Source organism: Serratia sp. JKS000199 (genome assembly GCF_900215455.1).
Lineage (GTDB): Bacteria > Pseudomonadota > Gammaproteobacteria > Enterobacterales > Enterobacteriaceae > Serratia > Serratia ureilytica.
Window position 1 is genome coordinate 3235593 of the sequence record NZ_LT907843.1, and the last position, 53609, is coordinate 3289201.

Below are 53609 nucleotides of genomic sequence, written 5' to 3' on the forward strand. Positions count from 1 at the left end.
AGCAGGTCTGCCCCATCGACAACACCATCATTACCGATCCGCAGCATCGCGAGACTAATGAGCAGCTGTGGGATAAGTTCGTGGTGTTGCACCACGCCGATCGCATTTAACCCGCCGCAGGACTGACAAGGGCGCCGCAGGGCGCCCTTTCTATTTTCAGCTTTCGACGATCACCGTCGCGCAGGCATAGCGCCGTTCATCGGCCAGCGAAACGTGGATCGCGGTGACCCCCATCTCCCCCGCCAGCTCGGCGGCGCGGCCGTGCAAACGAATATTCGGTTTGCCCAACGCATCGTTGAACACCTCGAACTGGTTGAACGCCAGGCCGTTGCGAATGCCGGTGCCGAACGCCTTGGCGGCGGCCTCTTTCACGGCGAAACGCTTGGCCAGAAAGCGAATCGGCTGCTGGTGCTGCTGGTACAGCGCCCATTCGGCGTCGCTCAGCACGCGGCGCGCCAGACGATCGCCGCTGCGTTCCACCACCGCTTCGATACGCGCCATCTCGACGATGTCGGTACCCAGCCCGAGCACCGCCATTACCGGCGCGCTTCCCGCATCAGCACTTTCATGTCGGCAACCGCAGCCGGCAGCCCGCTCATCACCGCCTGGCCGATAATCGCATGGCCGATGTTCAGCTCGTGCATTTCCGGCAGCGCGGCGATCGGCTGCACGTTGTGATAGGTCAGGCCGTGGCCGGCGTTGACCTTCAGCCCCTTCTCGGCCGCGTAGGCGGCGGCGACCGCGATGCGGCGCAGCTCGGCCTGTACCGCCAGCTCGCCCTGCGCTTCGGCGTAGGCGCCGGTGTGGATTTCGATATAGGGGGCGCCCACCGCCACCGCCGCGTCGATTTGGCGATGATCGGGATCGATGAACAGCGAGACCAGAATGCCCGCCTGCGCCAGGCGCTCGACCGCCACGCTCATTTTGTCCAGCTGGCCGGCAACGTCCAGGCCGCCTTCGGTAGTCACTTCTTCACGCTTTTCCGGCACCAGGCAGCAGAAGTGCGGCTTCAGCTCCACGGCGATGTCCAGCATCTCGTCGGTCACCGCCATCTCCAGATTCATGCGCGTCTGGATGGTCTGGCGCAGCAAGCGCACGTCGCGGTCGGTGATGTGGCGACGGTCTTCGCGCAGATGCACGGTAATGCCATCGGCCCCCGCCTGTTCGGCAATGAATGCCGCCTGAACCGGATCCGGGTATTGGGTTCCGCGCGCGTTACGTAACGTGGCGATGTGATCGATATTGACGCCCAGCAGTAAATCAGCCATGACAACCTCTAAATACGATTTTCAGTGCCAGCAGTTTACACGCGGGTGCAGAACGGCAAAAGGGGAAAAGGTCAGGCGTCGTCGACCGGCGCATTCGGCTGTTTGCGCACGAATTGGCGAAACAGTTCGCGGCTCTTCAACGGCTTGCCGCCGAGGTAGGGTTTCAGCGCCATGCGGGTGAAACGCTTGGCGGCGCGCAGCGTCTCGGCATCAGGAAACTGCCGCTCCGCCAGCGCGCGCAGTTCGCGCCCAGTGAAGCTGTAGTGATCCACCACCAGGCTGGCGATAAAGCCTTTCTCTTCACGGTAGCGGTAGGTCATGGCGTCATCCACCGGCAGGCCGCTGCCGGCGCAGTGCAGGAAATCGAGGCCGTAACCCAGGTGCTGCAACAAGGCCAGCTCGAACTGGCGCAACGCCTGTTCCGGCGAGCTGTCTTCCGCCGCCAGCGCCTGCAGGCACTGCAGGTAGTCGAAGAACAGCACCGAGTAGTTGGTTTCCTGCTCCAGCACGCGCGCCAGCAGTTCGTTCACGTACAGGCCGCTGTAAAGCATCATGCCGCTGAGGGGTAAACCGAGAGAGACCGCTTCGGCGTTGCGCAGCGTTTTCACTTCGCCGCGGCCGCCCCAGCGCACTAACAGGGGGGTAAAGGGCTGCAGGCAACCCTTCAGATTGGAGCGGCGGCTGCGCGCGCCTTTTGCCAGCAAGCGCACCCGCCCATGACCTTCGGTAAACAGATCCAGCATCAGACTGGTTTCACTGTACGGCCGCCCATGCAGGACGAAAGCGCGCTCCCAGCCGTCCACGGATCGTTACTTCAGATCGTCAACATAGCCCAGGCTGCGCAGCGCACGTTCGTCGTCCGCCCAACCGGATTTCACTTTCACCCACAGCTCCAGATGCACTTTGGCATCGAACATCTGTTCCATGTCCTGGCGCGCTTCGATGCCGATGGTTTTGATCTTGGCGCCCTTGTTGCCGATGACCATTTTCTTCTGGCCTTCGCGCTCGACCAGGATCAGGCCGTGCACATCGTAGCCGCCGCGATCGTTAGCCACGAACTGTTCGATTTCCACCGTCACCGAATACGGCAGCTCTTCACCCAGGAAACGCATCAGCTTCTCGCGGATGATCTCGGACGCCATAAAGCGCTGGGACCGATCGGTGATGTAGTCTTCCGGGAAGTGGTGTTCCGCTTCCGGCAGCAGCTTGCGCACGATGCCGGCGATGGTGTCGACGTTCATCCCTTTCTCGGCGGAGATAGGCACCACGTCGAGGAAATTCATCTGCTGGCTGAGGAACGCAATGTGCGGCAACAGCTTGGATTTGTCGGTGACGTTATCGACCTTGTTGATCGCAAGCAGTACCGGGCAGCGCAGGCTGCGCAGCTTGTTGACCACCATTTCGTCGTCGGCGGTCCAGTTGGTGCCTTCGACCACGAAGATAACCAGTTCGACGTCGCCGATCGAGCTGCTGGCCGCGCGGTTCATCAAACGGTTGATGGCGCGTTTTTCTTCGATGTGCAGCCCTGGGGTATCGACGTAGATCGCCTGATAGGCGCCATCGGTGTCGATGCCCATGATGCGGTGACGGGTCGTCTGCGGCTTACGCGACGTAATGGAAACCTTCTGCCCCAGCAGTTGGTTCAGCAACGTCGATTTGCCCACGTTCGGGCGGCCGACGATGGCGATAAAACCGCAGTGTTGTTTTACTTCACTCATTCAAGCTCCAGCTTTTTCAGCGCTTGTTCCGCTGCCGCCTGCTCGGCTTTACGGCGGCTCGAGCCGGTGCCCACCACGGGCTCGCTCAAACCACTCACCTGGCAGTGGATGGTAAACTCTTGGTCGTGCGCTTCACCGCGAACCTGCACCACCAAATAAGAAGGCAACGGCAGATGACGCCCCTGCAAAAATTCCTGCAAACGGGTTTTCGGGTCTTTCTGCTTATCACCGGGGCTGATTTCGTCCAACCGGCTGCGATACCAGTCCAAAATCAGACGCTCGACGGTCTGGATGTCGCTGTCCAGGAACACGCCGCCGATCAATGCCTCCACCGTATCCGCCAGGATTGACTCGCGGCGGAACCCACCACTTTTCAATTCGCCCGGCCCAAGCCGCAGACATTCGCCCAGGTCAAACTCGCGCGCCATCTCCGCCAGCGTGTTGCCGCGCACCAGCGTGGCGCGCATGCGGCTCATATCGCCCTCGTCTACGCGAGGAAAGCGGTGATAGAGCGCATTGGCGATGACAAAGCTAAGAATCGAGTCACCCAGAAACTCAAGACGTTCATTGTGTTTACTGCTGGCGCTGCGGTGAGTCAAAGCCTGCAGTAAAAGCTCCTGCTGTTGAAAAGTGTAGCCCAGCTTCCGCTGCAGCCTGTTTATTACGATGGGGTTCATGAGTTACCAATAGATCAAGAATGCGTCAAAAACTTGCAGCATACGGAACAGGCCTGCTTCGCCGAAAGCCGATCCAAAGCTGTTTCGTTTGCAGTGGCTCCCAGCAGGAGCCAACTTTTATCGCTCGAGAAAGTATTCTACAACGAGTGGAAACATAATGCTGTGTTTATATCCCCTTAATCTTTCACGCCGCAGCCTGCTGCGGCGTGAAATTGACAGGGAATAAATCAGCGATTAATGAATGCCGCCAATCCGGCTGAAACGCACGCCGGTAGGCCACTCGCCTTCCTGCTTTTCAAAGCTCATCCAGATGGCCGTGGCTTTACCCACCAGATTCTTCTCCGGCACAAAGCCCCAGTAACGGCTGTCCGCGCTGTTGTCGCGGTTGTCGCCCATCATGAAGTAATGCCCGGCCGGCACCACCCACTCCGCCAGCGGTTTGCCCGGCTGTTGGTAGTAAGCGCCCACCTGATCCTGCGTGCCCGGCACGGTCAGGATGCGGTGCGTCACGTTGCCCAGGCTCTCCTGACGTTCACGCAGACGAATGCCGCCCTGCGGCACGTTGTCATTCAGCGGGATCTGGTAGAAACCGTTGCTGGCCTCGCCCATGCCACTGCGGCTGAACAGCTGTACGAAGTCGCTCGGCTGCGCGTCGGCGTAGGTGACCGCCAGCGCGGTATCGCAGGACTGCCCGCTGTTGCACGACGGCTGCACCGTAACGCGCTTATTCACCGGATCGTAAGTAATACGGTCGCCCGGCAGGCCAATCACGCGCTTGATATAATCCAGCTTCGGATCCAGCGGATATTTAAATACCGCAATATCGCCGCGCTTCGGATGACCGGTTTCAATTAGCGTGGTCTGGGTTATCGGATCTTTAATGCCGTAAGCATATTTCTCCACCAGAATGAAATCGCCAATCAACAGCGTCGGCATCATTGAGCCGGACGGGATTTGGAACGGTTCGTAAATAAACGAGCGCACCACAAAGACCAGCAGCAACACCGGGAAGACCGATGCCCCGGTCTCTACCCAGCCTGGCTGCTTAGCCACTTTCGCCAGCGTTTTATCGTCTACTGCGCCCGCGGTCTGCTCGTTGACCGCCGCAATCTTCGCGCGGCGGGCCGGCGCCCATTTAAAGCGCTCGAAGCACCAGATGATCCCGGTGACCAGGGTGGCCAACGCCAGGATCAGGGCAAACATATTCGCCATGCAAACTCCCTCGTTTCGCGAACTCGTCGCGGTTACTTGCCGTCTTTACCGACGTGCAGAATGGCCAGGAACGCTTCCTGCGGCAGCTCGACGTTGCCGACCTGCTTCATGCGCTTCTTACCGTCTTTCTGTTTCTGCAGCAGCTTTTTCTTACGGCTGACGTCACCGCCGTAGCATTTCGCCAGCACGTTTTTACGCAGCTGCTTCACGGTGGAGCGCGCGATGATGTGCGTGCCGATCGCCGCCTGAATCGCGATGTCGAACTGCTGACGCGGGATCAGATCTTTCATCTTTTCCACCAATTCACGGCCGCGATACTGCGAGTTGTCGCGGTGGGTGATCAGCGCCAGCGCATCCACGCGCTCGTTGTTGATCAGCACGTCCACGCGCACCATGTCGGAGGCCTGGAAGCGCTTGAAGTTGTAATCCAGCGACGCATAACCGCGCGACGTGGACTTCAGGCGGTCAAAGAAGTCGAGCACCACTTCCGCCATCGGGATTTCATAGGTCAACGCCACCTGGTTGCCGTGGTAGACCATGTTGGTCTGCACGCCGCGTTTCTCAACGCACAGGGTGATGACGTTGCCCAGGTATTCCTGCGGCATCAGCATGTGGCATTCGGCGATCGGCTCGCGCAGTTCCTGGATGTTGTTCAACGGCGGCAGCTTGGATGGGCTGTCGACGTAGATCACTTCTTTGCCGGTGGTTTCCACTTCGTAGACTACCGTCGGCGCGGTGGTGATCAGATCCAGATCGTATTCACGCTCCAGACGCTCCTGAATGATCTCCATGTGCAGCAGACCAAGGAAGCCGCAGCGGAAGCCGAAGCCCAACGCGGTGGAGCTTTCCGGTTCGTAGAACAGGGAGGCGTCGTTAAGGCTCAGCTTGCCCAGCGCATCGCGGAAAGATTCATAGTCGTCGGAGCTGATCGGGAACAGACCGGCGTACACCTGCGGCTTCACTTTTTTGAAGCCCGGCAACGCTTTATCCGCCGGCTGACGCGCCTGCGTCAGGGTATCGCCCACCGGCGCGCCGAGGATGTCTTTGATCGCGCAGACCAACCAGCCCACTTCGCCGCAGTTCAGCACGTCGCGATCGACCTGCTTCGGCGTGAAAATGCCCAAACGATCGGCGTTGTACACCTGGCCGGTGCTCATGACCTTGATCTTGTCGCCCTTGCGCAGCGTCCCGTTCTTGACGCGCACCAGCGACACGACGCCCAGGTAGTTATCGAACCAGGAGTCGATGATCAGCGCCTGCAGCGGCGCATCCGGATCGCCCTGCGGCGCAGGAATGTCGCGCACCAGGCGCTCCAGCACGTCGGGCACGCCGACGCCGGTTTTGGCCGAGCAGCGCACGGCATCGGTGGCGTCGATGCCGACGATGTCTTCAATTTCCTGCGCGGCGCGATCCGGATCGGCGGCCGGCAGGTCGATTTTGTTCAACACCGGCACCACTTCCAGATCCATTTCGATCGCGGTGTAGCAGTTGGCCAGCGTCTGGGCTTCTACGCCCTGGCCGGCGTCCACCACCAGCAGCGCGCCTTCGCAGGCCGCCAGCGAGCGGGACACTTCATAGGAGAAGTCAACGTGGCCTGGGGTGTCGATAAAGTTAAGCTGATAGGTCTGCCCATCCAGCGCCTTGTAATCCAGCGTGACGCTTTGCGCCTTGATGGTGATGCCGCGCTCGCGCTCCAGATCCATGGAATCGAGCACCTGCGCAGCCATTTCACGGTCGGACAGGCCACCGCAAATTTGGATAATGCGGTCAGACAGCGTCGACTTACCGTGGTCAATATGGGCAATAATGGAGAAATTTCGTATATGCTTCATTATAAAAGTTTTTCTGCCTTGGTATTTCTGAATTACTCGCCTATAGAAACCCGCATGGACCTAAAGCGACAGTGAATGGGTTAGGCCGTCTTGCACCTGAATCGCTGCATTCTACATGCCACACCACTGAAAACCTAGCGATCGGTGCAGTGAAGGCATTCTATTATGCGCAGCTAAATGTTACAGGGCGCCCCGGCTGATGAAAACAGATGTTAACACGGGCTATACGGCCTGAACCCAAGGCTTGCAGGTGCTCCGTGGCCGTCAAACTCCGGCGCTAATACATAACCGGCCGCAGCGCAATAAACCCCTTCTGAAATTATCGAAAAAGAATATTTGGATCAACCTCTTAGAATTCGATTTTGCCCCACATCCTTTAGGAAAAACCCCATATACGCCACCACCGTCCCTCGGATAGAAAGGGCATGAACTCCGCGACAAAACATTATTCCGGGCACTACATCGGCAGCCCACCGGGGTTCACCAGCATATCTGCGTACGTTGATTGGAAGGTGCATTATGATCGATAAAGGGCAAATGCTGAGCCGGCACGATTTTTCGAAGGTCAACTGGGGCATTCTGGCGGCGGCGGCGCTGCTGTTCAGCGTGGGTGCGGCGCTGTTGGTGCTGCCGCTGCTGAGCAGCATTGATGAGAACGACGTCATCACGCTGTTGCAGGCCGGCGCGGGCACAATTTTACTCGGCTGTACGCTGCTGGCGCTGCGGCATTACCTGCGCCCGGTGTTGACATATCGGCTCTACGAGCACGGCGTGCGGGTCTTTGACGGCCACCATCACAAAGAGCGTTTCATTCCGTTTGAGAAAATCGGCGACATCTATCGCTTTCGCGGCGGCAAGGCTTTTGGCGGGTTGTTTGACGTCACGGCGTTCCGCGCCGGCGCGGATCAGCCCTGGTGCACGGTCTTCAGCAATGTCGCCCATTCGTGGCGACTGGCGGACGTGATCGTCGATCAGCAGCTGCAGCAGCGCGGGCCATTGGCGTTGAACGCGCTCTATCAGGGGGAGACGGTGTCGTTTCACACGGTTGAGGGCGACGCACGCTGGCTGTGGCAGTTGCTGCTCGGCAAACGGCAAGGCACGCCGACCGAAACGCTGCGGCTGAGCGCCACCCTGCTGACCACTGAACGGGGCAACGTGCCTATCGAGCAGATCCGCGCGTTGGAAAATCATCCGCAGCGCGGCATCCGCTTATTCGACGGCCAGGGTAATGTGCTGTTCGCTATCAACGATGATTCGCTGCTCAGCGCCGATCTGTTCATCGCGCTGCTGGAACATATGATCCACAACCGCATCCCCGCCTATCACAACCCGGCGATGACGCGGCCGTCGGTTTAAATCAGCGGGGAGTTTTCCGCCTGCATGCGCAGTGCGGTAGGCGGTAAGCCAATCTGCAGCACCACCGGCTGATAGTCGGCCTGCTCGCCCAGACGCCGGGCCAAGCGGCGCGCCAGCATAAAGGCCACCCCGCCGCCCAGTACGGCGCCGACTGCCGCCGAGGCGTCGCTGCCGAAACAATATTGCAATAACGCGCCGCCCAGCATCATGCCCAGCAGCGGCGTCAGGTAAACCAGCATGGCGGAGCGCAGCAGGCTGCCTTCCGCAATGCCGACCTCGACGCGCTGCCCCGGCTCGAGCGGCTGATCGATATGCACCTGCAGCTGATGCTCGGTTTCCGGCACCAGCTCGTTCAACGCACGCGCGCCACAGCCGGAGCGCGCGGTGCAGCTGCCGCAGCCGGCCTTGGGTTCACAGCGCAGCAGCGCTACGCCCTGTTGCCACGAAACCACCGTGGCCCACTCTTTCATCATTACGGCGATACCTTGAAAGAAATGCTGTCGGCGATGCGTTTGGCCGTCGCCGGCGGCAATTCGCCCACAATCGTGATTTCGTTGCCCGCGCGCACTTCGGTCTGGATGGTGCGGCGCCCTTGACGGTAGTACTGCTGCCCGGCTCCGCTGCCCGCCGGGCTGACGTTGACCGAGAAGCTGAACAAGCCGTCGCTGTAAAGGCGGGATTCAACCGGCACGGCGACGTTAGGCAATTTGCGGCGGTTGCGCGCCACCTCGTCTACCCCCGCCGGCAGCCAGCCGGTGCTCCAGCTCAGCTGGACGTTTTCCACCGCCGGCAGCGACAGCAGCGGCGGCAGGTTGGCTTTGAGCAGCCCCTGCATCGCGCCCTGCACGTCGGCGCCGACCGCGAAGGAGATCACCCGATATTGCTCCAGCGTTTCGCCGTCGCGATCGAGCAAATCCACCCGCAGCGGCAGCTTGGTGTCCTCGTCCATCCAGACGATGTAGCTGTAGCGGGAACCGTCGCGCGCCACCACGCGCAGCACTTCACACGGCCGATCGGCGATGCGGGTGCTGCCCACGGAGATGAAGTCGTAGTACTTGGCCAGGCGGGTGAAATCAGCATAAACGATCGCCGGCAGCGCATCGACGATGTGATCGCCGGTGAGCGTGAACGGCTCCAGGCCGGGTTCGAAGTAGCTGATCCCGCCGCCGCGCTGCAGCACTTCGCGGCGCGGGCCGTCCATGTGCAACAGCTGGCCGAGCGGCACGTTGCCGATCACCGCATGGCGATAGCGCAACGACTCGATTCCCTGCTTGCTGATGCTGATGTAGGCGAGCTCGTAATTGAGAGAACGGCTGGCGCTGCTCATCTGTTGCAATAACGCCCCGGACGCAGTCGGCTGCGCCGGGGCGATGCTGGAATAGAGCAGGCTGCCCGTCAATAAACAAACGGAGAACCAGATTTGCTTCATTACTGCTGTTGCATTCCTAAAGACTGAGTTCCGGGAACCTGAATGGCAGCCTGTTGCGGATTGCTTTGCTCAAGCTGCAGCTGATCCGAATGCAGGCGACGTTGCAGTTCATAGTCCTGCAGCATGGCGTTGATACGCTTACGCTGTTCCTGCACCTGCTGCTGTTGGCCGCTGCCGGTGGAGAAACTGTCGGCAGGAACGCCCAGGCTGACCGGTGAGGCCTGGCCCATGATCGGCAGCGTGGTGAAGGCCGGCGATTCGGACGCGTTCGATGACGCAGAAGGCTGGTTGTAGTGCTGCACGCCGACGATGACCGCCAGCGACACGCAGGCCGCCATGCCGATTTGCGTAATCTGGCTCGCCCAAGGACGCACTTTGTCCCAGAACGGCATTTTCTGCCAGGTGTGAGGCTGCGGCTGAGATTCCTGGACGGCGGAAGGCACCAGCCGGGCAGGTTCTTTCTCAAGTGCAGCGGCGACGCGATCGGCGATATCGAAATGCATCACTTGTCCGATATCACCCCGCAGTGTGTCACGTATCAGGTGATAGCTCTGCCAGCTTTGCTGAAGCGTTCGATCTTGCGACAGAGAACTCAACAGCTCGCTGTCGAACGATTCACCATCCATCAGAGCGGAAAGCTTTTCTTTCTGCATGCCTAAGTACCCTTCCTGTGCCCGCCATTGCTAACGCTGGATCAGCGGTTGAACTTTATTATCGATAGCTTCCCGGGCGCGGAAAATACGCGAACGTACGGTTCCGACCGGGCAATCCATGATGGCGGCTATCTCTTCGTAGCTTAGACCATCCAACTCCCGCAGGGTAATCGCCATGCGAAGATCCTCAGGGAGAGACTCAATGGTACGGAAAACTATCTGTCTCAGCTCTTCTGACAACATTAAGTTCTCAGGGTTCGAAATTTCTTTCAGTGCGCCCGCACTTTCGTAATTTTCCGCATCGTTGGCGTCCACATCACTGGATGGCGGACGGCGCCCCTGAGCAACCAGATAATTCTTTGCCGTGTTCACGGCGATTCGATACAACCAGGTATAAAAAGCGCTGTCGCCACGGAACGATTCCAGTGCGCGATAGGCCTTGATAAACGACTCCTGCACCACATCGGGCACATCGCCCTGCGGCACATAGCGGGAAACGAGACTCGCCACCTTATGCTGATAGCGCACTACCAGTAGGTTAAACGATTTCTGGTCGCCCTTTTGGACCCGCTCAACCAGAACTTGATCCGTTAACTGCTCGCTCATCCGAGGTAAACTCTCCCCAAATCCGTCTCCACGCGTAAAATTGTACTGCCAGCCATACATTATTTTCCTGAGCAAGCACTCGCTTGGAGTTCATATAGAACACGAAGTTCCATATCGCCATTGTTTTTTCTGTTGATGTCACCCTATCCGTGGCTTTTGCCCGGACAGTTAGGCTAACATGAAATTCACTCTTCTTCTGCACACATCATACGTTATGCAACCATCATCTGAACATGTTAGCGATGTACTGATCGTCGGCAGCGGCGCTGCGGGCCTGTCACTGGCGCTGCGCCTGGCGCAGCATTGCAAGGTTACCGTTCTCAGCAAGGGGCCGCTCAGCGAGGGGGCCACCTTTTACGCCCAAGGCGGGATCGCCGCGGTGTTCGATGAGACGGACAGCATTGCCTCACACGTTGATGACACTTTGATTGCCGGCGCCGGCCTGTGCGACAAAGAGGCCGTCGAATTCATCGCCGGCAACGCGCGCCACTGCGTGCAGTGGCTGATCGATCAGGGCGTGCTGTTCGACACCGAGGTCAACGCGCAGGGCGAGGCGCATTATCACCTCACGCGCGAAGGCGGCCACAGCCATCGCCGCATCCTGCACGCCGCGGACGCTACCGGTAAGGAAGTAGAGACCACGCTGGTGGGGAAAGCAAGCGCTCACCCCAATATTTGCGTGATGGAACGCCGCAACGCGGTTGACCTTATTACCTCGAACAAAATCGGCCTGCCGGGCACCCGCCGAGTCGTGGGCGCTTACGTCTGGAACCGCGAGCTCGAGCGGGTGGAAACCTACCGCGCCAAAACGGTGGTGCTGGCCACCGGCGGCGCGGCCAAGGTATACCAATACACCACCAACCCGGACATCTCCTCCGGCGACGGCATCGCCATGGCCTGGCGCGCCGGCTGCCGGGTCGCCAACCTGGAGTTCAACCAGTTCCACCCGACCTGCCTGTTCCACCCACAGGCGCGCAACTTCCTGCTGACCGAAGCGCTGCGCGGCGAAGGGGCTTACCTGAAGCGCCCGGACGGCAGCCGCTTTATGCCCGATTTCGACCCGCGTGGCGAACTGGCCCCGCGCGATATCGTCGCCCGCGCCATCGACCATGAAATGAAGCGCCTGGGCGCCGACTGCATGTACCTGGATATCAGCCACAAGCCGGCGGAGTTCATCACCCAGCATTTCCCGATGATCCACGAAAAGCTGCTGACGCTGGGCTTCGATCTGACTCGGCAACCGATCCCCATCGTCCCGGCGGCGCACTACACCTGCGGCGGCGTGATGGTCGATCAGCACGGCCGCACCGATCTCGACGGGCTGTACGCCATCGGCGAGGTCAGCTACACCGGCCTGCACGGCGCCAATCGCATGGCGTCGAATTCGCTGCTGGAGTGCCTGGTTTACGGTTGGTCGGCGGCGGAAGACATTCTGCAGCGCCTGCCGTTCATCCAGCAGGCCAAACAGGTGCCGCACTGGGATGAAAGCCGGGTGGACGATGCGGACGAACGGGTGGTGATTCAACACAACTGGCACGAGCTGCGGCTGTTCATGTGGGATTACGTCGGCATCGTGCGCACCACCAAGCGCCTTGAGCGCGCCCTGCGCCGCATCAACACGCTGCAGGCGGAAATCGACGAGTACTACGCTCACTTCCGCATCTCCAACAACCTGCTGGAACTGCGCAATCTGGTGCAGGTGGCCGAGCTTATCGTGCGCAGCGCCATGGCGCGCAAAGAGAGCCGCGGCCTGCACTACACGCTGGACTACCCGGATTTGCTGCCGGAAGCGCTGCCGACCATTTTGCAACCTTAAACTCTGCGACAGGGCGCCTTATCGGCGCCCTTTTCTTTTCAGTAGAACAGGTAGAAGTCGGTGATCAACCGGCGGAAATCGTCGGTATAGCTGCCGTCGGCCTGTTTGATCGCCAGCGCCTGCTCCCGCAGCGGCGTTTCCCGCCGCGTCAGCGCCAGCAACATCCGGTGCAGCGGCGTATCGGCCCGATCGCTGACGTTCACTTTCGCCGCCGTGTGCCAACCGCTTTGCTGCGCCAGGCGTTCGAATTCGGCGCCGATGTCGTGCGGCAGCACCACGCAGAACGTGCCCTGCGCGGCCAACAGCTGCGCGGCGCAGGCCAACAGCGCCTCGTGCGTCAGGGTTTCGGTGTAGCGCGCGTTGTGGCGCGCCTGATCGCGGCAGACCACCGCCGGCTCAAAATAAGGCGGATTGCTGACGATCAGATCATACTCAGCGGCATGCTGCTGCGCATAATGGTGAATATCCTGCGCATGCACGCGGATGCGCTGCGGCCACGGCGATTCCGCCGCGTTTTCGCGCGCCTGGCCGGCGGCGGCTTCATCCAGCTCCACCGCGTCGATGGTCACTTCGTCGCCGCTGCGCTGCGCCAGCATCAGCGCGATCAGCCCGCTGCCGCTGCCGATGTCCAGCACCCGGCGCGCCTGCCCCAGCGGCGCCCAGGCGCCGAGCAGCACCCCGTCGGTGCCCACTTTCATGGCGCAACGATCGTGGGCGACAAAGAATTGTTTAAAGGTAAAACCCCCGCGGCGCGGGGTAAAATCGGCTTTCGATCGCTTGCTCACACTCACCACCTGGCTATAAAACTGGCGTAGCATAAGGCAATCTGATCGGCGGGAAAAGAGCGGCTTTCCGCTTAAATAGGTGAAGATCGCGGCCAACCCGTCTATAATCGGCGCCCCAAGTAGAGGTAGACCATGACAGCAACCACTTTTTCCGAACTCGAACTCGATGATCGCCTGATCGACGCGCTGCGCGACAAAGGCTACGATCGCCCCACCGCCATTCAGGCCGCTGCGATCCCGCCGGCGATGGACGGGCGCGACGTCTTAGGTTCGGCTCCGACCGGCACCGGCAAAACCGCCGCCTTCCTGCTGCCCGTGTTGCAGCACCTGCTGGACTTTCCACGCAAGAAATCCGGCCCGCCGCGCGTGCTGATCCTGACGCCAACGCGTGAACTGGCGATGCAGGTCGCCGATCAGGCGCGTGAATTGGCTGCTCATACCTCGCTGGATATCGCCACCATCACCGGCGGCGTCGCTTACATGAACCACGCGGAAGTGTTCAGCGAAAACCAGGACGTGGTGGTCGCCACCACCGGCCGCTTGCTGCAATACATTAAAGAAGAGAACTTCGACTGCCGCGCGGTGGAAACCCTGATCCTCGACGAAGCCGACCGCATGCTCGACATGGGCTTCGCGCAGGACATCGAAACCATCTCCGCCGAAACCCGCTGGCGCAACCAGACGCTGCTGTTCTCCGCCACGCTGGAAGGCGAAGCGATCCGCGAATTCGCCGAGCGCATCCTGAAAGAGCCGGTGGAAGTGGAAGCCGATCCGTCGCGCCGCGAACGCAAAAAGATCCTGCAATGGTACTATCGCGCCGATGACGTGCAGCACAAAACCGCGCTGCTGATCCACCTGCTGAAGCAGCCGGACGTGCAGAAATCGGTGATCTTCGTGCGCAAGCGCGAGCGCGTGCATGAGCTGGCCACCTGGCTGCGCGAAGCGGGCATCAACACCTGCTATCTCGAAGGCGAAATGGTGCAGGCCAAACGCAACGAAGCGGTCAAACGCATGATGGATGGCCGGGTTAACGTGCTGGTGGCCACCGACGTTGCCGCGCGCGGCCTGGATATCCTCGATATCACCCACGTGTTCAACTTCGACATGCCGCGCACTGCGGATACCTACCTGCACCGCATCGGCCGTACCGGCCGCGCCGGGCGCAAAGGCACTGCCATTTCGCTGGTGGAAGCGCACGACCATCTGCTGCTGGGCAAAGTGGGCCGTTACCTGAACGAGCCGCTGAAAGCGCGCGTGATCGACGAACTGCGGCCGAAAACCAAGGTGCCGAACGAGAAGAGCAACGGTAAACCGTCGAAGAAAGTGCTGGCCAAGCGCGCGGAAGACAAGGCGAAGAACAAAGAAAAGGCCAAGGTGAAAGTGCGCCATCGCGACGCCAAAAACGTCGGCAAACGCCGTCAGGCGAAGGCCAAACCGGCCGGCGACGCGCAATAACCGCCGCTGCCTAAGAAAAAACCGCCTGTACAGGCGGTTTTTTTATGGGCGTTTACTGCTGCGCGTAATGCGTGGCCAGGCGGCGCCCCTGCAGCCATTTATCCAGCTCGCGGAACTGCGCCTTCAGCTCGTCATTCTGCAAATGCGCCGGCGTTTGCGAGAAGTAAAACTGGAACGCATAACCCTGCTGATTGCGCGCCCGGGCATCGGCACCGGCCTGCAACAGCAACAGCGCCAGGTGCGGCGCGTTGATCTTCGCCGCCAGATGCAGCGGGGTATCCCCCAGCCGATCGCTCAACGTGGTGTCCGCCCCGGCCGCCAGCAGCAGCCGCAACTGCTCCTCACGCCCGGCCAGCACCGCCGCCGCGAGCGGCGTGGCGCCGGTAACGGCATTGCGCACGTTCACCGGCGCCCCTTCGGTCAGCAACAACCGCAGATACTGTGCGTCTTGCAACATCGCCGCGGTGTGCAGCGCGCTGTTGCCGTCCAGCCCCGCCGTCGCCGGGTCGGCACCGAGCTCCAGCAACGTCTGCACGCTGGCCGGCTGTTGCGAAAGCACCGCCCACTGCAACAGCGTGACCTGCCGCTCGCCCCGTTCGCGCAAGCGCTCCTGTGTGGCCTGCGCACCGATGCCCTGCGCATCGCCGCGCGCCACCGCCTGAGCCAGCGCCTGGTTGCTGCGGCCGTCAAACGGTGAAATCTCCTGCCCCATCAGTTGCTCCTTAGCCATCATCAGTAAACCGGTCACCGCGACCAGCGCCAGTAAGGCTATCGCCAGCGCCCGCCGCAAGCGACACCCTTCAGGCATTGGCCTTCGCCTCCCACGGCTTTTGTTCCGCCATCGAGCTTATCACCTTGTCGATGCCGTGCGCCGTCAGGCTGCGATCCAGATGCTTGCTCGGCCGCCAGTCATCGATGCCGGTCAGGGTATCGTTGTTGGCCAGGGTAATGTTGTGGCCGATGGCGTCCGGGATCAGCGAAGTCGATTCCTGAGTGCTGGTCAGCATGTCATATTGCTCGCTGTAACGGCGAATGCCGCCGGCTTCGGCGTCTTTCTTCGCCGCCGCCGGATCGATCCCCAGGCGATTCAGGGTGTAATCCGACACCCCGGCCGCATTGAAGGTGACCGCGACGGTGCCGGTCGCCAGCGCCGCCGTGGCCGCCAGACCACCGCCGAGCGAATGACCGGCGATCACCAGCGCATCGCCGAAGGCCGCCTTGGCGCTTTTGGCGGCGGCAACCGCCTGATTGTACTGCACATCGTCATAACCCGTCGCCTGCCGCACGTTGCTCAGCCAGTCGCGCCAGTCGTTGGTGCCGGCGAACGCCAACACATACTGCTTGTCGTTGCTGTAAATCCCGGCCTGGAAACCGCTGCCCGCGTCGTGCAGGCTGGCGGGATCGATGCCGAACCCGAGCAACGCGCTGTCGCTCAGACGGTTGAACCCGGCGGCGCCCTGGCCGTTCAGCGAGTAAACGTCCTTGGCCAACAGCGCCAACGCATAATCGCCTTCCTGAGATTGTTGCCCCCGGGTCACGCCCGGCGCAACCGCCGTCGGCGCCGCCGCAGAGATATCGCCGACCAGCGTATTCAACAGGTTCTGCGCGTTCAGCGTATTCTGAGAAGGGGTGGCCACCGGCGCCGGATTTGCCGGCGCGGCCGCAGGCTGCGATGCCGTCGCCGTTTCGGCAGCGGCGCGAGGTGTAGGGATCGCGGTCACCGGGGATACTGCAGAGGTAAAACTTAAAGGCATACTCATGCCGACTCCTTGTCGATAGACTTTTTTATTTAGCACCTGAATAGGTGCTGATTTAGCTATCGGCAGGTCGGATGAGTTCTGTATCAGGAATGCTTATCTTTGTGCAGAATGTGATCCGCCTTCAGTTTTCGGCTATCAAGCACAAAAAAGGGAGCCGAAGCTCCCTGATTGACTGCGCCGCCGATTACAGGCTTTCGGTAAAGGTGCGGGCGATAACGTCGCGCTGCTGTTCCGGCGTCAGGGAATTGAAACGCACCGCATAGCCGGACACGCGGATGGTCAGCTGCGGGTATTTTTCCGGATGCTTGACCGCGTCTTCCAGGGTTTCGCGACGCAGCACGTTGACGTTCAGGTGCTGGCCGCCTTCCACGCGCACGGTCGGCTGCATTTCCAGCGGCACTTCACGGTATTCGATCTGGCCCAGATCGCTGACCGCGACAACCTGATCTTCCGCGTAGTTGGCCTTGGCGCACACGCAGCGAGCTTCCGCTTTTTCATCGTCCAGCAGCCAGAAAGAATTCACCAGCGCCTGGTCGTTCGCTTTGGTAATTTGAATACCGGTAATCATTATGTTGCCTCCGTACAAGGGCGTAAAAATTCACATCGTGAGAAAACCCAATTCTGGTTTCGGCCATTTGGTAAAACCATTGTTGTCTTGTTGTTCTGTATACCAGCCTGACCGGGCCAGTTCTTTGATTAAAGTCAATTTTTACCGGGTAGGCACAAGGCGTGAAGGGGCAAATTTATGTTTTATATCAATTTTCCCACTGCGGCAAAAACCAATTATTTTTGTAAATTTTCAAAAATAATTGCATTACGCGTGACAGTGAGAAATGAAAAGCGGGTTTCGCTGCGCGGGCCGACACGGTAAGCTATAGCCCATGAATTGCTAAAGAAAACAAAGGAGAGCGTTTATGGCCACCTCCCTCACCTGGCATGACGTGATCGGCAAAGAGAAAGAGCAGCCCTATTTTGTTGAAACGCTCGCCTTTGTTGCCGCTGAGCGCCAGGCCGGTAAGACCATTTATCCACCGCAGAAAGACGTGTTCAACGCGTTCCGCTTTACCGAGCTGGCGGACGTCAAAGTCGTCATCCTCGGCCAGGATCCCTACCACGGCCCCAATCAGGCGCACGGCCTCTCTTTCTCGGTGCGCCCCGGCGTGCCGGCGCCGCCGTCGCTGGTGAACATGTATAAAGAGCTGGCGACCGACATTCCCGGTTTCGAACGCCCGGATCACGGCTACCTGCAAAGCTGGGCCGAACAGGGGGTGCTGCTGCTCAATACCGTGCTGACGGTGGAAGGCGGCCGCGCGCACTCGCACGCCAACCTGGGCTGGGAAACCTTTACCGATAAAGTGATCGCCGCCCTGAACGAGAACCGCGAAGGCGTGGTGTTCCTGCTGTGGGGCTCGCACGCGCAGAAGAAAGGCAACTTTATCGACCGCAACCGCCACCATGTGCTGAAGGCGCCGCACCCGTCGCCGCTCTCCGCGCACCGCGGTTTCCTCGGCTGCCGCCACTTCTCGCAGGCCAATCAGCTGCTGGAGCAGCAAGGGCTCACGCCGATCGACTGGATGCCGCGCCTGCCGCAGGCGTAGTCCAGAGACAAAAAAGGCACCCTCGGGTGCCTTTCTTTATGCCGTTGCCGGGGCGATTACGCCTTGGCTTTGGAGACCGCGACCATCGCCGGACGCAGCAGGCGGCCGTTCAGCGTATAGCCTTTCTGCATCACCATCATCACGTGGTTCGGCTGGTGATCGGCGGATTCCATCATGCTCATCGCCTGATGTACTTCCGGGTTGAACGGCACGTTGACGTCGCCGACGATTTCGATGCCGTACTTGCGCACCACGTCCAGCAGCGATTTCAGCGTCAGCTCGATGCCTTCGATCATCGCGGCCAGTTCCGGATTGTTTTTATCCGCCAGATCCAGCGCGCGCTCCAGGTTGTCGATCACCGGCAGCAGATCGCCGGAGAATTTCTCCAGGGCGAACTTGTGCGCTTTCTCGACGTCCAGTTCGGCGCGGCGACGGATGTTCTCCGCTTCCGCTTTGGCGCGCAGCAGGCTGTCGCGCTCGTGCTGCTGAGCTTCCGCCAGTTGGGCTTCCAGTTCGGCGATACGCGCATCGCGCAGATCGACGCCTTCCGCCGCTTCCGGCAGCGTATCCTCGTGATGAGCGTGTTGTTCCATTTCTTCCGAGACTTGCTCGTTTGGCGTCTTCTGTTCTTTACTACTCATGAATATCTCCGCGTTTTAGCATTAATCTCGCAACTTGGCTTATTATGGGGATCAAAACCGGGGTTTCAAGTCAACCGGTCACAATGTGGGGCATAAACGGGTCCCGGTGAGGAAAATCACAACAAATGAATAAAAAATTCGCCTGTATTGGCATTGTTGGCCACCCGCGTCACCCTTCAGCGCTGGCAACCCACGAGATGCTGTTCCACTGGCTGGTCGCCCGCGGCTATTCGGTGATGGTCGAACGCCAAATCGCCCATGATTTGGGGCTGAAAGACGCCGTCACCGGCAGCCTGGCGGATATTGGCCAGCGCGCCGATCTGGCGGTGGTGGTCGGCGGCGACGGCAACATGCTCGGCGCCGCGCGCGTGCTGGCGCGCTACGACATCAAGGTAATCGGAGTCAACCGCGGCAACCTCGGTTTCCTCACCGATCTCGATCCCGACAACGCTCTGCAGCAGCTGGCGGACGTGCTGGAAGGCGAGTACATCGACGAACAGCGTTTCCTGCTGGAAACCATCGTGCATAAAGAGCACCAGCAGTGCCGCATCAGCACCGCCATCAACGAAGTGGTGCTGCACCCCGGCAAAGTGGCGCACATGATCGAATTCGAGGTGTATATCGACGATCGCTTCGCCTTCTCGCAGCGCTCCGACGGCCTGATCATCGCCACGCCGACCGGCTCCACCGCCTACTCGCTCTCCGCCGGCGGGCCGATCCTCACCCCGTCGCTGGAGGCGATCGCGCTGGTGCCGATGTTCCCGCACACCCTTTCCGCCCGGCCGCTGGTGATCAACGGCGACAGCACCATCCGCCTGAAATTCTCGCAGATCGGCAGCGATCTGGAGATCAGCTGCGACAGCCAGATCGCACTGCCGATCCAGGAAGGCGAAGAAGTGCTGATCCGCCGCAGCAACTTCCATCTGAACCTGATTCACCCGAAGGACTACAGCTATTTCAACACGTTAAGCACCAAGTTGGGCTGGTCGAAAAAATTGTTCTAAAATCTGCATCGGCCACTTTACTGTATATAAAACCAGTTTATACTGTATGAAACTACAGTTATGTGTTTATACACAGGAAGGTTCCCATGCTGGCGCAATTAACCATCAGCAACTTTGCTATCGTTCGTGAGTTGGAAATCGATTTTCAACCGGGCATGACGGCGATCACCGGTGAAACCGGCGCCGGCAAATCCATCGCCATCGATGCGCTGGGGCTGTGCCTCGGCAACCGCGCCGACGGCAACGTGGTGCGCCTGGGAGCCGCCCGCGCCGACATCTGCGCCCGCTTCTCGCTGGCGGACACCCCGTCCGCGCGCGCGTGGCTGGAGCAAAACCAGCTGGACGACAGCAACGAATGCCTGCTGCGCCGGGTGATCAACGCCGACGGCCGTTCGCGCGGCTTTATCAACGGCACCGCCGTGCCGCTGTCGCAGCTGCGCGAGCTGGGGCAACGCCTAATCCAAATCCACGGTCAACACGCCCATCAGCTGCTGCTCAAGCCGGAGCACCAAAAAGCGCTGCTCGACGCCTACGCCGACGAACCCGCCCTGCTGGCGGCGATGAGCCAGGCCTACCAACGCTGGCATCAGAGCTGCCGCGAGCTGGCGCACCATCAGCAGCAGTCCATCGAGCGCGAAGCGCGCAAGCAGCTGCTGCAATACCAATTGAAAGAGCTGAACGAATTCGCGCCGCAGGCCGGCGAGTTCGAACAGACCGACGCCGAGTACAAGCGCCTGGCCAACAGCGGCCAACTGCTGACCCTCAGCCAGCAAACGCTGCAGCTGCTGGCCGACAGCGACGAGAACAACATGCTCAGCCAGCTTTACAGCGCCAAACACCTGCTGCTTGAGCTGGCCGGGCTGGACGATAAGCTCAGCGGTCTGCTGGACATGCTGGAAGAGGCCTCTATCCAGATCAGCGAAGCCAGCGACGAACTGCGCCATTACGCCGATCGCATGGATCTCGATCCCAATCGCCTGCACGAGCTGGAACAGCGCCTGTCGCGTCAAATCAGCCTGGCGCGCAAACACCAGGTCGCGCCGGAAGAGCTGCCGCAGCTGCATCAGCAGTTGCTGGATGAACAGCAGCTGCTGTCTCAGCAGGAAAGCGACCATGAGCACCTGAATGAGGCGGTGACCCTGCATCACCAGCAGGCGCTGGCGCTGGCGGAAGAGCTGCACCAGAAACGCCTGCACTACGCCGCCGAGCTGACCACGCTAATCACCGACAGCATGCAGGCGCTCTCCATGCCGCACGGCAAATTCAACATCGACGTGCGCTTCGAACCGCAGCACCTGAGCGCCGAAGGGGCCAGCCGCACCGAGTTCTGCGTCTCCACCAACCCGGGGCAGCCGCTGCAGCCGCTGGCGAAGGTCGCCTCCGGCGGTGAGCTGTCGCGCATCGCGCTGGCCATTCAGGTGATCACCGCCCGCAAGATGGAAACTCCGGCGCTGATCTTCGATGAGGTGGACGTGGGCATCAGCGGCCCGACCGCCGCCATCGTCGGCCGTCTGCTGCGCCAGCTCGGCGAATCCACCCAGGTGATGTGCGTCACCCACCTGCCGCAGGTGGCTGGATGCGGGCATCAGCACCTGTTCGTCAGCAAGCAGACCGACGGCACGGTCACCGAAACCCAGATGGCGCCGCTGGATAAACGCGCCCGGCTGCAGGAGCTGGCGCGCCTGCTCGGCGGCAGCGAAGTCACCCGCAATACGTTGGCGAACGCCAAAGAACTGCTGGCGGCATAAAAAAGCTCAACTTTTTCACTTTCCTGCGGTCTGACAGTGACGCTGTTGGCCCGAGAAATATCTAAAGTGCGGCGCGGCGGTGATCCAAAGCCATCTCAACAGCCTGAAAAAGGCCAAGCGCTTGAGGTGCTAAAGGAAAGCCAATGCGTCGCAACGTGAAAGATGAAGGGTATAAAGGTTTCCAACTGCCGCAAGGTCTATTATCATCGGCATCCTATGCCCTAAAGGAATGTGATTACTATGCGCTGTAAAACGCTGACTGCCGCCGCTGTAGTTCTTGTGATGCTGACTGCAGGCTGTTCTACTTTTGAAAAGGTGGTTTATCGTCCTGACATCAACCAGGGGAACTACCTGACGTCGACCGACGTGGCGAAAATTCAGAAAGGGATGACCCAACAACAGGTCGCTTACACATTGGGCACCCCAATGCTGCAAGACCCGTTCGGAACTCAGACGTGGTTCTATGTGTTCCGCCAGCAGCCTGGCCATGAAGATATCACCCAGCAGACGCTGACGCTGACCTTCGACAGCGCAGGCGTGTTGACCGACATCCAGAACAAACCGGCGCTGACCAAGTAATCGGCGCTGACCGCTCTTCCGGCCCATGAGGGGGCATGGTGTTCCTCATGACAGTCGCAGGCTGCAACGCGGAAGAGAAAATCAGTTTCAGATAAAAAAATAAGGCGCTATAAGCGCCTTATTTTTTTGCCTTTTCTGCCCGTTGCCGGCGCAGCTCTTTCGGATCGGCGATCAGCGGCCGGTAAATCTCCACCCGGTCGCCATCGTTCAGCGTATCGCCCAGCTTGGCCGGGCGGCTGTAAATGCCGATTTTGTTGCTTTTAAGATCGATATCCTGGCGCAGCTCCAGCAGGCCTGAAGCCTGAATCGCCTGCTCGACGCTGCTGCCCTCGGCCAGCTTCACCTTGCGCAGGTACTGCCGCTCCGGCAAGGCGTACACCACCTCGACCTGGATGTCAGACACTGTAGACCTCTTTCGCCCGCTGGGTGAATGCCTGCACCATGCTGCCCGCCAGCTCTTTGAACACCTTGCCGAACGCCAGCTCAATCAGTTTGTTGGTGAACTCGAAGTCCAGGTGCAGCTCCACCTTGCAGGCCTCTTCGCTCAGCGGCGTGAACTGCCAGCCGCCCATCAGCTTGCGGAACGGACCATCGACCAGTTGCATATTGATGCTCTGGTTATCCAGCAGCGTATTGCGGGTGGTGAAGGTCTTGCTGATACCGGCCTTGGCGACGTCCACCGCGGCGGTCATCTCGTTGGAGGTAGCGTTAAGCACCCGGCTGCCGGTGCAGCCTGGCAGAAAATCGGGATAAGAATGAACATCGTTAACCAACTGATACATCTGCTCGGCGCTGAACGGCACTAATGCAGACCGACTGATCTGGGGCATATCATTTCCTGTAAGACATAAAACGTACAGATAATACCATTTATCTGGCGGCAAACAAAAAATCTGCTAAGGGATGAGGGCACCAAAAATGCGAAAAATTGCGCAGGTGCTGAACGGGAAAGGATTTCTTTCGCTGAAGCATCCAGTATAATGAACGCACTATGACAAAGAAAAAAGCACACAAACCCGGTTCCGCCACCATTGCCCAAAACAAGCGTGCGCGCTTCGAATACTTCATTGAAGAAGAGTTCGAGGCGGGCCTGTCGCTGCAAGGGTGGGAAGTTAAATCGCTGCGTGCAGGCAAAGCCAACCTCAGCGACAGCTACGTGACGTTCCGTGACGGTGAAGCCTACCTGTTTGGCGCCACCATCACCCCGCTCAACGTGGCTTCGTCGCATGTGGTGTGCGATCCGACGCGTACCCGTAAACTGCTGCTGAACCGACGCGAGCTGGACACCCTACTCGGCCGCGTCAACCGCGACGGTTACACCGTGGTGGCCTTGTCCCTGTATTGGAAAAATGCCTGGAGCAAGATCAAGATCGGCGTAGCCAAAGGCAAGAAAGAGCACGACAAACGCGATGACATCAAAGATCGCGAATGGCAGACGGCGAAAGCCCGTATCATGAAGCACGCCAATCGTTAAGCCGCTGGCTTATCGAGGTAAACTTCTGGTATACTGCACAAAGTTACTTGGGGCTGATTCTGGATTCGACGGGATTTGCGAAGCCCTAGGAGCATGCCGAGGGGCGGTTGGCCTCGTAAAAAGCCGCAAAAAAATAGTCGCAAACGACGAAAACTACGCTTTAGCAGCTTAATACCCTGCTTAGAGCCCTCTCTCCCTAGCCTCCGCTCTTAGGACGGGGATCAAGAGAGGTCAAACCCAAAAGAGATCGCGTGGATGTCCTGCCTGGGGCTGAAGCGTTAAACTCAATCAGGCTAGTCTGTCAGTAGCGTGTCCATCCGCAGCTGGCCGGCGAATGTAAAGATTGGACTAAGCATGTAGTGCCGACGGTGTAGTAATTTCGGACGGGGGTTCAAATCCCCCCAGCTCCACCAAATACGTCGCCAGTGAACCAGATAGACCCGGCGATAATAGCGAAAAAGCCCACAACTTCGGTTGCGGGCTTTTTTGTTTTTGTCACATTCAGGGAGGAAGCCCCTTGGCCCGGGCTCCCCCGGGCCGATGCAGGCTAGTGATCCAGATAAAGGTAATGCAGCCAGCTGGTCATGCGCAGCAGCACTTTGCGCATCACGGAGACGTGCTCGAAGTGCCCGGTATAGACCGCCGCCTGAGCGCTCACGCCGTCGGGCAGATGATCCAGATCCGGGTTGGCCGCCAGATCGATCATCACGTACACCCCTTCCCGGCCCGGCGTGGCGCTCAGGCCCTGCAGTGCGCCGCTGGCCTGGTAGCTGCCGTCCGGTATCGCCGGCAACACCCGGCTCACGGTGCCGCCATAAACCTGTCCCGGCAAACCGTTAAACACCACTTCAGCCTGATCCCCCTGCGCCAAGCGCAGGATGGCGTTCTGGCGGAATACCGCCACCACCTGGCGCTTTTGCTGCGGGATAAAGATCATCACCGGTTTGAACGGCAAGCGCACCGCCGCCGTGCCCGGCCGCGCCAGCACCTGCGTGACATAGCCATCGCTCGGCGCACGCACCACCGTTTGTTCCAGGTTGTAACGCGCTTCGGCTATTTGCGATTTCAGGCTGGCTATCGTGGCGTCTTCGCCGTCATAGCGCCCGGACAACCGCGCCTGTTCCTGTTGGAACTGGGCTTTCGCCGCCTGCAGCGCGGCGGATTGCGCCTGATACTGCTGCTGCGCATGGCTGACGTCCTGCTCCGAAAACGGATTGACCGGCATGGCCGCCCCTTTCGCGTAGCGCTGGTAATCTTTACGGGCGCGCTCAAACTCCACGTTCGCCCGCTGCACGTTGGCGGCGGACTCGCTAAGCGCTGCCCGACGCGTTCTGATCTCCGCCTCCACCCCGGCCAGATCCGCTTCCAGCTTGGTGAGCCGCGCGCGGTAGCGACTGTCGTCGAGCCGGAACAGCACCTCGCCTTTGCGCAGCAGCACGTTGGTTTTCTCCGTCACCTCAACGATCATGCCCGAGACCTGCGGCACCATCGGCACCGACACGGCAATTTTCTGCGCCCGATCGCTGTACGGATGGTTGTAGTTCATCGTCAGAATCAAGGCGCCGACGATAAATATTCCGCCAAGCACCGCAGTCGGCACGGTCCATTTGTTGACCGGAATGCGGAACAGTTTAAATACGCCGTAGCTCAGCGCCACGTAGCTGAGAATAATGAGCAAATCCATAGGCTACGCTCAACTTACCGTGGAGCCGGGAACCGCCGTCGGCTTTTCCTGCAGGCGTTGTAATTCCGCTTCGAGCACTGCGATGCGCGCCTGCAGATCCGTTGAGGGTTCCGGCCTTTCACTCATGCCCCAGCCGCGTTCCGGCCGATAGAGCGTCGCCCAGATCCACAGCAGCGGCCAAATGGCGTGCAGCGTAAACAGGCTGACCCAACCGGCGACGTGAATCGCATCCTGATGCGGATGGCGGCGCTTCTTCGCCAGTAAATAAGGAATGTCATGAATAATAATGACGCCGTAGAATAATATCAGGAATACTGCGATCAGTACGCCTAAAGCAAAATAGTTAAGAAACATGTAAAGTCCTGGTTGAGAATAATGGAAATAAATAATCTCTATAGCGTGTTATATTGTCTGATATCGTTGGCGATGGTATCGATGGCATTCTTCACGTCGGTGACTTTCAGCTGTGCTTTCTCATTATTAAGATTTTCCCCCGAAGCCTTACGCACCACTTTAATGACCGGCTGATTGGTCGCGGCATCGATAAACTCGCCTTCCATATAGACCGCGCTCTCCATAGTACGGTGCCCGGTGACGCTTTGCGTCGCGGCGATCAGCAGCGTGATTGGCAAGACTTCATAGACCTGCAGCCCTTTCTTCTGCGTGTCGATCGCCGTGATGGCGCCGCGGAAAATCAGGGTATGCTCGCGCGGCATGTCCACCAGCGTAAAATGGGTGCCCATCGCCTGCTTAAACTGCTGGTTGGTGTAATTCAGGATATTGTCGAGCGCGCGTTGGCTCACCATCTCGCTCGGTTTCGGCCGCGGGAAATAGATCATCGGTTGATACACCAGATATTGATAACGGGAAAAATCGACGTTCTTGTCCTTCCAATATAAAACGTCTTTGCCGGACGCGGATTGACCTTTATTGATATCGTTATAATTGGTCAGAAAGGTCGAGTATTTTTCTTTTTCGGTCACGGCGGACGAGCACGCGGCCAGTAATAACAGCGCAGGTAAAATAACCGCTCTTGTCACTTTCATTGACGGATTTCTCTTTATTTTTGTGGATAGCAAATAATCAAATCGAATGATACCCACCCACCCGTGATAAGTCATATGACAATGCCGCCAAAGGTGTATATCATTTTTGATATACAAACTCATACGAGCCGGCCAGTGAAAGAGAAAGACTTCCGCATTGAAGAACTCAGGATTGTCCGCGTCATTGCCGAAACGGCGAGCGTCAGCAAAGCGGCGCAGCTGTTGGATATGCCGCAGTCTAACGTGTCGCGCGCCCTCACCGCGCTGGAGCGGCGGCTCGGGCTGGAGCTGTTCTTGCGCGGCCCGCGCACTCTGTCACTGACCGAGTTCGGCGAACAATTCTTGCGCCGCGCCTCGCAGTTGCTGAACGAGCATAGCGATCTGCTCGATATGGCCGGCACCTATAAGCGCAGCCTGAACGGCATGGTCACGCTCGGCGCGCCGATCGGCATCCACGCTTTCCTGGCCAGCTATTTGCTGCCGCCGCTGCTGCACGCTGCGCCGGCGCTGACTGTCGATCTGGTAACCCGCAACCCCGACGAACGCGAGAAAAAATATGGCGCAGTATTCGACAGCGACTGCGATTTGCTGATCAGCTTTTTCCAGCCGCAAAACGAAAGCCTGATTGCCAGGCCCTTTACCCGTTTTCGCGTCGGGCTGTTCGCCGCGCCGGATTACATCGCCCGCTCGCCGCTGAATGAGCTGGATGAACTGTCGCAGCATCGCTGCATTACCTTGCGCATGCTGGGCGGCATCCGCAATACCTGGAGCGGCTACAGTGCGCAGGGGGAGTTGGTGCAGGTCGAGATCAACGGCGCCAGCGTCTGCGATAACATTCTGCCGGCGATCGAGCTGGCCAAACAGGGCCTGGGCATCGTCTACGCCCCGTATTATTCCGTCGCCGCCGAGCTCGATGCCGGCACACTGCTGCCCTGCCTGGCGCGCGAGCGCGGCATCGATATGCAGGCCTACCTGATCTACCGCCGGCGCGGCGTGTTGCCGCACCGCGTGCAGGTGACGATGGACAGCATCATGGAAAGCGTCAAACTGCACGCACACCGGCTGATATAGCCAAGAAAAACCCCGCCGCAGCGGGGTTTAACGCATCACATCAGCGCAAAATACCTCACCGCCCCTCTTTCTCCCCCAGGAAGAAATACCATAGCGGAATGGAAAGCAGCAGGGTGAACACCAGCGTATACAGCAGCACCATCAGGCTCTGCATGATCACCATCTGTGCGCTCCAGTCACCGATCGGCAGCTGAAACTGTTCGACGGTGCCACCGAGGATCGCCCGGCCCATCACGCAGCCGACCGCCACCGCCACTGTCGCCACCGCCGCGCGGAACTTGCGCACCTCGGCGCGGCGGGCGGCCGCTTCCGGCGTTTCGTCCCGAAGCCCTTGCCGCTGGCCGCGCCAGCGCCCTACGTCCACCAGCAGCAACGCCGCGAGGCTCACGCCCATTACCGGCAGGCAATAACCCAGCGCCAGTGCTACCAGCAGCGTGACGGCGCGGGCAGGCAGGGAAAGCGCCAGCCAGGCGGCAACCAGCGTCTGCACCGGATGCTGCGCACCCGCCGCCGGGCGGCGCATCCACCACATGCGGTAACCCAGCACGATCGTCAGGCACAGCCCGAGGCCGAACGCCGCCAGCAGCAGCTGATTCGGCAAGCCGAACAGAATGCCCATGTGGGCGTCGATGCCCCAGCGGGTCAGCTTGGCGATGATCGGGAAGGTGTCGAACCGCACCTGATCAATGACGGCGAAGCTTTGCGGCGCGATGGCAACCGCGTCCACCTGCGTTGGCCAGCTGCGATCCACTTCGGTCACCGTCCAGGCTTTGCCCTCACCTTTCGGCTGGCGCAGCTCGACCTTAGCGGCGTCTATTCCGGCGGCGCGCGCGGCATGCAGCGCCCGATCCCAATCGCCGTTCAGCGCATTGCTTTGCGCGGCAGGGCCCATCTTCATGCCCGGCATCATCCCGCGGTGCTCGGCGTGCGGATCGGTCGGCGTCTGCGGCGCATCGGCCTGCAGGCTGGTGTTGACCTGCGGCGTCAGCCAGCCCAGGTTGGCCCGCAGCGCGTCGATGTTGCCGCCGGCCCACTGCGACCAGGTCAGCCCGGTGGCCGAGAAGAACAGCAGCCCGGCCAGCAGCGCCACACCCAGCGTGATATGCCAATGGCGGTTAGCGGCGAAGCCCCCTTTCGCCCTTTTCAGCTTGCGCTTCGGCCGCGTCGCCAGCCACAGCGCCACGCCGCCCAGCGCGGCCACCCACAGCCAGGAGGCCGCCAGCTCGCTGTAGTTGCGGCCCAGATCGCCAAGCAGCAGGCTGCTGTGCAGCTTATCCAGCCAGGTGCGCAGCGGCAGTACACCGGAGGTGCCGTACACCGTCATATCGCCCTTGATCGCCAGGGTATAGGGATCGACAAACAGCGCACGTGACTCGGAAGCGCCCAGAGCAGTACTCGCGAACTGTACGCGCGTGGTGTCCATTGCGCCGGGAGCCGGACGCACGGCGTAAATGCGCGCCTCGTCACCCGCCGCACGGCGGGCGGCGGCGATCTGGTCAGCCAGCGATCTCGCCTGCCCGTGCGGCTCGGTGAAAAGCGCATCGCGATACAGCGCCTCTTCAAGTTGCGGCGTCAACACATACAGCGTGCCGGTCAGTGCAGCGACCAGAATAAAAGGAGCGACCAGCAGGCCGATATAGAAATGCAGCCGTCTGATCAGGTTCAGCATCGCGCCACGCGGCGATGCGGCAGGTGGAGTTTTGGTTATTGAAGACATGGCCTTTCTCGTTTTTCAAACTGTGCGCGCAGGCAAACCGTTCGCAGCGATACGGACGGCGTTACCCATGATCAAGCAATAGGGAAAAACGGTTGGCCGGGCGGCCCGCGCGGGCTCGGCCGCAGAGTAAGGCGCCGAAGGGGCGGAGAAACGATGCGCGGCGCGCAAGGCAGGCGCGCGATGCGCGTCATCAGCCACAGCAGCGGGACGAATGCCCACAGCAGTAGCGGCACGTGGATCAGCAGCTCGCAATAGCCGCAGAAAATCATCTCCGCAGGATCCATGCCGTGGTGGCCGGCATGTTCGGCGGCGGGCATCGCCATCGCGTGCATGTCGTGCGGCATGGCGGCTGCCGTCTGCGTCATGCCGCCCATCATCGGGTGGTGCGTCAGCGATTTCGACACCATCGGCGCCACAAACAGCAACAGCACCGCCAAAATGGCGATGCAGGCGGTAAAGCGTTGCTGTAGCTGACGTGGCACTCTCATCGCGGCGGCGAATTAACCCGGTCGGTGGCGAACAAGCGGCCAGTGTAACCCGCGATGCGCGATGAGGTGAAAGAAAAGTCAGGTTTGTCTTACCCGCCCCCGGCGAGGGCGATCACAGCGCCCGCGAGTAGACCCGCGAGGCTTCGCCCCAGGGGTGATAGCCGAGCCCGTTATAAACGAAGCCGCTGCGCTCGTAGTAGCCTTCCAGATCGGTGCACAGGTGCAGCTGCGGGAAGCCCAGCCGGCGGGTTTCCGTCGCCACATGCTCAATCAGCTTGGTGCCGTAGCCCCGGCCGCGCTGCGTCTCTTCTACGTAGAGCGCACACAGCCAGGGATACAATTCCCCACGGCTGATAAAGTCGTTGGTAATCAGCCCCGCACAGCCGAGGATCTGGTCATTTTCCATCAGCAGGTACCACTGCGGCAGCGGGTTGGCGGCGCCGAGGCTGCGGTTGATGGCGTCTTCATACATCATCAGCGTCTCTGCCGTGGCCCAGTGCCGCTGAAAATACGCAATGGCGCGCGGTGCCAGCTCGGGCGCTTGCCGCACCGAAATCATGTCCATCGTCATTCCCGTTATTCATGTTGTCAGCGTAGAATTATGCAGCAATATGCACGGTATGGCAGCGGCATTCCGCCGCCGTCATTCACCCCAAGGAGTCATCATGACGCAAAATATCTATGACAATCAGGCCTTCTTCGACGGCTACGCGCAGCTCAGCCGCTCGCAGCACGGCCTGGACGGCGCGCCGGAATGGCCCGCCATCCGCCGCATCCTGCCGGATTTACAGGGCAAAAGCGTGGTCGATCTCGGCTGCGGCTACGGCTGGTTCTGCCGCAGCGCCCGCGAACAGGGCGCAGCCAGCGTGCTGGGGCTGGACGTCTCGGAAAAGATGCTGGCCAAAGCGCGGGAGATGACCGCCGACTCGGGCATCGAGTACCGTCGGCAAGATTTGGCGCAGCTGCAGCTGCCGCCGGAAAGTTACGATCTGATCTACAGCTCGCTGACGCTGCACTACCTCGAGGATCTAGCCGCGCTGTTCGCCACGGTTTACGCCGCGCTGAAACCCGGCGGGCAGTTCATCTTCACCGCCGAGCACCCGATCTACACCGCCCCGGCGCAGCAGGGCTGGCTGACCGACGGCAACGGGCAGAAATCCTGGCCGGTCAACGGCTACCAACGGGAAGGCCGGCGCGTCTCCAACTGGCTGGCGGAAGGCGTCATCAAGCAGCACCGCACGCTCGGCAGCTATATCAACCCGCTGGCGCAGCAAGGGTTTATCATCCAGCATTTGAACGAATGGGGCCCCAGCGCGCAGCAAATCGCCGCTACCCCGGCGCTGGACGAAGAGCAGGAACGCCCGATGATCTTCATTCTCGCCGCCCGCAAACCCGCCTGATTGATCCGCAGTAAACCGTTCACACCACCACAGTTGGGGAGGCCGCCTCCCCCCAACGGCTATTGTACCGGCAGCGCCGCCCCGTGCGCCGCGAAGTGCGTCAGCGCCTCGCCCTCCATGCGATAACGCACCCACTCGCCCTGCGGCTGCGCGCCGATGCTGAGGTAGAAATCGATAGCCGGCTGATTCCAGTCCAGCACGCTCCACTCCAGGCGGCCGCACTGCCGCTCGCACGCCAGTTGGGCGATGTGCCGCAGCAGCGTTTTACCGGCGCCCGCGCCGCGATGCTTCGGCGCCACGTACAGGTCTTCCAGATAGATGCCGTTTTTACCCAGCCAGGTGGAGTAACTCATAAAGAACACCGCATAACCCGCCGGCTCGCCGTTCACCGTACAAATCAGCGCTTCGGAACAGGCGCCCGGCCCAAACAGGCTGCGTTCGATGTCCTCCACGCTGGCCCGCACCTGCTCGCGCGCCTTTTCGTACACCGCCAGCTCGATAATCATATCCAGAATCAGTTTGGCGTCGCTTTTTTGCGCCGGGTAAATCTCAATGGTCATGGCAAGTCCAGTGTGAGTTGATGGCCGTGCTTGCCAGCATACAGCGCCTCTCATGCTGCATGAACGGCATTTTCATCAACAGGCAATGAATATCATGCATCTGGATTTGAAACGCCTCGATCTCAACCTGCCGCGGGTGTTCGAAGCGGCGTTATAACGCGGGTTCGCCGATCGGCAGATACCCCTGCCACAGCGGCCGGGCCGGTTCGCCGTGCGGGTTGGCGCGCAGATGAACGTGGTAGCCCTGCAGCGCCTGCAGCAGCAGGCAGTCGTCCACCTCAGCCAGATCATCTTTGTGCTGCTGCGCGCTGTCCGTCAGCAGCGCCCGTTTGGCTTTCTCCTTCGCCTCGTCGGCGGAGCGCGCCACAAACAGACCGAACTGGTGCAATTCCGCCAGCTCATCGCTGCGGTAGCCGCCCACGTTGACGAAAAACAGCTTCTCTTCACCGGTAAACGGCGCAGGCTCCAGACTCACGTCGTAACCGTCCGCCCAGTCGATGCGCGCATAGCCGTCGACATGCACCTTGCGCTTATCGCCGAACCACTTTTCGCGCAGCAGCGGATACGCTTCTTCCGGCCGATCCGCCGCCGCGAACTGCACGTCGTGCAACTCAATATTGGCGCCCGGCGCCGTACCGCCCACATAAAACATCAATAATCCCGGCATGTTAGTCTGCTCTCCCTGGTGATAATCGCTGTATAATTTAATACATAACGAAACACCTGCCAACGGCGGCGCCATTCTGTGTTATCAATAGATGAGGTTTAATCTGTTGTGGAGGAACGCATGGCATTCAATATCGGTGATTTTGTACAACGCACCACCGGCGGCCCGAAGATGACCGTGGTGGCGATCGACGGCGAAACCCTGGTTTGCAGCTGGAATGAACTGGGTAAAGAACAGCGTACGGAGGTGCAGGCCAACGAGGTGGCGCTGTACCACGAAGACGGCGATTTCGGCGTCTGCTGAATGATCGGGGCGCGCCCCGCGCCCCGTTATCGCCTCAGGCGCGAATGTCCTGGTAGGCTGGGGTGGTATCGAACTCATGCTTGGCGAACGGGCACAGCGGAATGATTTTACGCTGCTCCGCGCGCATTTTCTCCACCACCAACGCCACCAGCTTTTTGCCGACGCCCTGCCCCTTCAATGACTCATCCACCCAGGTGTGATCGATAATGGTCAGCTTGTCGCCGCTCGGCACGAAAGAGATCTCGGCGATCAACTTGCCGTGCTCGTCATTGATATAAAAACGCTTCTCGTCCGCCAGTATTTTATGATCCATATTATTTCTCCCTATATTTCAGTGCGCCGCTGGGGCAAGTATCGATAACGCGTTTCACTTCGGCCGCGTCGGCATTGTCCGGCATAATCCACGGCCGGCGATTCAGGGTAAAAATAGCCGCGTTGCCACGTACACAGTTGGCGGAATGGCGGCATATCGCGCTGTTAAAATAAACGTCAATCTTGTCGCCGGAATAACGGCGGTAACCGGCGGCGGTCAATTCTTCATCCATCATGGCCTCACATTGCCCGTTTTATTGTTTTTGCTCCAGGCTCAAGTATAGGCAATGCCGCTGGCTTCACCACGCCTCTCGTCCGCCGAAAAAAGTGGCGCAACCGCCCGCCGCAGCTAGAAAAAAACGTAAATTGTTCTAATCTTTAATCAGCAAGACAACATAATTCCGACAGTGGCTAAGGAGTTCGAAATGGGTGATAGCTCAAAAGACGGCGTAATTCTGCTGTCCCGCATTCTACTGATGGTTCTGTTTATCATTTTCGGCTGGATGAAACTGGTCAACTTCGGTGCGACCGTCACGGCGATGGAAGGCTATGGCACGCCGATGCCTTATTTGGCGGCGATTGTCGCCGTGGTGGTGGAGTTTATTTTCGGCATCGCGCTTATTCTCGGCCTGTTTACTCGCCCTATCGCGGTCATTTTTGCCCTGTATGTGTTGGGCACCGCGTTTATCGGCCATCCGTTCTGGAAAATGACCGGCATGGAAATGATGGGCAACGAAATCAACTTCTTTAAAAACATCAGCATCATTGGCGGTTTGCTGCTGCTGGCGGTGACTGGCGCCGGCCGTTATTCGCTGGACTATAAAATATTTAATAAATAATTCATCGATGGCCGGCGATATGCGCCGGCCATTTTATTTCGGCTATCCTTTCACCGGCTGCGCTTGGCGTGGCGCTCAAAGTTTTCCGCCCTGGCCTGCGCCGATTTACGCAGCGTGACATAGCAGGCGCCCTCGCCGCCGTCGCGCGGTAAGGCGCGGCAAAACGCCTGCACCTGTTCAAACTGCGCCAGCCATTTGGCGACGTAACTGCGCACGATATTCGGATGGCTTTCGTTCTGCCGCCCGCGGCCGTGCACGATAAGCAGCGAACGCAGGTTTTGCGCCTCCGCCTGCATAATGAAGCGGAACAGCGCCTGCCGGCTGGCTTCAACCGGCTGACGCAGCAAATTCAGCGACGCCTGCGGCGGGTAACGCCCATTGCGCAGCTTGTCCAGCACGCCCTGCTGAATGCCTTCCCCTTTGAACTCCAGCGGCCGATCGCAGGGGATCACCTCGAGGAAATCGGTGCTGAGGAAGTTTTCCTGCCGCAGCCGCTGCGCTTCGCGCCGCGCGCTTTTGTCCACCGCCTCCTGCGGCTTGAGGTACAGGGTCTGCCGCCTGCTCGCCAGCGGCACCACGTCCGCCATCGCCTGTTCAAAAAAGTCTTTTTCCTGCTCGCTCATGTTCCACCTCTCTTGAACGGCAGCCTTTACGGCCGGGGATGGGGACGATTGTAAGACGCCTTGGCGCGGTTGCAAGCCGGGAATTGTCAGCGGCATTTGTCTCAATTGTCGTCAACGGGTGAGCTTGCGAGCAGTTTTCGCTATACTGCTAAGCCATCATTGAGTGCCGCAAAGGATCGAGCCCATGACAATGCGCGAGCTGGAAATCCAGTTTCAAAATGCGATGAATGAGTTGCAGAGCAGCTTCGAACGGCAACACCGCGAATGGCAACGGAGCTACCAGGCGCTGCAGCAACTGCTGGAAGAAGCCAAACAGCGCGAAGCCGCGCTGCGGGCGCAGAATGAACAACTGGCGCGCAAACTGAGCACCGCCAGTTCGGTGCCGGAGCAGCATGCGCTGGTCAAGCAGATCAAAATGCTCGGCGCCCATCTGGACGCGCTGGCCAAAGACGCGGCCACCTTCAATCACCACCTGCGCCAACAGAGCGCGGTCGGTAATTTCAGCGGCGAACAGCATTGATAGCGGGCGCTGTCGCACAGCGCCTCCCGCCCCTCTTCTGGCGTACTGAGAGTATAATAAAGCCTAAATGACCTGGATCATCCTCGCCGCCCTGATCGTCGTATTCATCATCGGTTACCGCATTTTGACGTCCGACACCCGTAAAGCCATCGATTCGTTGGCCCATCTGCTGAGGGTCAAACCGATGCTGATCGAATCGATGATCCAGGAAATGGGCGGCCGCCAAAGCCAGACCTTTATCCGCATGCTGAACAACGGCTATACCGAAGAGATGCACCAGGCCGCTTACCTGCTGTTCATCTACCTGACGTTCATCAAACAGGCGGACGACGAGCAGATTGGCCATTGGCGCGACGTGCTGCTGCGCGCCGGGCTGTCGCCGGAGCTGCACGCCGAGCACACCGAAGCGGCGCTGTTTTACTTCGCCGAGTTGGATATCGATGCGTTTGAACTGGCGCAGTTCCGCCGCGCCTACAACGAGCGTTTCAACCGCGAAGCGTTGGCCCACGGCTGATAGCGTCCCCCTGGCGGGGGACCGTTTACAGGAACATGCTGTAGAGGTAACGCGACAGCGCTTCGCGCGAGCTGAAGCCGTGTGCGATGCCGTAACGCTGATTCGGCGCGTCGCTGCTTAAATCCAGGGGAAATTCCAGATATTGCTCGCTGGTGCGCACCGGCGAGGTCGGCGTGGCGAAATGCACGCTTTTCTCTTTCAACGCCGGGTGGATCACCAACGCGGTTCTGCCCATCCGCGCTTCGCGATTCACATACACGTAGTGTGCACCCTTGCGGTAACCATAGGCCTGATCGGTGATATAATCACGCTCAAAGCCGGTATTCTCCAACACTTTAGCCACTTCATCCGGCCGTAAATACATCGATTCCTCCTCTCATTCTGGACCGCTGAGCGACCTTACCGTAATCATTCACCGAAACAATGATTTTCTGGGGAGGAATCCGGGTTTCGGACTATTCCTGAATCAGACCCGGCTGCGCTGCAGCAGGCGCAGAGTGAGCAACACCCCGAGCGCCACCAGCAGCGCCGCCGCCAGATAAATCGACGGCACGCCCGCCTGCCCGATCAGCAGCCCGGCCAGCGGGCCGGTGATGCCCAACGCCAGGTCGAGGAACGCCGAATAGGTACCGAGCGCCGTGCCCTGATTCTGCGGCGGCACCTGTTTCACCGCCTCAACGCCCAGCGCCGGGAACACCAGCGAAAAACCGGCGCCGGCCAGCAATGCGCCGGTTTGCACCATCCAGGGTTCGCCAGCCTGCCAAATCAACAGCAGCCCGACGATCTCAACCAGAAACGACGCCAGCGTCACCTTCAACCCGCCATGGCGGTTGATGACATTGCTGAAGATCAGGCGAATGCCGACGAAGGCGCAGCTGAACAGCGTCAGCGAAAACGCCGCGCCGCTCCAGCCTTTGTCGGCGTAGTAAAGGGTGATGAACGTGGCGATCACGCCGAAGCCGACGGTGCCCATCGCCAGCCCGAGACCATAGGCCCAAATGCGGCCGAACACCGCGCGAAAGGCGATGCGTTGCCCGGCGGCGATCGAGACGTCCGGCTTGCCGCTCGCCAACAGCAGCGCCACCGCGACCGCCAGCACGATCAGCGCCGCCACCCCGGCCAAGCCCCACTGCTGATTCAGATACACGCCGAGCGGCGCGCCGGCCGCCATCGCGCCGTAGGTGGCGACGCCGTTCCAGGAGATCACCCGCGCGGTGTGCATCGCCCCAACCCGGCCGATGCCCCACAGCGTGGAGCCGGTGCTGGCGAAGCTTTCGCCGACGCCGAGAAACACCCGCCCCACGCACAGCAGCAGCAGGCTGAGCCACGGCCAACCGTCAAAGCCGAACGCCAGCGCGTAAAACAGGCCGCTGGCGCCGCAGCAGGCCAGGCCGAACAGCACCACCTTCTTCGGCCCCAACTGATCGGCGTAACGCCCGGCATGCGGGCGGCTGAACAGCGTGGCGAAGTACTGCGCGCTGATGATAAGGCCCGCCAGCACCGAGTTGTAGCCCAGGTGGTCATGCACAAACCCCGGCAACACCGCCAGCGGCAGGCCGATGGTCAGGTAGCAGACGAAGGTGAACATCACCACGGACAAAATACGTCGGTTCAGTTGGAGGTTATTTTCTGCGGTCATCGAAGGCGGCTCGCATCGGACGGGGTAGACGAAGCCCTCCAGCATACCCCGACGAGATTTGATGATAAATGAGAGAGTGATAACGAATTATTATTTCGCTAACGGTTTGCCGCCACCCGCGCGCGCAGAAAATCGATAAACGCCCGCACCTTCTCCGACACGTGGCGGGTGTTCGGGTAGAGCGCATAGATACTCTGCTCGGGGAAACGGTGATCCGGCAGCAACCGTTGCAGCCTGCCGGCGTCGATGTCGGGCTGCGCCAGCCACGCCGGCAGCAGCGCCACCCCGGCGCCATGCAGGGCGAACGCCAGCAATGCCGCGGCGCTGTCGCCGGTGAGCGTCGCCGCATCCGCGACCTTGAACAGCACCGCGTCGCGCTGCGGCGTGACCACCTGCCAGCTGAGGGGCGAACTGAGCCGGCTGTGGGCGATCCACTGCGCCTGCGCCAGATCCGTCAGCGAATGAATCGGCCGCTCGGCCAGATAATTCGGCGCCGCCACCGGAAAGATGGCGAAGCTGTCGATCAGCGCCGCGCGGTGGCTGGAATCCGCCAGCTGGCCCAGGCGGATCGCCACGTCGAAGCGCTCAGAGATCAGATCGGCATGATAAGAGGAAGACACATGCTGGATGCGCAGGCGCGGATGCTGCCGCGAAAACGCCGCCAGCGCCGGCACCACGACCTGCGCGCCATACTCAGGCGTGCTGGTGATACGCAGCACGCCGCTCAGCCCGTGATGATCGCGTCGCACGTCGTCGAGCACGTTCTCGGCCTCCTGCAACAGCTGCAGGCTGCGCTGGTAGAAGCGTTCGCCGGCATCGGTCAGCGACAATCGGCGGGTGCTGCGCGCCAGCAGTGACACCCCCAGCTCATTCTCCAGCTGCTTGACGTTAAAGCTCACCACCGCCTTGGTTTGCCCCAGCGCCGCCGCCGCCGCGGTAAAGCTGCCCGCTTCCACCACCGCCGCGAAGATCGCCAGACGCTGCAAATTCAGCATTTCGCCGCCCTTATTGTCAAAATCATTTTGACAGTGTAATCGCCCGCCGCCGATTTATCCGCACTTTTCCCCCCGATACACTGCTCGCCTTCAACCGGAGGCACCATGTCTTATCGCAGCAAAGTGGCAATCGTCTATCTGCTCGGCTTTTTCGTCGATCTGATCAATATGTTTATCGCCAACGTCGCCTACCCCGCCATCGGCCAGGCGATGGCGGCGTCGGTCAGCCAGCTGGCGTGGGTCAGCAACGGCTATATTCTCGGCCTGACGCTGGTGATCCCGCTCAGCGCCTGGCTGGCGCAGCGCATCGGCGGGCGGCGGGTGTTTCTGCTCTCGCTGGCGCTGTTCATGCTGGCCACCCTCGGCGCGGGCAACGCCGACAGCATCGGCGCGCTGATCGGCTGGCGCACCCTGCAAGGCATGGGCGGCGGTTTGCTGATCCCCATCGGCCAGACGCTGACCTATCAGCTGTACCGCAGCCATGAACGCGCCGGGCTGTCGGCCGCCATCATGTTGGTGGGGCTGCTGGCGCCGGCGCTGTCACCGGCGCTGGGCGGCTGGCTCGTCGATAGCCTGGACTGGCGCTGGGTGTTTTTCGCCAACCTGCCGCTGGCGGCCCTGGCCCTGGCGCTGGCGGCGCTGTGGCTACGTGCGGAAACGCCGACGGCGGCGTGCAAACCGCTCGACGCGACAGGATTACTGAGCGCCTGCGCGGCGCTGACGCTGCTGCTGCTCGGCCTGACCCGGCTGAGCGAAGCCGGTCATCAGGTTTCCGGCGCGGCGCTGCTGGCCGCCGGGCTGCTGGTGCTGGCCTATTATCTGCGCCATAGCCTGCGCACCCCGCAGCCGCTGCTGAACCTGCGGCTGGTCGGCGATCCGCTGCTGCGCAACGCCATGGCGGTTTATTTGTGCATTCCCGGCCTGTTCATCGGCGTCAGCCTGGTGGCGATGCTGTATTTGCAAAACCAGCTGGGGATGCCCGCCGCGCAGGTCGGCGGCCTGATGCTGCCCTGGGCGCTGGCGTCGTTCCTGGCCATCACGTTGACCGGCAAAAGCTTTAATCGCCTCGGCCCGCGGCCGCTGCTGATCGCCGGCTGCCTGTTGCAAGGCGCCGGCATGCTGACGCTGGCGCAGATCGATCAGGCCGGGCAGCACGCGTTGCAGATCGCCGCCTTCGCCCTGATGGGGTTCGGCGGCAGTCTGTGCAGCAGCACTGCGCAGAGCAGCGCGTTTCTGCAGATCCCCGACGGCCAATTGGCGGACGCCAGCGCACTGTGGAATATCAACCGCCAGCTCAGTTTTTGCCTCGGCGTGGCGCTGCTCAGCCTGCTGCTGAATCTGCTGCTGACCGTGTTGCCGCCCGCGGCGGCTTACCGAACCTGCTTCATTCTGGCGGGCGCCAGCGCACTTATCCCGCTGTTGCTGTGTCTGCGCCTCGCCAACCGCGCCATCGTGCGCCAACTCAATGCTCAACAGGATGCTTTATGAACCCGTATTTTACCGAAGTGATCGACGCCCACATCGCCATTGAACGCTGGCTGGGCAAAGGCGCCGGAGAGGAGCAAGCGCTGCTGGCGCGCTTTACGCCGGATTTCAGCATGATCGCGCTGAACGGCGCCCCGCTGGATTTCACCGCGCTGTGCGCTTTTTTCCGCGCGCATCGCGCCGCCAAACCGGGACTGGAAATCGAGATAGAAGAGATGAAGCTGGTGGCCGAATGGCCGACTGGCGCGGTAGTCAGCTACCGGGAAAAACAGAGCCTGCCGGGGCAAAGCGCCACGCTGCGCTACTCCACTGTGGTGTTTGAACGCCTGCCCGACGCGCTCGGCTGGCGGCATTTGCACGAAACCGCCGCGGCGCAATAATTACAGGAAGCTGCCGGCCAGAAACAGTTCCCAACCGACGATCATCCCGCACAGGGTTACCGCGCTGAAAATGACTTCAAACAGATAGCGATGGATCATCGTGAGTAGCCTCAAAAGAAGACACCCGGAAAGACCGGGTGTCTGGAATACGGGCTGTAGAGTGCGGAACCTTGTCGGTTCCGCAAACATCACTTAATTAAGCTTTTTTACCGGCTTTTTTGTGGTGTTTTTTAGCGGCCTGAGCTTTCTGCACTGGCGCTTTTTTGTGGTGTTTTTTAGCAGCCTGGGCTTTCTGAGCTGGCGCTTTTTTGTGGTGCTTTTTAGCGGCCTGAGCTTTCTGGGCTGGCGCTTTTTTGTGGTGCTTGGCTTTCTTGTGGTGCGTTGCTTTAGCTGGCGCTTTTTCAGCCGCTGGCGCAGCGGTAGTGGTGGTCGCAGCTGGCGCGGTGGTGGTAGCCGGAGCAGTAGCTGCAGTATCAGCAGCGAAAGCAACAGAAGACAGACCCATAGTGGCAGCAACGATCAGCGCTAATACTTTTTTCATCTTTAAATCCTCAGAGTGTTGTTTCGGTAAGCTCCGGTGGAGCCGTTGAAACAGATACTAGTGGAATCAAACGGCCGTTTCCGTGAGTGATTGGTTTCGCCGAGTAACCAAATGTACAAAGCCCAGGTGCCGGCAAACACCTGCGTGACGGCGGTTTTTTTCCGTGATCGGCCACACAAATCTCGGCATGGTCTACACTTAAAAGACATGTGTCGAAATGGAGAGCTGAATGTTTAAGAAAGCGGAAAGAACAGAACGCGATATCGATCAGGATGTGACTCTGTTGGCCGATACGCTGGATGAAGTGTTGCGCGAGTCCGGTGACAAGACCAAAGAGGAACTGAAAGAGCTGCACAGCAAGGCAAAAGGCGTGCTGCGCGACGCGCGAGCGCGATTCAACGGCTCCACCAGTCTGACACAACATGCGCGCGACGCGGTCGATCAAGCCGACAGCTATGTGCGTGACAAACCTTGGCAGGGCGTAGGGATCGGTGCCGCCGTCGGCATCGTGCTCGGCGTGCTGCTAGCCCGGCGTTAACACCCCTGCAGTCATAAAGATAAAACAGATGTGCGTCTGGCCCGCGGAAATCGCGGGCCGTTTAATTTGCGTGTTTAAACAGCTGTGCCAGCCCCTGTACCGCCCGCTCCGCCTCCTCTCGCCGGCTGAAATTGGCGAACCCCAGCAGTAACCCCTGCCCCGCCGGATGGTCGATTCGCCAGTCCGACAACGCCTGCACCGCCAACCCCTGCTGCCAGGCTTGCGCCGCTAGTGGCGCATCCGCCAAGCCGTCGCGCAGCCGCGCCAACAGCTGAATGCCGCCTTGCTGCGGCACCACTGTCAGCCACGCCCCCAGTTGCCGTTCCAACGCCTGCGTCAGCCACTCGCGCCGCTGGCGGTACAACGGCCGTATGCGTTTCAGGTGGCGGTAGAAATGCCCTTGCCGGATAAAATCCGCCACGCCGGCCTGCAGCAGCGGCGGGCAACCGCAGCCACGCAGCCGGCTGCTGCGCGCAAAGGCCTCCGTCAGGCCGACGGGCACCACTAAATAAGCCATGCGCAGCGCCGGGAACAGCGTTTTGCTGAAGGTGCCGGCGTACAACACCCGTCCCTGAACATCGAGGCTTTTCAGCGGCGGCAATGGCCGCCCGTGATAGCGAAACTCGCTGTCGTAGTCATCCTCGAGGATCCAGGCCCTGCGCTGCTGCGCCCAGTCGAGCAGCGCCATCCGCCGCGCCAGGCTGAGCGAGACGCCGAGCGGGCTTTGATGGGTTGGCGTCACCACCGCCAGCCGCGCCTCAGGCGCCGTCAGCATACCCGCGGCCACATCCATGCCCTGTTCATCCACCGGCACGGCGACCGGCCTGACGCCGGCGGCCTGCAGCAGCGGACGCGTGACCGGATAGCCGGGATCTTCGATCCATACCGCGTCGCCGGCATGTAACAGCGTCTCCGTCACCCAATCCAACAACGCCGGATAACCGGCACAGAGGAAAATTTGCTCCGGCCGGCAGCTGATGCCACGCGACAAATGCAGATAATGGGCGATCGCCTCACGCAGTTCAGGCAGGCCGCTGACCGGCGGCAGCGCCAGGGAAGCCACTGTGGAACCGCGCAGCTGACGGGCGACAATGCGCTGCCACAGCGCCCGTGGAAACGCATCCAGCGCGGGCACCCCCAGCTGGAAAGGCTGCAGCATGCCCTGCGGTTGCAGCGGATCGGGCGCCATCGCCGCCAGCGGTGGCGCAGAGGATACCGCGCCCGGCGGCATGTGCGGCAGCTGCGGCGAGACATAGGTGCCCGCCTGCCCGCGACTCTGCAAGAAACCTTCGGCGATAAGTTGCGCGTAGGCACTTTCCACCGTGGCGCGCGCCACACCCAGATCGCTCGCCAACCCGCGCACCGAAGGCAGCCGGCTGCCCGCCGTCAGGCTGCCCTGGGTAATGGCGTCTTTAATCCGCTGGTAAATCTGCCGGTACAGCGGCTCGGCGAGCCGGCTGTCCAGCCGCAATGAAGTCAGGAACGGTGGCATCATGGCCCGGTTAAATAATCATTTTATGGCCCTATAGCATAGACCATAAGGCCGCTAAAGTAGCGCCATGATTTCGTTACTACCGATTGAGGTTGACCATGATTAAGCAACGTTTGAACTATGCCGAGCTGGCGCCCGCCCCGTACAAAAATATGGTGAGCGCGCTGATGGCGCTGGAGAAAGGTGCCCTGGACAAGGCGACCATCGAGTTGATGTTTATGCGCGTTTCGCAGATCAACGGCTGCGCCTACTGCCTGGACATGCACGGCAAAGCGCTGCGCGAAAGCGGCTTCAGCCATGCCAAGCTGGATACGCTGGCGGGCTGGCGCGTCAGCCATGAATTCAGCGAGCGCGAACGCGCCGCGCTGGAATGGGCCGAGTCGGTTACGCTGATCGCCGCCACCGGCGCGCCAGACAGCGCTTTCGAGGCGCTGAAAGCGCACTTCAGCGATACCGAGATCGCCGATCTTACTTTCGCCATCAGCATCATGAACGCCTTCAACCGGCTGGCCGTCAGCATGCGTCAGTAATGCGCTCGCCTCCCCCTCTTGACTCTGAGGGGGAATTTCACACCCGCAAAAATTTTTCCCCTCGCCTTTTCCAGCCCCGGCGCGGCCTGCGCGCAAAACCCGACAAAACACCATATATAGCGTGGTTGATAAAACAAATATCAACATATAGTATTTTATCTATCAGCCGCAGGGAATGTTGTTCGGCTGATAACGCCGTCAGAAACGCCAGGAACAATGCTCCGTTCTCTGACTTGTCCGCCTTTCCCTCAGCTTAAAGGTAAATGCGAATCATGAGCATTATTATTTACAGTAAGCCGGACTGTGTCCAGTGCAACGCCACCTATCGCGCATTTGATAAACAGGGGATTGATTATCAGGTGATCGACCTCACTCAAGATCCGCAGGCGCTGGACCACGTTAAATCCTTAGGTTATCAGCAAGTTCCGGTGATTATCGCCGGTGACGATCACTGGGCCGGTTTCCGGCCGGACAAAATCGGCGCGCTGGCGCTCACCTGCTGAGGCCCGACGATGAATCCGCTGGTCTATTTCTCCAGCAGCTCGGAGAACACCCACCGATTCGTTGAGAAACTGGGCCTGCCGGCGATCCGCATTCCGATCGCCGGCGCCCGCAGCAAATTGCTGATGGAACAGCCCTATATCTTGATCGTGCCCAGCTATGGCGGCGGCAGCGCCGTCGGCGCGGTGCCGATCCAGGTGATCCGCTTTCTCAACGTTCCGCAAAACCGTTCATACCTGCGCGGCGTCATCGCCGCCGGGAACACCAACTTCGGCGCAGCATACGGCATCGCCGGCGACATCATCGCCAAAAAATGCCAGGTGCCTTTCTTGTACCGCTTCGAGCTGCTCGGCACTACGCAAGACGTTGAAAACGTTAGACAGGGAGTAACCGCATTTTGGCAACGACAGAACTGACCAGGCCCGAGACGGGCGCGCTGGATTACCATTCGCTCAACGCGATGCTCAATCTTTACGATGCGGAAGGCCGGATCCAGTTCGATAAAGATCGGCTGGCGGCGCGGCACTACTTCCTGCAGCACGTCAACCAAAACACCGTGTTCTTCCATAACCTGGAGGAAAAGCTGCGCTATCTGGTGGAAGAAGGCTACTACGAGCCGCAGGTGCTGGCGCAGTACGAATTCCCGTTTATCAAGCAGCTGTTCCAGCAGGCCTACGCCAAAAAATTCCGCTTCGAGACCTTCCTCGGAGCCTTCAAGTACTACACCAGCTATACGCTCAAAACCTTCGACGGCAAGCGCTATCTGGAGCGTTACGAAGATCGGGTGTGCATGGTGGCGCTGACGCTGGCGGCGGGCGACACCGCACTGGCGCAGGATCTGGTGGAAGAGATGATTTCGGGCCGCTTCCAGCCGGCCACGCCGACCTTCCTCAACTGCGGCAAACGCCAGCGCGGTGAGCTGGTCTCCTGCTTCCTGCTGCGCATCGAAGACAATATGGAATCGATCGGCCGGGCGGTGAACTCCGCGCTGCAGCTGTCGAAACGCGGCGGCGGCGTGGCCTTCATGCTGAGCAATATTCGTGAGGTGGGCGCGCCGATCAAGCGCATCGAGAACCAGTCCTCCGGCGTCATTCCGATCATGAAAATGCTCGAAGACGCCTTCTCCTACGCCAACCAGCTCGGCGCGCGCCAGGGGGCCGGCGCGGTGTATCTCAACGCCCACCACCCGGATATCCTGCGTTTTCTCGACACCAAGCGGGAAAACGCCGACGAGAAGATCCGCATCAAAACGCTGTCGCTGGGGGTAGTGATCCCGGACATCACCTTCGAGCTGGCGAAGAACAACGAAGAAATGTACCTGTTCTCGCCCTACGACGTCGAACGGGTGTATGGCACGCCGCTGTCTGAAATCAGCGTCAGTGAAAAATACCGCGAGATGGTGGACGACAAGCGCATCCGCAAGTCGCGCATCAACGCGCGTGAGTTCTTCCAGGTGCTGGCGGAGATCCAGTTCGAATCCGGCTACCCCTACGTCATGTTCGAGGACACGGTCAACCGGGAGAATCCGATCGCCGGGCGCATCAACATGAGCAACCTGTGTTCGGAGATCCTGCAGGTCAACCGCGCCAGCACCTATCACGAGGATCTGAGCTACGATCGCATCGGCAAGGATATCTCCTGCAACCTCGGCTCGCTGAACATCGCCAAAACCATGGACGCGCCGGACTTCGGCAAGGCGATCGAGACCGCGATCCGCGCGCTGACCGCGGTGGCCGACATGAGCGATATCCGCTCGGTGCCGTCGATCGCCGAAGGCAACCGCAGCGCCCGCGCCATCGGTCTGGGCCAGATGAACCTGCACGGTTACCTGGCGCGCGAGCGCATCTTCTACGGCTCGGAAGAAGGCATCGACTTCACCAATCTCTATTTCTATACCGTGGCCTATCACGCCATCCGCGCCTCGAACCGGCTGGCGATCGAACGCGGCGGCACGTTCGACGGCTTTGAGCACTCGCGCTATGCCAGCGGCGAGTACTTCGACAAGTACACCGAACGCGACTGGCTGCCGCAAACCGAGCGGGTGCGCGAGCTGTTCGCCGCCGCCGGCATCGCTATTCCGGGCCGCGACGAGTGGCGCGCGCTGCGCCAGTCGGTGATGATGCACGGGCTGTACAATCAGAATCTGCAGGCGGTGCCGCCGACCGGCTCCATCTCGTACATCAACAACGCCACCTCCAGCATCCATCCGATCGTCTCGCGCATCGAGATCCGCAAGGAAGGCAAGATCGGCCGCGTTTACTATCCGGCGCCGTACATGACCAACGACAACCTGGCGTATTACCAGGATGCCTACGAGATTGGCCCGGAAAAAATCATCGATACCTATGCCGCCGCGACGCAGCACGTCGATCAGGGGCTGTCGCTGACGTTGTTCTTCCGCGATACCGCCACCACCCGCGACATCAACCGCGCGCAGATCTACGCCTGGCGCAAAGGCATCAAGACCATTTACTACATCCGCCTGCGCCAGATGGCGCTGGAAGGCACCGAGGTGCAGGGCTGCGTGTCCTGCGCGCTGTGAGGCAACTTATGACGACCGTAACATCGGCGCCGCTGGTGCGCGCCATCAACTGGAACATCATCGAAGACGACAAGGATCTGGAGGTGTGGAACCGCCTGACCTCCAACTTCTGGCTGCCGGAGAAGGTGCCGCTGTCCAACGATATCCCGTCCTGGGCCACGCTGACGCCGAAGGAGCAGCAGCTGACCATTCGGGTGTTTACCGGGCTGACGCTGCTGGACACCATCCAGAACACCGTCGGCGCGCCGGCTCTGATCGCCGATGCGCTGACGCCGCACGAAGAGGCGGTGTACTCCAACATCAGCTTTATGGAGGCGGTGCACGCCCGCTCTTACAGCTCAATCTTCTCCACCCTGTGCCAAACGCCGGACGTGGATGACGCCTATCGCTGGAGTGAGGAAAACCGCGCGCTGCAGAAGAAAGCCGGCATCATTCTGGCGCACTACCGCAGCGACGATCCGCTGCTGAAAAAGGTCGCCAGCGTGTTTCTCGAGTCATTCCTGTTCTATTCGGGCTTTTATCTGCCGATGTACTGGTCCAGCCGCGCCAAACTGACCAACACCGCCGATCTGATCCGCCTGATCATTCGCGACGAGGCGGTGCACGGCTACTATATCGGCTATAAGTTCCAGAAAGGGCTGGAGAAAGTGGACGCCGCACGGCGCCAGCAGGTGAAAAACTTTGCCTTCGACCTGATGCAGGATCTGTACGACAACGAGGTGCGTTACACCGAGGAACTGTACGACGGCGTCGGCTGGACGGAAGACGTGAAGACCTTCCTGCACTACAACGCCAACAAAGCGCTGATGAACCTGGGGTATGAAGCGCTGTTCCCGCCGGCGATGGCGGAGGTCAACCCGGCGATCCTGTCGGCGCTGTCGCCGAACGCCGACGAAAACCACGACTTCTTCTCCGGTTCAGGGTCGTCCTACGTCATCGGCAAGGCGGTCAACACCGAGGATGAGGACTGGGATTTCTGAGGACATGACAGCGATGCCGGTCTTTCAGGCCGGTATCGTGCATTCAATACCCTTGTTCTTTCTGACTGCGGATCGCCAGAACAAACGCCGTATCGATATCAGGAATGTATTTGTAGAGCGCCAAATAACCGCGAGCTTGCTGCCCAATAATCAATTCACGCAGCCCTGCGCCAAGGGACCGTCCGATCAATGGATTATGTTCCAATACCGCAATTGCCTGGATGATTTCCTGAATGCGCCGCCCTGAATCCGCAGCGCCATACTGAGCCAAATGAGCGAGAATACGTTCGATATCATCCCTGACCTCTGGCGCCAACTCGACATTTGCCATCAGCGCCCCAATTTTTTAACCGGAGGTTTGACAGCGGCAGTATCACCCGCTGCGTAATTTTCCAAATAACCGCGCATCTCTTTCCAAGAGACCGTCTCTCCCGTCGCAATTATCTTGGCATAGCGTTTTTCCGCTTCATTCTCAAAGTCGCGGCGCAACTCTTCCTGCTGCGTTTTCTCCGCTATTGCCTGCAAAATAAAGCTGTGAGACGTTACGCCAACCTGCTCGGCGACGGCAGCGACTCGGGCTTTAAGCTCATCTGGAATACGAATGGTCGTCGTCGACATAATCGCTCCTAACGTCGGTCAATCACATGTAGCTCAATTGTGCTACATGCAGTCTGGCAGCGCAATAATGCAGAGGATTATTTCACCGATTGACGCGGCTCTAGCCGCCGCCAGATAGCGCGTTTCTCCGCATCGCTGGCGGTCGGCCAGGCGGCGATCTCCGCCCGCGTGCGCCGGCATCCGCGGCACTGCGGGGTTTCGTCGTCAATCCGGCACAGGCTGACGCAGGGCGACCTGACGCCGGGATGAAACTGCTGATTGTCGCCCGTCATACGCTGCCCTTGATGTGATGAGTTCCGCCACAGGATACCCGATCCTGCGGCGGCGCGTCGTCAATCAGATGATGCCGCCGTTGGCGCGCAGGGTTTGGCCGTTGATCCAACCGCCGTCGGCCCCGGCGAGGAAGGCCACCGCCGCAGCGATATCGTCCGGCGTGCCCAGGCGCTCCAGCGGCGCCATCTTCGCCAGCCGCTCGATAAGCTCCGGGGTTTTGCCGTCGAGGAACAAACCGGTGGCGGTCGGTCCCGGCGCGACGGCGTTCACCGTGATATTGCGGCCGCGCAGTTCTTTCGCCAGCACGCTGGTCAGCGCTTCGATCGCCGCCTTACTGGCGGCATACATGCCGTAACCCGGCTGCAGCAACCCCACCACGCTGGAGGAGAAGTTGATGATGCGGCCATTGTCGCGCAGGCGCTTCGCCGCCTCGCGCATCGCATTGAAGCTGCCTTTCAGATTGATGTCGAGCAGGCGATCCACGTCTTCGTCACGCATGTCCGCCACCGGCGCCAGCGCGATCACCCCGGCGTTATTGACCAGCACGTCGACGCCGCCAAACGCCTGTTCGGCGCTGTCGAACAGGCGGGCGACCGCAGATGCATCGCTGACGTCGGCTTTGACGCTCAAGGCGCGGCCGCCGCCCTGTTCAATCTTGCGCACCAGCTCATCGGCCGGTGCCGGGTTGCCCGAATAGTTGATGATGACGGTGAAGCCATCGGCGGCCAGACGCTCGGCGATGGCCGCGCCGATACCGCGCGATGCGCCGGTGACGATGGCGACGGAGGGAGTTTTCTGATTCATCGGGAGATCCTTAAAGAAAACGACGAGGGTAACGTTAATCATGCACTCTTTATCACGGCGAATAAGCCCCGATTCTCTGGCATCATCATCCCAAATTATCGAACAATGTCCCCAAGGCGCTTACGATGGCCGCCCGTTGGGCGGCCATCTCCATTACAGCGCGCCGTAGTTCAATGGCACCCAGGCGTAACCGTCGCCCTGGCGGTTCAAATACCCCAACCCCGGGAACGACAGGTGTGCGCCCCCCACCAGCTCGCTCTGCCGCGCGCTGTCACCAAATATCCGTAGCCGCTGAGCGACCGCCGCCTTGGCGTCATTATCAAAGCTGATAGCCACCTTCGGATGCGGCATCTGCACCGCCGCCACGTGGATCAGATCCCCCAGCAGCAACAGCTTCTGGCCCTGGCTGGTCACCTGATACACGCTATGCCCCGGCGTATGGCCGTGGGCGGCAAAGGCGGCAATGCCCGGGGAAAGCTCACCGTCACCGCTGAACGGCTTAAAGTGGCCGGCCGCCTGATACGGCTTGATCACTGCCTGAGCCCTTTCGAAGTTGCTTTTACTGCCCGCGCTAGCCTGTTTCAGTTTGTCCGCGCTTAGCCAGAAGTCCGCGTCCTGGCTGGCGGCGCGCACCACCGCATTGGGGAATACCGCCTTGCCGTCGTGCGTCAGCCCGCCGAGGTGGTCCGGGTGCATGTGGGTCAGGTAGATCTCATCCACCTGCTCCGGCTGGTAGCCCGCCGCACGCAGGTTATCCACCAGCTTGCCCAGGCCGTCGCCCAGCAGTTGGCCGGCGCCGCTGTCGATCATCACCAGCTTGTCGCCGGTATTGATCAGATAAGCATTGACCGACGTGACCACCGGCAGGCTTTGATGCTGCTCGGCTACCCCGGCGGCGATCTGCTGCGGCGTACGGCCCAGTAACAGCTTATCCGCCGGCAGGCGAATAATGCCGTCGGACAACGCGGTCACTTCAAAGCTGCCCAGCATGATGCGGTAAAATCCCGGCGTCGGGGTTTTGGCCTGCTGCGCGGCGGCGCCGGCCTGTAACGACATAACGGCCAGCGCCGCGCCCAACAGACAACGTTTCCAGAACATGATGACTCCTTGTGAGAATTGAACAGCGCTAAGTATTGACGCAAAAAGTCCGATGCGCCTGTTTAATAAATGCCTTTGATAAATATATAAATAATATATTCATTATGAATAATTTTGTTTGCCAAGCCACACAACCCCAATCCATATTTTCTCGTGCGCCGCTTCGTTATTTTTCTTACTCCCTAAACCACGAGTAAGGAAATATGATGAGCTATCAATTCGAAAACCTGGTCTTTGAAGGCGGCGGCGTAAAAGGCATCGCCTATGGCGGCGCACTGGAATTGCTGGAGGCCAAAGGCATCATGCCGCAGATCAAGCAAACCTCCGGCGCCTCAGCGGGCGCCATCGCCGCGCTGCTGGTCGGGCTGGGCTGCAGCTCGGCCGACGTGACCAAGATTCTGTCGGCGATGGATTTTAAAAAATTCCTCGATTATAACGGCGGTTTTTTCGGCACGCTCCAGGACGCCTATCGCCTGTTCAATCAATACGGCATCGCGCCCGGCGATTATTTCTATCAATGGTCACGCGATATTATCAAACAATATACCGGCAACCCGGATATTACCTTCGAACAGTTCGAAGCGATGAAGGCGGCGAAAGGGTTCAAGTCGATTTACTTTATCGGCGCCAACCTCAACAGCGGCCAGCGAGAGGTTTATTCTCACCGTACCACGCCGCGCATGAAAGTGGCGGATGGCCTGCGCATTTCGATGTCGTTCCCGTTCGCCTTCGTGGCGAAGAAAAATGCCCTGGGCGACCTGTGCATCGACGGCGGCATGATCGACAACTACCCGGTGCGGCTGTTCGACTATGACTTCTCCGCCACGCCGCCTTACATCGACAGCACCAGCCAGCGCATCAACACCCGTACGCTGGGCATTCGCCTGGACTCCGCCAGTGAAATCGCTCAGGCCGCCGGTCAGGGCGGCCCGCGCACGCCGGTCAACAACCTGTTTGATTTCACCCTGGCGGTGGCCAACGTGATGCTGGACATCCAAACCAAGGTGCATCTGGACAGCGATGACTGGAAGCGCACCGTGTATGTCGACACGCTCGACGTCGGCACGCTGGAGTTCGGCATCAGCGAGGAGAAGAAACGCGCGCTGATCGAATCCGGCCGTCGCGGCGTAGAGCGCTACTTCGCGTGGTACGACGCCGCCATGAAGCAAGCGGCGTAACCGGCAGTTCCCCGCCCGCGCGTCGGGCCGGCGCGCGGGCAAAAAAAATCCCCGCGGGGGCGGGGAAAGGCAAAGTAACGCTAAGGATTTATAGGAGTTATACGAAGAACTTGGCCAACACCAGCAGCGACAGCGAAACGTTGATAGCGCCGCCGATACGGGTTGCGATCTGGGCGAATGGCATCAACGACATGCGGTTGCCGGCGGTGAGGATCGCGACGTCGCCGGTCCCGCCCTGCCCGCTCTGGCAGCAGGAGACGATCGCCACGTCGATAGGATGCATGCCGATTTTCTTGCCGACGAAGAAACCGGTCGCTACCAGCGCGCTGACGGTGGTGACGATCACGATCAGATTCTGTACGGTGAACGCGTCCACCAGTTCCTGCCACGGCGTGATGGCTACCCCGACGGCGAACAGGATGGGATAGGTCACGGCGGTGCGGAAGAATTTGTACACCACCTGCGAGCCTTCCTGAATGCGCGGCGACACCCCGTGCGCCAACTTCACCGCCACGGCGGCGAACAGCATGCCCACCGGCGCCGGCAGGCCGATCAGACGGTGCAGCAGCATGCCCACCATATACAGCAGAATGGCCAACAGCGCGCCGCAGGCGATGGTGCTGACGTCCACCTTGCCGCTGATTTTTTCCACCGCGCTCATGTCGCTTTCACCCTGCTTGCTCGGCATCAGGCTGCCTTCGCCGGTCAGGTGCGGATAACGCTTGCCCAGCTGGTTGAGCAGGCCGGCGATGACGATAGCGGTCAGGCTGCCGAGCATCACGATAGGCAGAATGCGCCCCAGCGCCACGCCCTGCTCCATGTGCAGGATCGCGGCATAGCCCATCGACAGCGGGATCGCCCCTTCACCTACGCCGCCGGCCATGATCGGCAGGATCAGGAAGAAGAAGATCTGGAACGGTTCCAGGCCCAGCGCCATGCCGACGCCCATCCCCACCAGCATGCCGACGATCTCGCCGCACAGCATGGGGATGAAGATGCGCAGGAAGCCCTGGATCAGCACCTGGCGGTTCATGCTCATGATGCTGCCGACGATGATGCAGCAGATGTAGAGGTAAAGAATGTTGGTCGATTTGTAGAACTTGGTGGTCGACTCCACCACCACGTCCGGCAGCAGGCCATAGTGCACCAGCGCGGAAGGAATGAAGGTGGCGCAGATCGCCGCCGCGCCCATTTTGCCGATCAGCGGCAGGCGCTTGCCGAATTCGCCGCAGGCGAAACCGAAGAACGCCAGGGTGGCGACCATCACCACGATATCGCTCGGCAATTTGCCTTCCAGGCAGTCGAGCAGAATCAACACGCCGGCCAGAATAAAGAACGGTAACGGAATAATCCCTACTTTATAATTATCCAGTATCCGCCACCATTTCTCACGCAGAGGAATATCAGCGGCCTTGTCTTTGGCTACGAGGTAAGAATCATCTGTTGTGCTCATAATCTGGCCTCTTATTAGTTTGTTCAGCCATCATAGAGAAGCGCACGGATTATCTGCTGTGATTATGTTCAAAATTAAAAAGGGTTTTTAATGGTGGTTATGGTTTCTATGGGGTTAATTAAGATTATGTAAAAATCAGCGTGGTTTTAATGGTGTTAATGCCGTTTTTATTTTAAAGCTTATCAACTTTATCGCAGACGAACAATTCTCGTCCGGTTCACTCTAATCCCGTGTGAGGGATCACAAGTTGATCGGGCGCAATATTACACACCCCGTATCTCGTGATAGGGTAAGGCTTCAGGATCTCTTTACGGTGAAGCTCCGCCATGCGCCTTAAACTCTCATTTCAAATCAAGCTGTTTCTGTGCCTGGTGGCCTTCTCCTGCCTGCTGCTGAGCTGCATCGGCGCCTACACCTATTACCAGCTGGATGCGCAGCTGCACCGCGATCTCGGCGCCCGCGCCCAGGTGCAGGCGCGTGAAATCGCCCTTATCCCTTCGTTGGTGGATGCCGTAGAAAAAAACGACGCCGCCAGGATCGCTGCGTTGATGAAAAAAATCCGCGCCAGCAGCGACGCCAGCTATATCGTCATCGGTGATAATCATGCCCGTCATCTCTATCATTCAGAATATGAGGGCCGCCTGGGCACGCCGATGATCGGCGGTGATAATAAAGAAGTATTGGAAGGAAAAAGCATTATTTCCATTCGCAAGGGCGGCATCGGCGTTTCATTACGCAGCAAGGCGCCGATTCTGGATGAAAATAATCACGTCATCGGCATCGTTTCCGTCGGCTATTTGAAATCGCATATCGATAATTTAAATGCCAGGACATTAACGCAAATTATCGGTTCCATCGTGCTGCTGCTGATCGCCCTGTTCGTTTTTTCCTGGCTGCTGTCGAAAAATCTCAAACGCCAAATGTTCTGGCTGGAGCCGAAAGAGATCGCGCTGCTGGTGCGCCAGCAAAAAGCGCTGCTGGAAGCCATCTATGAGGGCGTGATCGCCATCGATCCGCAGCTGCGGATCATCACCATCAACCATGCGGCGCGTGAGCTGTTGGATCTGCATCAGCCCGCCACCGGCCTGCTGGGCCGGCCGATCGGCGACGTGATCCAGGCCCAGCCGGACTTTTTCGCCGTCGCGCACTTGGAGCACGACACCCATGACGAGGTGTGCCGCTTCAACCACGTGCGGGTGATCGCCAG

Annotated in this window: 65 protein-coding genes and 1 other RNA gene (2 of these 66 cut by a window edge); 26 read left to right on the forward strand and 40 right to left on the reverse strand. The window is 60.0% G+C overall.

Annotated features, from left to right (window positions below; genetic code table 11):
• Window positions 1-110: the final stretch of a YfhL family 4Fe-4S dicluster ferredoxin gene (locus CPH57_RS15455; RefSeq protein ID WP_041922271.1), read on the forward strand. Its footprint begins 151 nt before the window's first position; only the last 110 of its 261 coding nucleotides appear in the window; its start codon lies beyond the left edge, outside the window; its stop codon occupies window positions 108-110.
• Window positions 111-156: 46 nt separating this feature from the next.
• On the opposite strand, the gene acpS is transcribed toward CPH57_RS15455, so the two are convergent.
• From acpS to lepA, 7 genes are all read right to left on the reverse strand, one after another.
• Entirely contained in the window at window positions 157-537 is a 381-nt protein-coding gene (gene acpS, locus CPH57_RS15460; protein ID WP_004929169.1) for a holo-ACP synthase, read from the reverse strand.
• The gene (pdxJ, locus tag CPH57_RS15465) at window positions 537-1268 is read right to left on the reverse strand and encodes a pyridoxine 5'-phosphate synthase (protein ID WP_033651585.1); all 732 of its coding nucleotides are present in this window, start codon (window positions 1266-1268) and stop codon (window positions 537-539) included. The genes acpS and pdxJ overlap by 1 nt, the downstream gene beginning before the upstream one ends.
• Window positions 1269-1339: 71 nt before the next feature.
• Window positions 1340-2071, reverse strand: coding sequence for a DNA repair protein RecO (gene recO, locus CPH57_RS15470; protein ID WP_047573979.1), 732 nt, complete (start codon window positions 2069-2071; stop codon window positions 1340-1342).
• A gap of 6 nt (window positions 2072-2077) precedes the next feature.
• Window positions 2078-2986 carry a GTPase Era gene (gene era, locus CPH57_RS15475; protein ID WP_004929162.1) on the reverse strand — a complete coding sequence of 303 codons (909 nt, stop codon included), beginning with the start codon at window positions 2984-2986 and terminating at the stop codon, window positions 2078-2080.
• Window positions 2983-3663 (reverse strand): ribonuclease III, encoded by a 681-nt coding sequence (gene rnc, locus CPH57_RS15480; RefSeq protein ID WP_004929158.1) that lies wholly within the window; start codon window positions 3661-3663, stop codon window positions 2983-2985. The genes era and rnc overlap by 4 nt, the downstream gene beginning before the upstream one ends.
• A gap of 234 nt (window positions 3664-3897) precedes the next feature.
• Window positions 3898-4875, reverse strand: coding sequence for a signal peptidase I (lepB, locus tag CPH57_RS15485; RefSeq protein WP_033644122.1), 978 nt, complete (start codon window positions 4873-4875; stop codon window positions 3898-3900).
• 32 nt (window positions 4876-4907) lie between these two features.
• On the reverse strand, window positions 4908-6707 hold the full coding sequence (lepA, locus tag CPH57_RS15490; RefSeq protein WP_019452315.1) for a translation elongation factor 4: 1800 nt from the start codon (window positions 6705-6707) through the stop codon (window positions 4908-4910).
• A 519-nt stretch (window positions 6708-7226) separates the two neighbouring features.
• Here lepA and CPH57_RS15495 point away from each other — a divergent pair.
• Window positions 7227-8063, forward strand: a complete 837-nt coding sequence (locus CPH57_RS15495) for a hypothetical protein (RefSeq protein WP_033644123.1) — start codon at window positions 7227-7229, stop codon at window positions 8061-8063.
• Here the strand turns inward: CPH57_RS15495 and rseC are convergent.
• Genes rseC through rpoE form a run of 4 tightly spaced genes read right to left on the reverse strand, consistent with a single transcriptional unit; the run spans window position 8060 to window position 10751 of the window.
• The gene (gene rseC, locus CPH57_RS15500; RefSeq protein ID WP_033644124.1) at window positions 8060-8536 is read right to left on the reverse strand and encodes a SoxR-reducing system protein RseC; all 477 of its coding nucleotides are present in this window, start codon (window positions 8534-8536) and stop codon (window positions 8060-8062) included. The two genes, CPH57_RS15495 and rseC, sit on opposite strands and share 4 nt — an antisense overlap.
• Window positions 8536-9492, reverse strand: a complete 957-nt coding sequence (gene rseB, locus CPH57_RS15505; RefSeq protein ID WP_025303948.1) for a sigma-E factor regulatory protein RseB — start codon at window positions 9490-9492, stop codon at window positions 8536-8538. The genes rseC and rseB overlap by 1 nt, the downstream gene beginning before the upstream one ends.
• Window positions 9492-10145 (reverse strand): anti-sigma-E factor RseA, encoded by a 654-nt coding sequence (gene rseA, locus CPH57_RS15510; RefSeq protein WP_033644125.1) that lies wholly within the window; start codon window positions 10143-10145, stop codon window positions 9492-9494. The genes rseB and rseA overlap by 1 nt, the downstream gene beginning before the upstream one ends.
• A 30-nt stretch (window positions 10146-10175) precedes the next feature.
• Window positions 10176-10751 (reverse strand): RNA polymerase sigma factor RpoE, encoded by a 576-nt coding sequence (rpoE, locus tag CPH57_RS15515; RefSeq protein ID WP_004929136.1) that lies wholly within the window; start codon window positions 10749-10751, stop codon window positions 10176-10178.
• A 214-nt stretch (window positions 10752-10965) separates the two neighbouring features.
• Between rpoE and nadB the strand changes: the two genes are divergently transcribed.
• Window positions 10966-12567, forward strand: coding sequence for an L-aspartate oxidase (gene nadB / locus CPH57_RS15520; protein ID WP_016929796.1), 1602 nt, complete (start codon window positions 10966-10968; stop codon window positions 12565-12567).
• A gap of 38 nt (window positions 12568-12605) precedes the next feature.
• Here the strand turns inward: nadB and CPH57_RS15525 are convergent, their stop codons facing one another.
• A complete protein-coding gene (locus CPH57_RS15525; protein WP_096242540.1) occupies window positions 12606-13385 on the reverse strand; it encodes a tRNA1(Val) (adenine(37)-N6)-methyltransferase in 780 nt (259 codons plus the stop codon).
• 99 nt (window positions 13386-13484) lie between these two features.
• Between CPH57_RS15525 and srmB the strand changes: the two genes are divergently transcribed.
• On the forward strand, window positions 13485-14807 hold the full coding sequence (srmB, locus tag CPH57_RS15530) for an ATP-dependent RNA helicase SrmB (RefSeq protein WP_004929122.1): 1323 nt from the start codon (window positions 13485-13487) through the stop codon (window positions 14805-14807).
• Window positions 14808-14859: 52 nt separating this feature from the next.
• On the opposite strand, the gene CPH57_RS15535 is transcribed toward srmB, so the two are convergent.
• The 3 genes from CPH57_RS15535 to grcA form a co-directional block, all read right to left on the reverse strand.
• Entirely contained in the window at window positions 14860-15615 is a 756-nt protein-coding gene (locus CPH57_RS15535) for an ankyrin repeat domain-containing protein (protein ID WP_096242541.1), read from the reverse strand.
• Window positions 15608-16567 carry a DUF2974 domain-containing protein gene (locus CPH57_RS15540; RefSeq protein WP_096242542.1) on the reverse strand — a complete coding sequence of 320 codons (960 nt, stop codon included), beginning with the start codon at window positions 16565-16567 and terminating at the stop codon, window positions 15608-15610. The genes CPH57_RS15535 and CPH57_RS15540 overlap by 8 nt, the downstream gene beginning before the upstream one ends.
• Before the next feature lie 184 nt (window positions 16568-16751).
• Complete coding sequence (gene grcA / locus CPH57_RS15545) at window positions 16752-17135, reverse strand: autonomous glycyl radical cofactor GrcA (protein ID WP_004929114.1); 384 nt, start codon at window positions 17133-17135, stop codon at window positions 16752-16754.
• 346 nt (window positions 17136-17481) lie between these two features.
• Between grcA and ung the strand changes: the two genes are divergently transcribed.
• On the forward strand, window positions 17482-18165 hold the full coding sequence (ung, locus tag CPH57_RS15550; RefSeq protein WP_004929112.1) for a uracil-DNA glycosylase: 684 nt from the start codon (window positions 17482-17484) through the stop codon (window positions 18163-18165).
• Window positions 18166-18221: 56 nt separating this feature from the next.
• Here the strand turns inward: ung and grpE are convergent, their stop codons facing one another.
• Window positions 18222-18806, reverse strand: a complete 585-nt coding sequence (gene grpE, locus CPH57_RS15555) for a nucleotide exchange factor GrpE (RefSeq protein ID WP_025159545.1) — start codon at window positions 18804-18806, stop codon at window positions 18222-18224.
• A gap of 125 nt (window positions 18807-18931) precedes the next feature.
• Here grpE and nadK point away from each other — a divergent pair, with 125 nt between their 5' ends.
• The 3 genes from nadK (at window position 18932) to bamE (ending at window position 22137) form a co-directional block, all read left to right on the forward strand.
• Entirely contained in the window at window positions 18932-19810 is an 879-nt protein-coding gene (nadK, locus tag CPH57_RS15560; RefSeq protein ID WP_004929107.1) for an NAD(+) kinase, read from the forward strand.
• 86 nt (window positions 19811-19896) lie between these two features.
• Entirely contained in the window at window positions 19897-21558 is a 1662-nt protein-coding gene (gene recN / locus CPH57_RS15565) for a DNA repair protein RecN (RefSeq protein WP_048325148.1), read from the forward strand.
• 240 nt (window positions 21559-21798) lie between these two features.
• Entirely contained in the window at window positions 21799-22137 is a 339-nt protein-coding gene (bamE, locus tag CPH57_RS15570; RefSeq protein ID WP_004929101.1) for an outer membrane protein assembly factor BamE, read from the forward strand.
• Window positions 22138-22255: 118 nt separating this feature from the next.
• Here bamE and CPH57_RS15575 read toward each other — a convergent pair whose 3' ends face one another.
• Both CPH57_RS15575 and CPH57_RS15580 read right to left on the reverse strand, forming a co-directional pair.
• On the reverse strand, window positions 22256-22540 hold the full coding sequence (locus CPH57_RS15575) for an RnfH family protein (RefSeq protein ID WP_004929098.1): 285 nt from the start codon (window positions 22538-22540) through the stop codon (window positions 22256-22258).
• Window positions 22533-22967 (reverse strand): type II toxin-antitoxin system RatA family toxin, encoded by a 435-nt coding sequence (locus tag CPH57_RS15580; RefSeq protein WP_004929096.1) that lies wholly within the window; start codon window positions 22965-22967, stop codon window positions 22533-22535. Before CPH57_RS15580 ends, CPH57_RS15575 begins: the two co-directional genes overlap by 8 nt.
• 161 nt (window positions 22968-23128) lie before the next feature.
• Between CPH57_RS15580 and smpB the strand changes: the two genes are divergently transcribed.
• Window positions 23129-23611, forward strand: a complete 483-nt coding sequence (gene smpB, locus CPH57_RS15585) for an SsrA-binding protein SmpB (protein ID WP_016929804.1) — start codon at window positions 23129-23131, stop codon at window positions 23609-23611.
• A gap of 49 nt (window positions 23612-23660) precedes the next feature.
• Window positions 23661-24024: a transfer-messenger RNA gene (gene ssrA / locus CPH57_RS15590) on the forward strand.
• A gap of 134 nt (window positions 24025-24158) precedes the next feature.
• Here ssrA and CPH57_RS15595 read toward each other — a convergent pair.
• Genes CPH57_RS15595 through CPH57_RS15605 form a run of 3 tightly spaced genes read right to left on the reverse strand, consistent with a single transcriptional unit; the run spans window position 24159 to window position 26341 of the window.
• On the reverse strand, window positions 24159-25295 hold the full coding sequence (locus CPH57_RS15595; protein WP_089195096.1) for an HlyD family secretion protein: 1137 nt from the start codon (window positions 25293-25295) through the stop codon (window positions 24159-24161).
• 9 nt (window positions 25296-25304) lie between these two features.
• Window positions 25305-25649, reverse strand: coding sequence for a DUF3302 domain-containing protein (locus CPH57_RS15600; protein ID WP_089192175.1), 345 nt, complete (start codon window positions 25647-25649; stop codon window positions 25305-25307).
• 38 nt (window positions 25650-25687) lie between these two features.
• Window positions 25688-26341 (reverse strand): DUF3313 domain-containing protein, encoded by a 654-nt coding sequence (locus tag CPH57_RS15605; protein ID WP_025303964.1) that lies wholly within the window; start codon window positions 26339-26341, stop codon window positions 25688-25690.
• Window positions 26342-26476: 135 nt separating this feature from the next.
• Here CPH57_RS15605 and CPH57_RS15610 point away from each other — a divergent pair, with 135 nt between their 5' ends.
• Entirely contained in the window at window positions 26477-27412 is a 936-nt protein-coding gene (locus tag CPH57_RS15610; protein WP_025303965.1) for a LysR family transcriptional regulator, read from the forward strand.
• 55 nt (window positions 27413-27467) lie between these two features.
• Here the strand turns inward: CPH57_RS15610 and CPH57_RS15615 are convergent, their stop codons facing one another.
• From CPH57_RS15615 to CPH57_RS15625, 3 genes are all read right to left on the reverse strand, one after another.
• Entirely contained in the window at window positions 27468-29129 is a 1662-nt protein-coding gene (locus CPH57_RS15615) for a DUF2534 family protein (protein ID WP_170852846.1), read from the reverse strand.
• Window positions 29130-29200: 71 nt separating this feature from the next.
• Window positions 29201-29617 (reverse strand): DUF2946 domain-containing protein, encoded by a 417-nt coding sequence (locus CPH57_RS15620; protein ID WP_228287557.1) that lies wholly within the window; start codon window positions 29615-29617, stop codon window positions 29201-29203.
• A 112-nt stretch (window positions 29618-29729) separates the two neighbouring features.
• Entirely contained in the window at window positions 29730-30182 is a 453-nt protein-coding gene (locus CPH57_RS15625; RefSeq protein ID WP_083223817.1) for a GNAT family N-acetyltransferase, read from the reverse strand.
• 100 nt (window positions 30183-30282) lie between these two features.
• Between CPH57_RS15625 and CPH57_RS15630 the strand changes: the two genes are divergently transcribed.
• Window positions 30283-31017 (forward strand): bifunctional 2-polyprenyl-6-hydroxyphenol methylase/3-demethylubiquinol 3-O-methyltransferase UbiG, encoded by a 735-nt coding sequence (locus CPH57_RS15630; protein ID WP_033651601.1) that lies wholly within the window; start codon window positions 30283-30285, stop codon window positions 31015-31017.
• Between the two features lie 59 nt (window positions 31018-31076).
• Here the strand turns inward: CPH57_RS15630 and CPH57_RS15635 are convergent, their stop codons facing one another.
• Both CPH57_RS15635 and CPH57_RS15640 read right to left on the reverse strand, forming a co-directional pair.
• Window positions 31077-31577 carry a GNAT family N-acetyltransferase gene (locus tag CPH57_RS15635; RefSeq protein WP_033651602.1) on the reverse strand — a complete coding sequence of 167 codons (501 nt, stop codon included), beginning with the start codon at window positions 31575-31577 and terminating at the stop codon, window positions 31077-31079.
• Window positions 31578-31728: 151 nt separating this feature from the next.
• A complete protein-coding gene (locus tag CPH57_RS15640) occupies window positions 31729-32244 on the reverse strand; it encodes a DUF1543 domain-containing protein (RefSeq protein ID WP_096242544.1) in 516 nt (171 codons plus the stop codon).
• A 120-nt stretch (window positions 32245-32364) separates the two neighbouring features.
• Here CPH57_RS15640 and CPH57_RS15645 point away from each other — a divergent pair, with 120 nt between their 5' ends.
• Complete coding sequence (locus tag CPH57_RS15645; RefSeq protein ID WP_016929823.1) at window positions 32365-32547, forward strand: YodC family protein; 183 nt, start codon at window positions 32365-32367, stop codon at window positions 32545-32547.
• Between the two features lie 34 nt (window positions 32548-32581).
• Here CPH57_RS15645 and CPH57_RS15650 read toward each other — a convergent pair whose 3' ends face one another.
• Both CPH57_RS15650 and CPH57_RS15655 read right to left on the reverse strand, forming a co-directional pair.
• Window positions 32582-32860, reverse strand: coding sequence for a GNAT family N-acetyltransferase (locus CPH57_RS15650; protein ID WP_033644139.1), 279 nt, complete (start codon window positions 32858-32860; stop codon window positions 32582-32584).
• 1 nt (window position 32861) lies between these two features.
• The gene (locus CPH57_RS15655; RefSeq protein WP_016929825.1) at window positions 32862-33092 is read right to left on the reverse strand and encodes a (4Fe-4S)-binding protein; all 231 of its coding nucleotides are present in this window, start codon (window positions 33090-33092) and stop codon (window positions 32862-32864) included.
• A gap of 192 nt (window positions 33093-33284) precedes the next feature.
• Between CPH57_RS15655 and CPH57_RS15660 the strand changes: the two genes are divergently transcribed.
• On the forward strand, window positions 33285-33698 hold the full coding sequence (locus CPH57_RS15660) for a DoxX family protein (RefSeq protein ID WP_016929826.1): 414 nt from the start codon (window positions 33285-33287) through the stop codon (window positions 33696-33698).
• A 50-nt stretch (window positions 33699-33748) separates the two neighbouring features.
• On the opposite strand, the gene smrA is transcribed toward CPH57_RS15660, so the two are convergent.
• Window positions 33749-34321: a DNA endonuclease SmrA gene (gene smrA / locus CPH57_RS15665; protein WP_033651604.1), complete on the reverse strand. Its 573-nt coding sequence runs from the start codon at window positions 34319-34321 to the stop codon at window positions 33749-33751.
• A gap of 184 nt (window positions 34322-34505) precedes the next feature.
• Between smrA and CPH57_RS15670 the strand changes: the two genes are divergently transcribed.
• Complete coding sequence (locus CPH57_RS15670; RefSeq protein WP_033644141.1) at window positions 34506-34841, forward strand: MbeD/MobD family mobilization/exclusion protein; 336 nt, start codon at window positions 34506-34508, stop codon at window positions 34839-34841.
• 67 nt (window positions 34842-34908) lie between these two features.
• Window positions 34909-35355 carry a DUF1198 family protein gene (locus CPH57_RS15675; protein WP_033644142.1) on the forward strand — a complete coding sequence of 149 codons (447 nt, stop codon included), beginning with the start codon at window positions 34909-34911 and terminating at the stop codon, window positions 35353-35355.
• A 25-nt stretch (window positions 35356-35380) separates the two neighbouring features.
• Here the strand turns inward: CPH57_RS15675 and CPH57_RS15680 are convergent, their stop codons facing one another.
• The 3 genes from CPH57_RS15680 to CPH57_RS15690 all read right to left on the reverse strand — a co-directional run bounded on the left by CPH57_RS15680 (window position 35381) and on the right by CPH57_RS15690 (window position 37989).
• Window positions 35381-35719, reverse strand: coding sequence for a DUF2002 family protein (locus CPH57_RS15680; RefSeq protein WP_096242545.1), 339 nt, complete (start codon window positions 35717-35719; stop codon window positions 35381-35383).
• A gap of 102 nt (window positions 35720-35821) precedes the next feature.
• Window positions 35822-36994: an MFS transporter gene (locus CPH57_RS15685; RefSeq protein ID WP_096242546.1), complete on the reverse strand. Its 1173-nt coding sequence runs from the start codon at window positions 36992-36994 to the stop codon at window positions 35822-35824.
• A 98-nt stretch (window positions 36995-37092) separates the two neighbouring features.
• Window positions 37093-37989, reverse strand: coding sequence for a LysR family transcriptional regulator (locus CPH57_RS15690; RefSeq protein WP_060660329.1), 897 nt, complete (start codon window positions 37987-37989; stop codon window positions 37093-37095).
• 105 nt (window positions 37990-38094) lie between these two features.
• Between CPH57_RS15690 and CPH57_RS15695 the strand changes: the two genes are divergently transcribed.
• Both CPH57_RS15695 and CPH57_RS15700 read left to right on the forward strand, forming a co-directional pair.
• Window positions 38095-39477: an MFS transporter gene (locus tag CPH57_RS15695; RefSeq protein WP_033644146.1), complete on the forward strand. Its 1383-nt coding sequence runs from the start codon at window positions 38095-38097 to the stop codon at window positions 39475-39477.
• Window positions 39474-39854: a DUF4440 domain-containing protein gene (locus tag CPH57_RS15700; protein ID WP_004928958.1), complete on the forward strand. Its 381-nt coding sequence runs from the start codon at window positions 39474-39476 to the stop codon at window positions 39852-39854. The genes CPH57_RS15695 and CPH57_RS15700 overlap by 4 nt, the downstream gene beginning before the upstream one ends.
• 196 nt (window positions 39855-40050) lie before the next feature.
• Here CPH57_RS15700 and asr read toward each other — a convergent pair whose 3' ends face one another.
• The gene (gene asr, locus CPH57_RS15705; RefSeq protein WP_096242547.1) at window positions 40051-40395 is read right to left on the reverse strand and encodes an acid resistance repetitive basic protein Asr; all 345 of its coding nucleotides are present in this window, start codon (window positions 40393-40395) and stop codon (window positions 40051-40053) included.
• 229 nt (window positions 40396-40624) lie between these two features.
• Here asr and CPH57_RS15710 point away from each other — a divergent pair, with 229 nt between their 5' ends.
• Window positions 40625-40933, forward strand: a complete 309-nt coding sequence (locus CPH57_RS15710; protein WP_004928950.1) for a YqjD family protein — start codon at window positions 40625-40627, stop codon at window positions 40931-40933.
• Between the two features lie 61 nt (window positions 40934-40994).
• Here CPH57_RS15710 and CPH57_RS15715 read toward each other — a convergent pair whose 3' ends face one another.
• Entirely contained in the window at window positions 40995-42428 is a 1434-nt protein-coding gene (locus tag CPH57_RS15715) for a PLP-dependent aminotransferase family protein (protein ID WP_096242548.1), read from the reverse strand.
• 95 nt (window positions 42429-42523) lie between these two features.
• Between CPH57_RS15715 and CPH57_RS15720 the strand changes: the two genes are divergently transcribed.
• The 5 genes from CPH57_RS15720 to nrdF all read left to right on the forward strand — a co-directional run bounded on the left by CPH57_RS15720 (window position 42524) and on the right by nrdF (window position 46978).
• Complete coding sequence (locus tag CPH57_RS15720; protein WP_015378864.1) at window positions 42524-42955, forward strand: carboxymuconolactone decarboxylase family protein; 432 nt, start codon at window positions 42524-42526, stop codon at window positions 42953-42955.
• Between the two features lie 272 nt (window positions 42956-43227).
• Entirely contained in the window at window positions 43228-43458 is a 231-nt protein-coding gene (locus CPH57_RS15725) for a redoxin NrdH (RefSeq protein ID WP_033644148.1), read from the forward strand.
• 9 nt (window positions 43459-43467) lie between these two features.
• Window positions 43468-43872, forward strand: coding sequence for a class Ib ribonucleoside-diphosphate reductase assembly flavoprotein NrdI (gene nrdI, locus CPH57_RS15730; RefSeq protein ID WP_004928930.1), 405 nt, complete (start codon window positions 43468-43470; stop codon window positions 43870-43872).
• On the forward strand, window positions 43854-45998 hold the full coding sequence (gene nrdE, locus CPH57_RS15735; RefSeq protein WP_071991659.1) for a class 1b ribonucleoside-diphosphate reductase subunit alpha: 2145 nt from the start codon (window positions 43854-43856) through the stop codon (window positions 45996-45998). Before nrdI ends, nrdE begins: the two co-directional genes overlap by 19 nt.
• 8 nt (window positions 45999-46006) lie before the next feature.
• Window positions 46007-46978, forward strand: a complete 972-nt coding sequence (nrdF, locus tag CPH57_RS15740; protein WP_033639549.1) for a class 1b ribonucleoside-diphosphate reductase subunit beta — start codon at window positions 46007-46009, stop codon at window positions 46976-46978.
• Window positions 46979-47021: 43 nt separating this feature from the next.
• Here the strand turns inward: nrdF and CPH57_RS15745 are convergent, their stop codons facing one another.
• From CPH57_RS15745 to CPH57_RS15765, 5 genes are all read right to left on the reverse strand, one after another.
• Window positions 47022-47309: a type II toxin-antitoxin system RelE/ParE family toxin gene (locus CPH57_RS15745; protein ID WP_033639548.1), complete on the reverse strand. Its 288-nt coding sequence runs from the start codon at window positions 47307-47309 to the stop codon at window positions 47022-47024.
• Window positions 47309-47596 carry a CopG family ribbon-helix-helix protein gene (locus tag CPH57_RS15750; RefSeq protein WP_033639547.1) on the reverse strand — a complete coding sequence of 96 codons (288 nt, stop codon included), beginning with the start codon at window positions 47594-47596 and terminating at the stop codon, window positions 47309-47311. Before CPH57_RS15750 ends, CPH57_RS15745 begins: the two co-directional genes overlap by 1 nt.
• Before the next feature lie 77 nt (window positions 47597-47673).
• Window positions 47674-47868, reverse strand: a complete 195-nt coding sequence (locus CPH57_RS15755; RefSeq protein ID WP_096242549.1) for a DUF1289 domain-containing protein — start codon at window positions 47866-47868, stop codon at window positions 47674-47676.
• 64 nt (window positions 47869-47932) lie between these two features.
• Window positions 47933-48673 (reverse strand): SDR family oxidoreductase, encoded by a 741-nt coding sequence (locus tag CPH57_RS15760; protein ID WP_042785246.1) that lies wholly within the window; start codon window positions 48671-48673, stop codon window positions 47933-47935.
• Between the two features lie 153 nt (window positions 48674-48826).
• Window positions 48827-49771 (reverse strand): MBL fold metallo-hydrolase, encoded by a 945-nt coding sequence (locus tag CPH57_RS15765; protein ID WP_096242550.1) that lies wholly within the window; start codon window positions 49769-49771, stop codon window positions 48827-48829.
• A gap of 206 nt (window positions 49772-49977) precedes the next feature.
• On the opposite strand from CPH57_RS15765, the gene CPH57_RS15770 reads away from it, so the two are divergent.
• A complete protein-coding gene (locus tag CPH57_RS15770; RefSeq protein ID WP_096242551.1) occupies window positions 49978-50949 on the forward strand; it encodes a patatin-like phospholipase family protein in 972 nt (323 codons plus the stop codon).
• 97 nt (window positions 50950-51046) lie between these two features.
• Here the strand turns inward: CPH57_RS15770 and CPH57_RS15775 are convergent, their stop codons facing one another.
• Window positions 51047-52402, reverse strand: a complete 1356-nt coding sequence (locus CPH57_RS15775) for a 2-hydroxycarboxylate transporter family protein (protein ID WP_033644155.1) — start codon at window positions 52400-52402, stop codon at window positions 51047-51049.
• Window positions 52403-52728: 326 nt separating this feature from the next.
• Between CPH57_RS15775 and CPH57_RS15780 the strand changes: the two genes are divergently transcribed.
• Window positions 52729-53609 carry the 5' portion of a sensor histidine kinase gene (locus CPH57_RS15780; protein WP_033644156.1) on the forward strand. It continues 712 nt past the right edge of the window, so 881 of the gene's 1593 nt are visible here — the first part of the coding sequence; it begins with the start codon at window positions 52729-52731; the stop codon falls past the right edge of the window.

Bases quoted from the DNA above. Each gene is read 5' to 3' on its own strand.
- acpS (WP_004929169.1), bottom strand. From the start codon at position 537: ATGGCGGTGCTCGGGCTGGGTACCGACATCGTCGAGATGGCGCGTATC.
- pdxJ (WP_033651585.1), bottom strand. From the start codon at position 1,268: ATGGCTGATTTACTGCTGGGCGTCAATATCGATCACATCGCCACGTTA.
- era (WP_004929162.1), bottom strand. From the start codon at position 2,986: ATGAGTGAAGTAAAACAACACTGCGGTTTTATCGCCATCGTCGGCCGC.
- rnc (WP_004929158.1), bottom strand. From the start codon at position 3,663: ATGAACCCCATCGTAATAAACAGGCTGCAGCGGAAGCTGGGCTACACT.
- lepB (WP_033644122.1), bottom strand. From the start codon at position 4,875: ATGGCGAATATGTTTGCCCTGATCCTGGCGTTGGCCACCCTGGTCACC.
- lepA (WP_019452315.1), bottom strand. From the start codon at position 6,707: ATGAAGCATATACGAAATTTCTCCATTATTGCCCATATTGACCACGGT.
- CPH57_RS15495 (WP_033644123.1), top strand. From the start codon at position 7,227: ATGATCGATAAAGGGCAAATGCTGAGCCGGCACGATTTTTCGAAGGTC.
- rseC (WP_033644124.1), bottom strand. From the start codon at position 8,536: ATGATGAAAGAGTGGGCCACGGTGGTTTCGTGGCAACAGGGCGTAGCG.
- rseB (WP_025303948.1), bottom strand. From the start codon at position 9,492: ATGAAGCAAATCTGGTTCTCCGTTTGTTTATTGACGGGCAGCCTGCTC.
- rseA (WP_033644125.1), bottom strand. From the start codon at position 10,145: ATGCAGAAAGAAAAGCTTTCCGCTCTGATGGATGGTGAATCGTTCGAC.
- rpoE (WP_004929136.1), bottom strand. From the start codon at position 10,751: ATGAGCGAGCAGTTAACGGATCAAGTTCTGGTTGAGCGGGTCCAAAAG.
- nadB (WP_016929796.1), top strand. From the start codon at position 10,966: ATGCAACCATCATCTGAACATGTTAGCGATGTACTGATCGTCGGCAGC.
- CPH57_RS15525 (WP_096242540.1), bottom strand. From the start codon at position 13,385: ATGCTACGCCAGTTTTATAGCCAGGTGGTGAGTGTGAGCAAGCGATCG.
- srmB (WP_004929122.1), top strand. From the start codon at position 13,485: ATGACAGCAACCACTTTTTCCGAACTCGAACTCGATGATCGCCTGATC.
- CPH57_RS15535 (WP_096242541.1), bottom strand. From the start codon at position 15,615: ATGCCTGAAGGGTGTCGCTTGCGGCGGGCGCTGGCGATAGCCTTACTG.
- CPH57_RS15540 (WP_096242542.1), bottom strand. From the start codon at position 16,567: ATGAGTATGCCTTTAAGTTTTACCTCTGCAGTATCCCCGGTGACCGCG.
- grcA (WP_004929114.1), bottom strand. From the start codon at position 17,135: ATGATTACCGGTATTCAAATTACCAAAGCGAACGACCAGGCGCTGGTG.
- ung (WP_004929112.1), top strand. From the start codon at position 17,482: ATGGCCACCTCCCTCACCTGGCATGACGTGATCGGCAAAGAGAAAGAG.
- grpE (WP_025159545.1), bottom strand. From the start codon at position 18,806: ATGAGTAGTAAAGAACAGAAGACGCCAAACGAGCAAGTCTCGGAAGAA.
- nadK (WP_004929107.1), top strand. From the start codon at position 18,932: ATGAATAAAAAATTCGCCTGTATTGGCATTGTTGGCCACCCGCGTCAC.
- recN (WP_048325148.1), top strand. From the start codon at position 19,897: ATGCTGGCGCAATTAACCATCAGCAACTTTGCTATCGTTCGTGAGTTG.
- bamE (WP_004929101.1), top strand. From the start codon at position 21,799: ATGCGCTGTAAAACGCTGACTGCCGCCGCTGTAGTTCTTGTGATGCTG.
- CPH57_RS15580 (WP_004929096.1), bottom strand. From the start codon at position 22,967: ATGCCCCAGATCAGTCGGTCTGCATTAGTGCCGTTCAGCGCCGAGCAG.
- smpB (WP_016929804.1), top strand. From the start codon at position 23,129: ATGACAAAGAAAAAAGCACACAAACCCGGTTCCGCCACCATTGCCCAA.
- CPH57_RS15595 (WP_089195096.1), bottom strand. From the start codon at position 25,295: ATGGATTTGCTCATTATTCTCAGCTACGTGGCGCTGAGCTACGGCGTA.
- CPH57_RS15600 (WP_089192175.1), bottom strand. From the start codon at position 25,649: ATGTTTCTTAACTATTTTGCTTTAGGCGTACTGATCGCAGTATTCCTG.
- CPH57_RS15605 (WP_025303964.1), bottom strand. From the start codon at position 26,341: ATGAAAGTGACAAGAGCGGTTATTTTACCTGCGCTGTTATTACTGGCC.
- CPH57_RS15615 (WP_170852846.1), bottom strand. From the start codon at position 29,129: ATGTCTTCAATAACCAAAACTCCACCTGCCGCATCGCCGCGTGGCGCG.
- CPH57_RS15620 (WP_228287557.1), bottom strand. From the start codon at position 29,617: ATGAGAGTGCCACGTCAGCTACAGCAACGCTTTACCGCCTGCATCGCC.
- CPH57_RS15625 (WP_083223817.1), bottom strand. From the start codon at position 30,182: ATGGACATGATTTCGGTGCGGCAAGCGCCCGAGCTGGCACCGCGCGCC.
- CPH57_RS15630 (WP_033651601.1), top strand. From the start codon at position 30,283: ATGACGCAAAATATCTATGACAATCAGGCCTTCTTCGACGGCTACGCG.
- CPH57_RS15635 (WP_033651602.1), bottom strand. From the start codon at position 31,577: ATGACCATTGAGATTTACCCGGCGCAAAAAAGCGACGCCAAACTGATT.
- CPH57_RS15640 (WP_096242544.1), bottom strand. From the start codon at position 32,244: ATGCCGGGATTATTGATGTTTTATGTGGGCGGTACGGCGCCGGGCGCC.
- CPH57_RS15645 (WP_016929823.1), top strand. From the start codon at position 32,365: ATGGCATTCAATATCGGTGATTTTGTACAACGCACCACCGGCGGCCCG.
- CPH57_RS15650 (WP_033644139.1), bottom strand. From the start codon at position 32,860: ATGGATCATAAAATACTGGCGGACGAGAAGCGTTTTTATATCAATGAC.
- CPH57_RS15655 (WP_016929825.1), bottom strand. From the start codon at position 33,092: ATGGATGAAGAATTGACCGCCGCCGGTTACCGCCGTTATTCCGGCGAC.
- CPH57_RS15660 (WP_016929826.1), top strand. From the start codon at position 33,285: ATGGGTGATAGCTCAAAAGACGGCGTAATTCTGCTGTCCCGCATTCTA.
- smrA (WP_033651604.1), bottom strand. From the start codon at position 34,321: ATGAGCGAGCAGGAAAAAGACTTTTTTGAACAGGCGATGGCGGACGTG.
- CPH57_RS15670 (WP_033644141.1), top strand. From the start codon at position 34,506: ATGACAATGCGCGAGCTGGAAATCCAGTTTCAAAATGCGATGAATGAG.
- CPH57_RS15675 (WP_033644142.1), top strand. From the start codon at position 34,909: ATGACCTGGATCATCCTCGCCGCCCTGATCGTCGTATTCATCATCGGT.
- CPH57_RS15680 (WP_096242545.1), bottom strand. From the start codon at position 35,719: ATGTATTTACGGCCGGATGAAGTGGCTAAAGTGTTGGAGAATACCGGC.
- CPH57_RS15685 (WP_096242546.1), bottom strand. From the start codon at position 36,994: ATGACCGCAGAAAATAACCTCCAACTGAACCGACGTATTTTGTCCGTG.
- CPH57_RS15690 (WP_060660329.1), bottom strand. From the start codon at position 37,989: ATGCTGAATTTGCAGCGTCTGGCGATCTTCGCGGCGGTGGTGGAAGCG.
- CPH57_RS15695 (WP_033644146.1), top strand. From the start codon at position 38,095: ATGTCTTATCGCAGCAAAGTGGCAATCGTCTATCTGCTCGGCTTTTTC.
- CPH57_RS15700 (WP_004928958.1), top strand. From the start codon at position 39,474: ATGAACCCGTATTTTACCGAAGTGATCGACGCCCACATCGCCATTGAA.
- asr (WP_096242547.1), bottom strand. From the start codon at position 40,395: ATGAAAAAAGTATTAGCGCTGATCGTTGCTGCCACTATGGGTCTGTCT.
- CPH57_RS15710 (WP_004928950.1), top strand. From the start codon at position 40,625: ATGTTTAAGAAAGCGGAAAGAACAGAACGCGATATCGATCAGGATGTG.
- CPH57_RS15715 (WP_096242548.1), bottom strand. From the start codon at position 42,428: ATGATGCCACCGTTCCTGACTTCATTGCGGCTGGACAGCCGGCTCGCC.
- CPH57_RS15720 (WP_015378864.1), top strand. From the start codon at position 42,524: ATGATTAAGCAACGTTTGAACTATGCCGAGCTGGCGCCCGCCCCGTAC.
- CPH57_RS15725 (WP_033644148.1), top strand. From the start codon at position 43,228: ATGAGCATTATTATTTACAGTAAGCCGGACTGTGTCCAGTGCAACGCC.
- nrdI (WP_004928930.1), top strand. From the start codon at position 43,468: ATGAATCCGCTGGTCTATTTCTCCAGCAGCTCGGAGAACACCCACCGA.
- nrdF (WP_033639549.1), top strand. From the start codon at position 46,007: ATGACGACCGTAACATCGGCGCCGCTGGTGCGCGCCATCAACTGGAAC.
- CPH57_RS15745 (WP_033639548.1), bottom strand. From the start codon at position 47,309: ATGGCAAATGTCGAGTTGGCGCCAGAGGTCAGGGATGATATCGAACGT.
- CPH57_RS15750 (WP_033639547.1), bottom strand. From the start codon at position 47,596: ATGTCGACGACGACCATTCGTATTCCAGATGAGCTTAAAGCCCGAGTC.
- CPH57_RS15755 (WP_096242549.1), bottom strand. From the start codon at position 47,868: ATGACGGGCGACAATCAGCAGTTTCATCCCGGCGTCAGGTCGCCCTGC.
- CPH57_RS15760 (WP_042785246.1), bottom strand. From the start codon at position 48,673: ATGAATCAGAAAACTCCCTCCGTCGCCATCGTCACCGGCGCATCGCGC.
- CPH57_RS15765 (WP_096242550.1), bottom strand. From the start codon at position 49,771: ATGTTCTGGAAACGTTGTCTGTTGGGCGCGGCGCTGGCCGTTATGTCG.
- CPH57_RS15770 (WP_096242551.1), top strand. From the start codon at position 49,978: ATGAGCTATCAATTCGAAAACCTGGTCTTTGAAGGCGGCGGCGTAAAA.
- CPH57_RS15775 (WP_033644155.1), bottom strand. From the start codon at position 52,402: ATGAGCACAACAGATGATTCTTACCTCGTAGCCAAAGACAAGGCCGCT.